General features: G+C 72.9%; 53 protein-coding genes and 1 tRNA gene. 36 read left to right on the forward strand and 18 right to left on the reverse strand.

Features of this window, described 5'->3' with window-relative positions; translation table 11 throughout:
• Positions 1-77 precede the first annotated feature (77 nt).
• The 4 genes from AB0I60_RS25705 (at position 78) to AB0I60_RS25720 (ending at position 6,005) form a co-directional block, all read left to right on the forward strand.
• The gene (locus tag AB0I60_RS25705) at positions 78-332 is read left to right on the forward strand and encodes a DUF2283 domain-containing protein (protein ID WP_360733644.1); all 255 of its coding nucleotides are present in this window, start codon (positions 78-80) and stop codon (positions 330-332) included.
• Between the two features lie 204 nt (positions 333-536).
• Positions 537-4,100 carry a transcription-repair coupling factor gene (mfd, locus tag AB0I60_RS25710; protein WP_360733646.1) on the forward strand — a complete coding sequence of 1,188 codons (3,564 nt, stop codon included), beginning with the start codon at positions 537-539 and terminating at the stop codon, positions 4,098-4,100.
• A gap of 13 nt (positions 4,101-4,113) precedes the next feature.
• Positions 4,114-5,049: a SurA N-terminal domain-containing protein gene (locus AB0I60_RS25715; protein ID WP_360733648.1), complete on the forward strand. Its 936-nt coding sequence runs from the start codon at positions 4,114-4,116 to the stop codon at positions 5,047-5,049.
• Positions 5,046-6,005 (forward strand): MazG family protein, encoded by a 960-nt coding sequence (locus tag AB0I60_RS25720; protein ID WP_360733649.1) that lies wholly within the window; start codon positions 5,046-5,048, stop codon positions 6,003-6,005. Before AB0I60_RS25715 ends, AB0I60_RS25720 begins: the two co-directional genes overlap by 4 nt.
• On the opposite strand, the gene AB0I60_RS25725 is transcribed toward AB0I60_RS25720, so the two are convergent.
• Complete coding sequence (locus AB0I60_RS25725) at positions 5,990-6,199, reverse strand: hypothetical protein (protein WP_360733651.1); 210 nt, start codon at positions 6,197-6,199, stop codon at positions 5,990-5,992. The genes AB0I60_RS25720 and AB0I60_RS25725 overlap by 16 nt on opposite strands.
• Before the next feature lie 91 nt (positions 6,200-6,290).
• Here AB0I60_RS25725 and AB0I60_RS25730 point away from each other — a divergent pair, with 91 nt between their 5' ends.
• From AB0I60_RS25730 to AB0I60_RS25745, 4 genes are all read left to right on the forward strand, one after another.
• On the forward strand, positions 6,291-7,133 hold the full coding sequence (locus AB0I60_RS25730) for a helix-turn-helix transcriptional regulator (protein WP_360733653.1): 843 nt from the start codon (positions 6,291-6,293) through the stop codon (positions 7,131-7,133).
• Entirely contained in the window at positions 7,130-7,300 is a 171-nt protein-coding gene (locus tag AB0I60_RS25735) for a DUF397 domain-containing protein (RefSeq protein ID WP_360733655.1), read from the forward strand. The genes AB0I60_RS25730 and AB0I60_RS25735 overlap by 4 nt, the downstream gene beginning before the upstream one ends.
• A 36-nt stretch (positions 7,301-7,336) precedes the next feature.
• Positions 7,337-10,504 (forward strand): PDZ domain-containing protein, encoded by a 3,168-nt coding sequence (locus AB0I60_RS25740; protein WP_360733656.1) that lies wholly within the window; start codon positions 7,337-7,339, stop codon positions 10,502-10,504.
• 219 nt (positions 10,505-10,723) lie between these two features.
• On the forward strand, positions 10,724-11,302 hold the full coding sequence (locus tag AB0I60_RS25745) for a hypothetical protein (RefSeq protein ID WP_360733657.1): 579 nt from the start codon (positions 10,724-10,726) through the stop codon (positions 11,300-11,302).
• Here the strand turns inward: AB0I60_RS25745 and AB0I60_RS25750 are convergent.
• On the reverse strand, positions 11,295-12,146 hold the full coding sequence (locus AB0I60_RS25750) for a Dyp-type peroxidase domain-containing protein (RefSeq protein ID WP_360733659.1): 852 nt from the start codon (positions 12,144-12,146) through the stop codon (positions 11,295-11,297). The genes AB0I60_RS25745 and AB0I60_RS25750 overlap by 8 nt on opposite strands.
• Before the next feature lie 182 nt (positions 12,147-12,328).
• Between AB0I60_RS25750 and AB0I60_RS25755 the strand changes: the two genes are divergently transcribed.
• Entirely contained in the window at positions 12,329-13,162 is an 834-nt protein-coding gene (locus AB0I60_RS25755; RefSeq protein ID WP_360733661.1) for a lytic murein transglycosylase, read from the forward strand.
• Positions 13,163-13,266: 104 nt separating this feature from the next.
• On the opposite strand, the gene AB0I60_RS25760 is transcribed toward AB0I60_RS25755, so the two are convergent.
• Positions 13,267-13,647, reverse strand: a complete 381-nt coding sequence (locus AB0I60_RS25760) for a tetratricopeptide repeat protein (protein WP_360733663.1) — start codon at positions 13,645-13,647, stop codon at positions 13,267-13,269.
• A gap of 67 nt (positions 13,648-13,714) precedes the next feature.
• Entirely contained in the window at positions 13,715-14,419 is a 705-nt protein-coding gene (locus AB0I60_RS25765) for an alpha/beta fold hydrolase (protein ID WP_360733665.1), read from the reverse strand.
• Between the two features lie 14 nt (positions 14,420-14,433).
• Here AB0I60_RS25765 and AB0I60_RS25770 point away from each other — a divergent pair, with 14 nt between their 5' ends.
• From AB0I60_RS25770 to AB0I60_RS25825, 12 genes are all read left to right on the forward strand, one after another.
• A complete protein-coding gene (locus tag AB0I60_RS25770) occupies positions 14,434-15,705 on the forward strand; it encodes a cytochrome P450 (RefSeq protein ID WP_360733667.1) in 1,272 nt (423 codons plus the stop codon).
• Positions 15,706-15,791: 86 nt separating this feature from the next.
• Positions 15,792-17,078, forward strand: a complete 1,287-nt coding sequence (gene eno, locus AB0I60_RS25775; RefSeq protein WP_360733669.1) for a phosphopyruvate hydratase — start codon at positions 15,792-15,794, stop codon at positions 17,076-17,078.
• Complete coding sequence (locus tag AB0I60_RS25780) at positions 17,078-17,761, forward strand: septum formation initiator family protein (protein ID WP_360733671.1); 684 nt, start codon at positions 17,078-17,080, stop codon at positions 17,759-17,761. The genes eno and AB0I60_RS25780 overlap by 1 nt, the downstream gene beginning before the upstream one ends.
• Positions 17,758-18,249, forward strand: a complete 492-nt coding sequence (locus AB0I60_RS25785) for a DUF501 domain-containing protein (protein ID WP_360733673.1) — start codon at positions 17,758-17,760, stop codon at positions 18,247-18,249. Before AB0I60_RS25780 ends, AB0I60_RS25785 begins: the two co-directional genes overlap by 4 nt.
• A 117-nt stretch (positions 18,250-18,366) precedes the next feature.
• Complete coding sequence (locus tag AB0I60_RS25790; protein ID WP_360733675.1) at positions 18,367-19,716, forward strand: lytic transglycosylase domain-containing protein; 1,350 nt, start codon at positions 18,367-18,369, stop codon at positions 19,714-19,716.
• A gap of 180 nt (positions 19,717-19,896) precedes the next feature.
• Positions 19,897-20,847 carry a Ppx/GppA phosphatase family protein gene (locus AB0I60_RS25795; RefSeq protein WP_360733676.1) on the forward strand — a complete coding sequence of 317 codons (951 nt, stop codon included), beginning with the start codon at positions 19,897-19,899 and terminating at the stop codon, positions 20,845-20,847.
• Between the two features lie 191 nt (positions 20,848-21,038).
• Positions 21,039-22,643: an ABC transporter substrate-binding protein gene (locus AB0I60_RS25800; protein WP_360733678.1), complete on the forward strand. Its 1,605-nt coding sequence runs from the start codon at positions 21,039-21,041 to the stop codon at positions 22,641-22,643.
• A 66-nt stretch (positions 22,644-22,709) separates the two neighbouring features.
• Positions 22,710-23,633 carry an ABC transporter permease gene (locus AB0I60_RS25805; protein ID WP_360733680.1) on the forward strand — a complete coding sequence of 308 codons (924 nt, stop codon included), beginning with the start codon at positions 22,710-22,712 and terminating at the stop codon, positions 23,631-23,633.
• On the forward strand, positions 23,626-24,525 hold the full coding sequence (locus AB0I60_RS25810; protein ID WP_360733682.1) for an ABC transporter permease: 900 nt from the start codon (positions 23,626-23,628) through the stop codon (positions 24,523-24,525). The genes AB0I60_RS25805 and AB0I60_RS25810 overlap by 8 nt, the downstream gene beginning before the upstream one ends.
• Before the next feature lie 10 nt (positions 24,526-24,535).
• Positions 24,536-25,516 carry an ABC transporter ATP-binding protein gene (locus AB0I60_RS25815; RefSeq protein ID WP_360733683.1) on the forward strand — a complete coding sequence of 327 codons (981 nt, stop codon included), beginning with the start codon at positions 24,536-24,538 and terminating at the stop codon, positions 25,514-25,516.
• Complete coding sequence (locus AB0I60_RS25820) at positions 25,509-26,561, forward strand: dipeptide ABC transporter ATP-binding protein (protein ID WP_360733685.1); 1,053 nt, start codon at positions 25,509-25,511, stop codon at positions 26,559-26,561. Before AB0I60_RS25815 ends, AB0I60_RS25820 begins: the two co-directional genes overlap by 8 nt.
• Positions 26,562-26,590: 29 nt before the next feature.
• On the forward strand, positions 26,591-26,998 hold the full coding sequence (locus AB0I60_RS25825) for a hypothetical protein (protein WP_360733687.1): 408 nt from the start codon (positions 26,591-26,593) through the stop codon (positions 26,996-26,998).
• An 87-nt stretch (positions 26,999-27,085) separates the two neighbouring features.
• On the opposite strand, the gene AB0I60_RS25830 is transcribed toward AB0I60_RS25825, so the two are convergent.
• Complete coding sequence (locus AB0I60_RS25830; RefSeq protein WP_360733689.1) at positions 27,086-28,573, reverse strand: peptidase S10; 1,488 nt, start codon at positions 28,571-28,573, stop codon at positions 27,086-27,088.
• A 30-nt stretch (positions 28,574-28,603) separates the two neighbouring features.
• Here AB0I60_RS25830 and AB0I60_RS25835 point away from each other — a divergent pair, with 30 nt between their 5' ends.
• The 11 genes from AB0I60_RS25835 (at position 28,604) to AB0I60_RS25885 (ending at position 37,738) form a co-directional block, all read left to right on the forward strand.
• Positions 28,604-29,302 carry a uracil-DNA glycosylase gene (locus AB0I60_RS25835; protein ID WP_360733690.1) on the forward strand — a complete coding sequence of 233 codons (699 nt, stop codon included), beginning with the start codon at positions 28,604-28,606 and terminating at the stop codon, positions 29,300-29,302.
• Between the two features lie 144 nt (positions 29,303-29,446).
• Positions 29,447-30,106, forward strand: a complete 660-nt coding sequence (locus AB0I60_RS25840) for a DUF4129 domain-containing protein (protein ID WP_360733692.1) — start codon at positions 29,447-29,449, stop codon at positions 30,104-30,106.
• Positions 30,103-30,588: a hypothetical protein gene (locus AB0I60_RS25845; RefSeq protein ID WP_360733693.1), complete on the forward strand. Its 486-nt coding sequence runs from the start codon at positions 30,103-30,105 to the stop codon at positions 30,586-30,588. Before AB0I60_RS25840 ends, AB0I60_RS25845 begins: the two co-directional genes overlap by 4 nt.
• Positions 30,585-31,544 carry a MoxR family ATPase gene (locus tag AB0I60_RS25850; RefSeq protein WP_360733694.1) on the forward strand — a complete coding sequence of 320 codons (960 nt, stop codon included), beginning with the start codon at positions 30,585-30,587 and terminating at the stop codon, positions 31,542-31,544. The genes AB0I60_RS25845 and AB0I60_RS25850 overlap by 4 nt, the downstream gene beginning before the upstream one ends.
• The gene (locus tag AB0I60_RS25855; protein WP_360733696.1) at positions 31,541-32,863 is read left to right on the forward strand and encodes a DUF58 domain-containing protein; all 1,323 of its coding nucleotides are present in this window, start codon (positions 31,541-31,543) and stop codon (positions 32,861-32,863) included. The genes AB0I60_RS25850 and AB0I60_RS25855 overlap by 4 nt, the downstream gene beginning before the upstream one ends.
• Positions 32,860-33,408 carry a hypothetical protein gene (locus AB0I60_RS25860; RefSeq protein WP_360733697.1) on the forward strand — a complete coding sequence of 183 codons (549 nt, stop codon included), beginning with the start codon at positions 32,860-32,862 and terminating at the stop codon, positions 33,406-33,408. The genes AB0I60_RS25855 and AB0I60_RS25860 overlap by 4 nt, the downstream gene beginning before the upstream one ends.
• 182 nt (positions 33,409-33,590) lie before the next feature.
• Positions 33,591-34,916, forward strand: a complete 1,326-nt coding sequence (locus AB0I60_RS25865) for an NAD(P)/FAD-dependent oxidoreductase (protein WP_360733699.1) — start codon at positions 33,591-33,593, stop codon at positions 34,914-34,916.
• 366 nt (positions 34,917-35,282) lie between these two features.
• Positions 35,283-35,405: a hypothetical protein gene (locus AB0I60_RS25870; protein ID WP_360733700.1), complete on the forward strand. Its 123-nt coding sequence runs from the start codon at positions 35,283-35,285 to the stop codon at positions 35,403-35,405.
• 2 nt (positions 35,406-35,407) lie between these two features.
• Positions 35,408-36,526, forward strand: a complete 1,119-nt coding sequence (locus AB0I60_RS25875; RefSeq protein WP_360733701.1) for a hypothetical protein — start codon at positions 35,408-35,410, stop codon at positions 36,524-36,526.
• Complete coding sequence (locus AB0I60_RS25880) at positions 36,507-37,577, forward strand: SagB family peptide dehydrogenase (protein ID WP_360733702.1); 1,071 nt, start codon at positions 36,507-36,509, stop codon at positions 37,575-37,577. Before AB0I60_RS25875 ends, AB0I60_RS25880 begins: the two co-directional genes overlap by 20 nt.
• An 87-nt stretch (positions 37,578-37,664) precedes the next feature.
• Positions 37,665-37,738, forward strand: a tRNA-Leu gene (locus AB0I60_RS25885).
• Positions 37,739-37,901: 163 nt separating this feature from the next.
• Here the strand turns inward: AB0I60_RS25885 and AB0I60_RS25890 are convergent.
• From AB0I60_RS25890 to pqqA, 8 genes are all read right to left on the reverse strand, one after another.
• Positions 37,902-39,533, reverse strand: coding sequence for a DUF885 domain-containing protein (locus AB0I60_RS25890; protein ID WP_360733704.1), 1,632 nt, complete (start codon positions 39,531-39,533; stop codon positions 37,902-37,904).
• Between the two features lie 58 nt (positions 39,534-39,591).
• Positions 39,592-40,239 carry a response regulator transcription factor gene (locus AB0I60_RS25895; RefSeq protein WP_360733706.1) on the reverse strand — a complete coding sequence of 216 codons (648 nt, stop codon included), beginning with the start codon at positions 40,237-40,239 and terminating at the stop codon, positions 39,592-39,594.
• Positions 40,191-41,471 carry a sensor histidine kinase gene (locus AB0I60_RS25900; RefSeq protein ID WP_360733708.1) on the reverse strand — a complete coding sequence of 427 codons (1,281 nt, stop codon included), beginning with the start codon at positions 41,469-41,471 and terminating at the stop codon, positions 40,191-40,193. The genes AB0I60_RS25895 and AB0I60_RS25900 overlap by 49 nt, the downstream gene beginning before the upstream one ends.
• 63 nt (positions 41,472-41,534) lie before the next feature.
• Entirely contained in the window at positions 41,535-42,410 is an 876-nt protein-coding gene (gene pqqB / locus AB0I60_RS25905) for a pyrroloquinoline quinone biosynthesis protein PqqB (protein ID WP_360733709.1), read from the reverse strand.
• Positions 42,407-43,477 (reverse strand): pyrroloquinoline quinone biosynthesis protein PqqE, encoded by a 1,071-nt coding sequence (gene pqqE / locus AB0I60_RS25910; protein ID WP_360733711.1) that lies wholly within the window; start codon positions 43,475-43,477, stop codon positions 42,407-42,409. The genes pqqB and pqqE overlap by 4 nt, the downstream gene beginning before the upstream one ends.
• Positions 43,470-43,739 (reverse strand): pyrroloquinoline quinone biosynthesis peptide chaperone PqqD, encoded by a 270-nt coding sequence (gene pqqD / locus AB0I60_RS25915; protein ID WP_360733712.1) that lies wholly within the window; start codon positions 43,737-43,739, stop codon positions 43,470-43,472. The genes pqqE and pqqD overlap by 8 nt, the downstream gene beginning before the upstream one ends.
• Positions 43,736-44,452: a pyrroloquinoline-quinone synthase PqqC gene (gene pqqC, locus AB0I60_RS25920; protein WP_360733714.1), complete on the reverse strand. Its 717-nt coding sequence runs from the start codon at positions 44,450-44,452 to the stop codon at positions 43,736-43,738. Before pqqC ends, pqqD begins: the two co-directional genes overlap by 4 nt.
• Before the next feature lie 259 nt (positions 44,453-44,711).
• Positions 44,712-44,816, reverse strand: coding sequence for a pyrroloquinoline quinone precursor peptide PqqA (gene pqqA / locus AB0I60_RS25925; RefSeq protein WP_360733716.1), 105 nt, complete (start codon positions 44,814-44,816; stop codon positions 44,712-44,714).
• A gap of 216 nt (positions 44,817-45,032) precedes the next feature.
• Between pqqA and AB0I60_RS25930 the strand changes: the two genes are divergently transcribed.
• On the forward strand, positions 45,033-46,055 hold the full coding sequence (locus AB0I60_RS25930) for a PQQ-dependent sugar dehydrogenase (RefSeq protein ID WP_360733717.1): 1,023 nt from the start codon (positions 45,033-45,035) through the stop codon (positions 46,053-46,055).
• 149 nt (positions 46,056-46,204) lie between these two features.
• Here AB0I60_RS25930 and AB0I60_RS25935 read toward each other — a convergent pair whose 3' ends face one another.
• The 3 genes from AB0I60_RS25935 to AB0I60_RS25945 form a co-directional block, all read right to left on the reverse strand.
• Complete coding sequence (locus AB0I60_RS25935; protein ID WP_360733869.1) at positions 46,205-47,359, reverse strand: polysaccharide deacetylase; 1,155 nt, start codon at positions 47,357-47,359, stop codon at positions 46,205-46,207.
• Between the two features lie 37 nt (positions 47,360-47,396).
• Positions 47,397-48,146 (reverse strand): class F sortase, encoded by a 750-nt coding sequence (locus AB0I60_RS25940; RefSeq protein ID WP_360733719.1) that lies wholly within the window; start codon positions 48,144-48,146, stop codon positions 47,397-47,399.
• A gap of 73 nt (positions 48,147-48,219) precedes the next feature.
• Positions 48,220-49,626 (reverse strand): hypothetical protein, encoded by a 1,407-nt coding sequence (locus AB0I60_RS25945; RefSeq protein ID WP_360733721.1) that lies wholly within the window; start codon positions 49,624-49,626, stop codon positions 48,220-48,222.
• Between the two features lie 305 nt (positions 49,627-49,931).
• On the opposite strand from AB0I60_RS25945, the gene AB0I60_RS25950 reads away from it, so the two are divergent.
• Positions 49,932-50,732 carry a Bax inhibitor-1/YccA family protein gene (locus tag AB0I60_RS25950; RefSeq protein WP_360733722.1) on the forward strand — a complete coding sequence of 267 codons (801 nt, stop codon included), beginning with the start codon at positions 49,932-49,934 and terminating at the stop codon, positions 50,730-50,732.
• Positions 50,733-51,400: 668 nt separating this feature from the next.
• Here the strand turns inward: AB0I60_RS25950 and AB0I60_RS25955 are convergent.
• Positions 51,401-52,621 (reverse strand): acetyl-CoA C-acetyltransferase, encoded by a 1,221-nt coding sequence (locus tag AB0I60_RS25955; protein WP_360733724.1) that lies wholly within the window; start codon positions 52,619-52,621, stop codon positions 51,401-51,403.
• A 62-nt stretch (positions 52,622-52,683) separates the two neighbouring features.
• A complete protein-coding gene (locus AB0I60_RS25960; protein ID WP_360733725.1) occupies positions 52,684-53,481 on the reverse strand; it encodes an SGNH/GDSL hydrolase family protein in 798 nt (265 codons plus the stop codon).
• A 132-nt stretch (positions 53,482-53,613) separates the two neighbouring features.
• On the opposite strand from AB0I60_RS25960, the gene AB0I60_RS25965 reads away from it, so the two are divergent.
• The gene (locus AB0I60_RS25965; protein ID WP_360733727.1) at positions 53,614-54,984 is read left to right on the forward strand and encodes a cystathionine beta-synthase; all 1,371 of its coding nucleotides are present in this window, start codon (positions 53,614-53,616) and stop codon (positions 54,982-54,984) included.
• A 105-nt stretch (positions 54,985-55,089) separates the two neighbouring features.
• Positions 55,090-56,217: an RDD family protein gene (locus AB0I60_RS25970; RefSeq protein ID WP_360733729.1), complete on the forward strand. Its 1,128-nt coding sequence runs from the start codon at positions 55,090-55,092 to the stop codon at positions 56,215-56,217.
• Positions 56,218-56,335 lie beyond the last annotated feature (118 nt).

Genomic DNA, 56,335 nt, shown 5'->3' on the forward strand with positions numbered 1-56,335 from the left:
CGACCGGTCAACCGGAATGTCGTGGCGCGGTCCGCGCCACCGGTGGGCCGAAGTCGACTCGCAGAGAGGGGCCGACCGTGACAGAGCTGAGGGTCACCTACGACCGCGAGGCGGACGCCGCCTACGTCCACTTCACCGATCCGCTCACGCGGCCGAGGTCGGCGCGCACATACGCCTGCGACCCGGTCGCAGTCGACGGGATGGTCAACATCGACTTCGACGCGGACGGCCGCATCGTCGGCGTGGAGGTGCTCGGTGCCCGCGCCAAGCTCGCCCCGTACCTGCTCGACGCGGCAGATCAGCTCGGCCGCGCGCCCGAAGCGGAGTCGTGAACGCACGTGCTCGCGAACGCCACCACCGCCCGGTCGCCGTCACGCGCTGTGGTGGCACTCCGGCAGGTGGGACCGGGGTGGGGGACGGGCCGGTAATCGGCGAGCGGTGCGGCGGGGTGGGGACGTAGGGTGGGAGGCGAGCACCCCTCCGGTGGGCACAAGGTCCCGGGCAGGGGTCTGTCCTCGTTTCTTGGGAGCCACGCAATGCCCCAGCCCGGCCCGCTGTCCGGCCTGCTGACCGCCGTCCTGTCCGACAAGGCCCTCGGTGCCCTGCTCGACTCCGTCGGGTCGCCCTCGCTGGAGTTGGAGGGCCCGCCCGCCGCCCGGCCGCTGGTCGCGGCGGCGCTCGCGCGGCGGGCACCGGTGCTGGCCGTCACCGCCACCGGGCGCGAGGCCGACGACCTCACGAACGTGCTGCGGGACCTGCTCGGACCCGACGCGGTGGCCATCTTCCCCAGCTGGGAGACGCTGCCGCACGAGCGGCTCTCGCCCCGCGCCGACACGGTCGGGGCCCGGTTGCAGGTGCTGCGGCGGCTGCGGCACCCGGACGGGAACCCGCTGCGGGTCGTCGTCGCCACCATCCGCAGCGTCATCCAGCCGATGGCGCCGGGGCTGGGCGACCTCAAGCCCGTCGACCTCGCGGTCGGCGTCGAGCACGACTTCGACGAACTGCTCCACGACCTGGCCGAACTCGCCTACACGCGGGTCGACATGGTCGAGAAGCGCGGCGAGTTCGCGGTCCGGGGCGGCATCCTCGACGTGTTCCCGCCCACCGCCGAGCACCCGCTGCGGGTCGAGTTCTGGGGTGACGAGGTCTCCGAGATCCGCCCCTTCTCCGTCGCCGACCAGCGGTCGCTGCCCCAGGTGGTCGAGGGGTTCACCGCCCCGCCCTGCCGGGAGTTGCTGCTCACCGAGCAGGTCCGGGACCGGGCCGCCGCGCTGGCCGCCGAGCACCAGAACGACGCCCAGCTGGTCGAGATGCTCGACAAGCTCGCCGCCGGCATCCCCTCGGAGGGCATGGAGGCGCTGATCCCGGCGCTGTGCGAGGGGCAGTTGCACCTGCTCACCGACGTGGTGCCGGACGGCACGCACGTCGTGCTCAACGACCCGGAGAAGATCCGGGCCCGCGCCCACGACCTGGTGCGCACCGGCCAGGAGTTCCTGGAAGCCTCCTGGATGGCCGCCGCCGGCGGCGGCAAGGCCCCGATCGACCTCGGCGCCTCCGCCTACCGGAGCCTCGCCGAGGTGGCCGACTCCGCCAAGGCCGCCGGCCGGCCGTGGTGGACCTTCAGCCGGCTCACCACCGAGAACGCCGACGTGGTGCGCCTGGAGTTCAAGCACGTCGAGGCGTACCAGGGCGACATCGACCGGGCGTTCGCCGACCTGCGCGCGCACACCGCGTCGGGCGGGACGGCGGTGCTGGTCGTCCCCGGCGCGGGCACGGCGCACCGGGCGACCGAGCAGCTCAAGGACGCCGAGGTGCCCGCCGTGTGCGTGGAGGCGCTGGGCGAGCCGCCGGCGGTCGGCACCGTCACGGTGGTGCGCGGCGCGCTGGAGGACGGCTTCGCGCTGCCCGACCTCGCGCTGGTCGTGCTCACCGAGACCGACCTGACCGGCGGTCGCCACGGGACGTCCACCAAGGACATGCGGCGGATGCCGTCGAAGCGGCGCAACGCCGTCGACCCGCTGGCGCTCAAGGCCGGCGACTTCGTGGTGCACGAACAGCACGGCATCGGCAAGTACGTGGAGATGGTGCAGCGCACGGTCGCCGGGGCGACCCGGGAGTACCTGGTGCTGGAGTACGCGTCCTCCAAGCGCGGGCAGCCCGGCGACCGGCTGTTCGTGCCCACCGACCAGCTCGACGAGGTCTCCCGGTACGTGGGCGGCGAGCTGCCCACGCTGAACCGGCTGGGCGGCAGCGACTGGAAGAACACCAAGGCCAAGGCGCGCAAGGCGGTCAAGCAGATCGCGGCCGAGCTGGTCCAGCTCTACGCGGCGCGGCAGGCCGCGCCCGGGCACTCGTTCGCCGCCGACACGCCGTGGCAGCGGGAGCTGGAGGACGCCTTCCCGTTCACCGAGACCGTCGACCAGATGGCGGCCATCGACGAGGTCAAGGCCGACATGGAGCGCACGGTCCCGATGGACCGGGTCATCTGCGGCGACGTCGGTTACGGCAAGACCGAGATCGCGGTGCGGGCGGCGTTCAAGGCGGTGCAGGACGGCAAGCAGGTCGTGGTGCTGGTGCCCACGACGTTGTTGGCGCAGCAGCACCTCAACACGTTCACCGAGCGGATGCGCGCGTTCCCGGTCGTCATCAAGGGGCTGTCGCGGTTCACCGACGCGCAGGAGGCGGAGCAGACGGTCGCGGGCCTGGCCGACGGCGAGGTCGACATCGTCATCGGCACGCACCGGCTGCTGCAGAAGGGCCTGCGGTACAAGGACCTCGGCCTGGTGATCGTGGACGAGGAGCAGCGGTTCGGCGTCGAGCACAAGGAGCACATCAAGGCGCTGCGCACGCACGTCGACGTGCTCACGATGTCCGCGACCCCCATCCCGCGCACGCTGGAGATGTCGCTCGCGGGCATCCGCGAGATGTCGACCATCCTCACCCCGCCCGAGGAGCGCCACCCGATCCTGACCTACGTCGGCGGCTACGACGACAAGCAGGTCGGCGCGGCCATCCGCCGCGAGCTGCTGCGCGACGGCCAGGTGTTCTACGTGCACAACCGGGTGTCCTCGATCGAGAAGGCCGCGCGCCGGATCAGGGACCTGGTGCCCGAGGCGCGGGTGGTGACCGCGCACGGCCAGATGAACGAGGACAAGCTGGAGAAGATCATCCAGGGCTTCTGGGAGAACGAGTACGACGTCCTGGTCTGCACGACCATCGTGGAGACCGGCCTGGACATCTCCAACGCCAACACGCTCATCGTGGAGCGCGGCGACATGCTCGGCCTGTCCCAGCTCCACCAGTTGCGCGGGCGCGTCGGTCGCGGCCGGGAACGCGGCTACGCGTACTTCCTCTACCCGCCGGAGTCGCCGCTCACCGAGACCGCGCACGACCGGCTCGCCACGATCGCGCAGAACACCGAGCTGGGCGCGGGCATGGCGGTGGCCATGAAGGACCTGGAGATCCGGGGCGCGGGCAACATCCTCGGCGCGGAGCAGTCCGGGCACATCGCGGGCGTCGGGTTCGACCTGTACGTCCGGCTGGTCGGCGAGGCCGTGGAGGCGTTCCGGCGGCACGCGGGCGCGGAGGCCGAGGGCGACGAGGACCTGGCCGAGGTGCGGGTCGACCTCCCCGTCGACGCGCACATCCCGCACGACTACGTGCCCGGCGAGCGGCTGCGCCTGGAGGCGTACCGCAAGATCGCGGCGGCCGGCGACGAGGCGGCGCTCCAGGCCGTGTGGGACGAGCTCAAGGACCGCTACGGCACCCCGCCGCTGCCGGTGGAGCGGCTGCTCGCGGTCGCCCGGTTCCGCCAGACGTGCCGGGCGCACGGCGTCACCGAGGTGATCGTGCAGGGCCAGACCATCCGGTTCGCGCCGCTGGAGCTGCGGGACTCGCAACTGGTCCGGCTGCGCAGGCTGCACCCGAAGGCGGTCTACAAGCAGACCGCGAACACGGTCAGCGTGCCTAGGCCGACCGAGGGAGCCGCCGGCGGCCGGATGGGCGCACCCCAGCTTCGGGACGGCGAACTGCTCGACTGGTGCGCGGCGTTCCTCGGATCTTTGGCGGGTACTCCCGTGAGCGGCGTCACGGCGACGTGAGAAAGTAGCTCCCGTGAGGACTGTGCAGAGGCGCTTCACCCTGGTCGGCGCGGCCGTCGCACTGCTGGTGGCGGGCTGCGGGAGCGGCCCCGGCCAAGTGGGCTCGGCCGCCATCATCGGCGACACCGTGATCCCGCTTGAGCAGGTCCAGCAGCGCTTGGACACCGTGCTCAAGAAGGAGCCCGAGGCCCAGAAGCTGCACGAGCAGCGCAAGCTCGACCAGGTGTCGCGCCAGCTCGTGACCCTGGGCGTGCAGCACGAGCTGATCGAGCGGGCCGCGCAGCGCGAGGGCGTGACGGTGTCCGAGGAGGCCGTGACCGAGTCCGTGGAGAACGCTGGCGGCGCGGAAGCCGCCTCGCAGAACACGGTCTACGACGCAGCCACGTTCCGCGAGCGGGCCAAGGACCAGCTGCTGCTGGTCGAGCTGGCGCGCAAGTACGTGGGCCGGATGGAAGTCACCTTCGACTACTTCTTCGCCAAGGACGGCAAGGAAGCCGTCGAGAAGGCCAAGCAGGTCGCCGCCGACCCCGGGCTGATGGCCGGCTTCGTCCGGTCCGGCCCGAAGGGCGCGGAGGGCCAGCAGCTCGCCAAGGAGGGCCAGAAGGTCAAGTCGGCCGAGTCGCCCCAGGCCGCGGGCTCGCCGCTGTTCGGCGTCCAGCCGGGCACCGTGGTGGCGTTCGCGCCGGACCCCGGCAGCGCCCAGTGGCTGGTCGCGTACGTGACCGACCGCGACGACGACGCCCGGGGCAGCGGCGACTCGTCCACCGAGCAGCTCACGCCGCAGCTGCTGGAGCAGATCGGGCTCCGGCTCGTGCAGCGGCTCGCCGGCGAACCGGAGATCAAGGTGAACCCGCGCTACGGCGTGTGGGACACGACGGCGATCTCGCTGGCCCCGCGCACCGAGGAGCTGACCGGCTTCCAGGCGACCGCGCGGCAGCCCAAGCCGTGAGTGCCGGGGAGAGCGGCCCGACCGGCACCGTCGTGCTGCTCGGGCCGACCACCTCGGTGCTGCCCGCCGCCGCGCTGCCCGCCCTGCGGGGCGCGGCAGCGGTCTTCGTCTCGGCGGAGCTGGACGCGGCGCACTGGGGCGAGCTGGGCGCGGCCCCCGTCGGGGACGTGCCGGTGGGCGCGGTCGACGGGACCGTCGTCTACCTGACCCCCGGGATGGACGCCTACGCCACCGAGCTGGTCGAGGCGGGTGCGGGCGTGGTGCGCAACCCGGACGGCGTGGCGCTGGTCGACGCGGTCGCCGTGATGGACCGGCTGCGCTCGCCGGGTGGGTGCCCGTGGGACGCCGAGCAGGACCACAAGTCGCTGCGCCAGTACCTCGTGGAGGAGACCTACGAGCTGCTGGAGGCGATCGAGGACGGCGACCGGGGCGCGTTGCGCGAGGAACTCGGCGACGTGCTGCTCCAGGTGCTGTTCCACGCCCGGATCGCGGCCGAGGACGTCGAGCCGTTCGGCGTGGACGAGGTGGCCGCCGACCTGGTGCGCAAGCTGGTCGGCCGGCACCCGCACGTGTTCGAGGGCAACGACCCGGCGGTCCGCGACGCGGCCTCCCAGGAGCACCGGTGGGAGGAGCTGAAGCAGGTCGAGAAGCAGCGCGAGTCCAGCGTGGACGGCGTCGCCGGCGGGCAGCCCGCCGTGGCGCTGGCCGGCAAGCTCGCCCAGCGCGCGGTCCGCGCCGGCCTGCCGGTGGACCTGCTGCCGGACGGCGACGGCGCGGGCGTCACGCTGTTCGCGGTGGCGGCGCTGGCGAAGCTCGCGGGCGACGACCCGGAGACCGCGCTGCGCGAGGTGGCGCGCGCGTTCGAGCGCCGGGTTCGGGAAGCCGAACGCTCCGCCCGCGCGGCCGGCGTCGAGAAGCCGGGCCCGGAGGACTGGCGCGCTCACTGGCCGGTGTGAGCGGCCCCCGACCTGTCCAGGGCGGCGGTCCCGAGGTCGAGCAACCGGCGCAGGGCGGCGGGCGTGGCGACGATCTCGAACTCGGGCAGGTTGCCGATCGCGATCAGCACCTCGGCCGGGTCGGCCCGGTACTCGATCTTGGTGTCCTCCTCGATGCGCACCCAGGACTGCATCTCCGCGCGGGGTCGGGGCATGTCTCCTCCTCGTTGAATTCCTGAGAAGAGTCTGACAAGGACTGAGAATTCTCGACAGTGCACGTTTGGGTGAACCCCTAGGCTGGGGCGCATGGAGAGCAACGCACGTGCGCGGGTCCTGGGCGCGGAGCTGCGCGACCTGCGCAAGGCCAAGCGCGTGCGGATCGTCCAGCTCGAAGAGCAGGTCGGCCTCAGCAAGAGCATGATCAGCCGCATCGAGCGCGGCGAGCGCCTGGCCGACGAGACCGAGGTGGCCGCCGTGCTCGGCGCACTGGGCGTGGTCGGTGCCAAGCGGCGGGAGTTGCTCGCCCTCGCCCGCGAGGCCGCGAAGGGCAACTGGCTCGCCACCGGTTCCGGTCTGCCGCAGCAGCTCAAGGGGCTGATCGAGTACGAGCAGGCCGCCACCTCCATCACCGACGTGACGTCGCTGCTGGTGCCGGGCCTGGTGCAGACGCCCGACTACGCCCGGACGATCATGGTCGAGGGCGGGCTGTCGAACGCCGACGTCGAGGAGCGGGTGCGGCGCCGGCTCGAACGGCAGTCGGTGCTCACCCGCGACAACCCGGTGCCGTACCTGGCGGTCATCGACGAGTTCGTGCTGCGCCGGCCGGTCGGCGGGCGCGGGGTGATGGTCGACCAGTTGCACCACCTGCACGACATGGCCCGGCGGCCGAACGTGACCATCCGGGTGGTGCCTAAGGAGCGCGGCTACCACTTCGGGCTGTACGGGTCGTTCGTCGTGCTGGAAGCCGCGCGGACGAGCCCGGTGGTGCACCTGGAGAACTTGAAGACCTACCTCTTCCTCGACAAGCGCGAAGAGGTGCAGGCTTACATCGACCTGAAGCCCAGCCTGTTGGCCGCCGCTGCCGGTGTCGAGGACTCGATGGACCTGATCATGCGGTGTGCCGAAGACCTGAAGGGGTGTCCGAGGTGACGGAGTGGCGGAAGTCCAGCCGGAGCAACACCGAGTCGAACTGCGTCGAGTTGGCGTTCCGGCCGGGTGTGATCGCGGTGCGGGATTCGAAGAACCCGGATGGGCCGGTGCTTCGGTTCCCGATGGTTTCCGGTGGTACTTTCCTCAACCGGCTCAAGCAAGCTTAGGGCCGGCTGTCGGGGTGGCGCGCTAACGTCGATCACGTGACCGACGCCTACCTCCGCTACCCCCACCTGCACGGCGACCTGGTGACCTTCGTGGCCGAGGACGACGTGTGGCTGGCCCCGCTCGCCGGTGGCCGGGCCTGGCGGGTGACCGCCGACCACGTGCCGGTGGCCTCGCCCCGCTTCGACCCGTCCGGCGAGCTGCTGGCCTGGACCAGCCGCCGCGACGGTGCGCCCGAGGTGCACCTCGCGCCCGTCGCCGGCGGGGAGGCCACGCGGCTCTCCTACTGGGGCAACGGGTTCACCGCTGTCCGGGACTGGACGGCGGCGGGCGAGGTGGTCGCCGCGACCGCCGCCGGCGAGGCGACCCGGGCCCGCCGCTGGGCCTACGCCCTGCCGGTGGACGGCGGCCCGCCGCGCCGGCTGCCCTACGGCTGGGTCGGCGACGTCGCGCACGGGCCCGGCGACCGGGTCGCGGTGACCTCCAACTACGGCAAGGACCCCGCCTACTGGAAGCGCTACCGGGGCGGCACGGCCGGCCGGCTGTGGGTCGACGTCACCGGCGACCACGAGTTCACCCGCGTCCTGCCCGAGCTGACCTCGTCGCTGCACTCGCCGATGTGGGTGGACGGGCGGCTCGCGTTCCTGTCCGACCACGACGGGGTGGCCAGCGTCTACTCCTGCCTCCCGGACGGCTCGGACCTGCGCCGGCACACCGAGCAGGAGTTCTACGCGCGCGCCGCGACCACCGACGGCTCCCGGGTCGTCTACCAGCACGCCGGCGACCTGTGGCTGCTCGACTCGCTGGAGGCCGCCCCGCGCCGGCTCGACATCGCGCTGGGCGGCCCGCGCTCCGCGACCAGGCCCCGCCCGGTCCGCTCCCGCCCGGACGACTTCCACCCGGACAAGACCGGACGGGCCAGTGCGGTCGAGGTGCGCGGCACCGTGCACTGGGTGACCCACCGCGACGGGCCGGTCCGCGCCCTGGCCGAGACGCCCGGCGTGCGGGCCCGGCTGCCGCGCGTGGTCGGCGACGGCGTCGTGTGGGTGACCGACGCGGAGGGCGAGGAGGGGCTGGAGTTCGCGCCCGCCGGCGGCGTCGAGCCGGGCAACGCGCCGCGCCGGGTCGCGGTCGGCGAGCTGGGCCGGGTGCTGGAGCTGGCCGGCTCCCCGGACGGCCGCCGGCTCGCCGTGGCCACCCACGACGGCCGCCTCCTGCTGGTCGAGGTGGAGTCCGGCGAGCTGCGCGAGGTGCTGCGGGACGCCAACCCGCACGTGTCGGACCTGGCGTTCTCGCCCGACTCGAACTGGCTCGCGTGGTCGCACCCCGGGCCGGGTCCGCTGCGGCACATCAAGATGACCAACACGACCGACCTCTCGGTGGTCGACGTGACGCCGCTGCGCTTCACCGACTACTCGCCGACCTTCAGCGAGGACGGCCGCTACCTGGCGTTCCTGTCCTACCGCACGTTCGACCCGGTGTACGACGCGCACGTGTTCGACCTGTCCTTCCCGACCGCGTGCCGGCCGTTCCTGCTGCCGCTCGCGGCGACCACGCCGTCGCCGTTCGACCCGCTGCGGCTCGGCCGCCCGGTGGGCGACGACGACAAGGACAAGGACAAGAAGGACGACGAGAACCCGATCACCGTCGTCGACCTCGACGGCCTGGCCGACCGGGTGGTGCCGGTGCCGGTCGCGGCGGCGGGCTACTCGGGGCTGGTCGCGGCGAAGGGCGGGCTGCTGTGGCTGCGCAGCCCGCTGCGCGGCGTGCTGGGCGACAACCTGGCGACCCCGTCCTCCCGCCACCCGCGTGCCGTCCTCGAACGCTTCGACCTGGTCAAGACCCGGACGGACGTGCTGGTGGACGGCGTGGACGCGTACGCGGTGACCGGTGACGGCCAGCGGATCGTGCTGCAGGACGGTGGGAACCTGCGGGTCGTGCCGGCGGAGCGGAAGGTCGACTCCGAGGACGCCGACTCGGTCGACGTGGACCTGGCGCGCATCCGCGTGGTGGTGGACCGGGCCGCCGAGTGGCGGCAGGCGTACGCCGAGGCGGGCCGGCTGATGCGGGACCTGTTCTGGCGCGAGGACATGGGCGGCGTCGACTGGGCGGGCGTGCTGGCGCGCTACCGGCCGCTGGCCGACCGGTTGGGCGCGTACTCGGACCTGGTCGACCTGCTGTGGGAGGTGCAGGGCGAGCTGGGCACGTCACACGCCTACGTCGTGCCGCCCGGCGGCTCGTCGGGCCGGCCGGTGGGGCTGCTCGGCGCGGACCTGGAGCGCGACGCGGGTGGCGCGTGGCGGGTGGCGCGGGTGATCCCCGGCGAGACGTCCGACCCGGACGCGCGGTCGCCGCTGGCGGCACCCGGCGTGGCGGTGCGCGCGGGCGACGCGATCGTGGCCGTGGACGGCCGGCGGGTCGACCCGCTGACCGGGCCCGCGCCGCTGCTGGTCGGCACGGCGGGCAAGCCGGTGGAGCTGACCGTGCGCCCCGGTGGCGGCGGCGAACCGCGCAGGGTCGTGGTGGTGCCGCTGGAGGACGACGTGCCGCTGCGCTACCACGCGTGGGTGGCCGACCGGCGGGCGCGCACGCACGAGCTGTCCGACGGGCGGGTCGGCTACCTGCACGTGCCGGACATGATGGGCCGGGGCTGGGCGCAGCTGCACCGCGACCTGCGGGTGGAGCTGGTCCGCGACGCCGTGGTGCTGGACGTCCGGGAGAACGGCGGCGGGCACACCTCGCAGCTCGTGGTGGAGAAGCTGGCGCGCAAGATCATCGGCTGGCAGCGGGGGCGCGGGTTCTCCACCGCCGACAGCTACCCGCAGGACGCGCCGCGCGGGCCCGTGGTGGCGGTCGCCGACGAGTTCGCCGGGTCGGACGGCGACATCGTGAACGTGGCGATCAAGGAGCTGGGCATCGGACCGGTGGTCGGCGTCCGCACGTGGGGCGGGGTCATCGGCATCGACTTCGAGTTCGACCTGGTGGACGGGACCGTGGTGACGCAGCCCCGGTACGCGTCGTGGTTCGCGCAGCACGGCTGGGGCGTGGAGAACTACGGCGTCGACCCGGACGTGGAGGTGGTGATGACGCCGCAGGACCGGGTGGCGGGCCGCGACCCGCAGCTGGAGGCGGCGGTGCGGATCGCGCTGGAGTCGTTGGCGGAGCGCCCGGCGCTCACCCCGCCACCGCTCCCGCCGCTCGACTGATCGGGTGGGCCGGGGTGCCCGCCCCGCCGAGTCCGCGCTCGGTCGGGCGGGCACCCCCGCGCCACCCGCGTGTCCCGGTGTGAGCAGCCCTTGCGCCATCCCGGTGCCCGGCGTGAGCGGGTGCCGTTGCCCGATGTCACCTGACCGTGTGGTGCGGCGGTGGTTGCGGTCGGGAACCCCGGACCGGTCAATGGGTGGCGGTCGGGATCGGGGGTTTCGGTGGGTCTGCGCGAGCTGCCACGCGGTGGTCCGGGGTGCTTCGCGGCGGGGCTCGTGCCCCTCGTGGCGCTGGGCGGCGCGCTGGCCCTGGTGCTCACGGTCGGCCGGCCGCCGGATGGTGCCGCGCCCGACCGGCAGGAGCAGGTGGAGGTGACCGCGCGGCCGACCCTGGTGAGCGTCCGGCCCGGCCCGACCACCCCGGTGCCGCACGCGGTGCTGCCGACCCCGGGCCGCGAGGTCCGCAAGGGGCAGCCGGTGGTGGCGGGGCGGGAGCACCCGCAGCCGGACGAGGTGCCGCCCGCGCCGGTCCCGACGTCCGGCCGGCCCGCCCCGAGCGGACCGGCGACACCCACGGCGACACAGCCGTCGGTGACGCCGTCGTCGGTGCCGTCGTCGGTGTCGAGCGCCCGACCGACCACCAGCACGACCAGCACCACCACCACGGCACCGCCGGTGACCACGGAGCCCCCTCGACCGTCGACGCCCACGACGACCGACACCACCCCGCCGCCCGCGACCGACTCCGCCCCGCCGCCCGCGACCGGCACGGCACCGGGGTCCGCGCCGCACCTCAGGTGAGCGAGGTGTCGCGCCAGAACCCGGTGAAGTTGTAGCCCCGGCGCAGGACGCGGGCACCGCCCAGCGCCTCCGCCGACGCCAGCCGGACGTGCCCGACCTCGCCGATCGCGGGCGGGCCGCCCTTGCCCTCCACGTGCAGGTCCACCGGGTCGAACTCGGCGAGCCGGCCCAGCGGGGCGCCCTCGCCCCTGGTCCGGCCGACGACGGCCTCCTGCTCGGCCGGCGACGTGCGGTCCCGGATCGCGACGTGCATCCGGATCCGGCGGGCCACCAGGAACGTGCCGCAGACCAGCCAGTCCGGGCCCTCATCCGGCCCCACCCACACGTGCTCGCGCAGCGCGTCGCCATCCTCGGCCCGAGCTGCGATGAGCGCACGGCCACCCCGGCCGAAGCCGATCCGGACCAGGTTGCGGCTGGCGCGCACGGCGACCTGCGGGTCGTTCGCGCACGCTTGCACGCACAGGGCGCCGCCGCTGCGCCTCGGATCGAGGTCGTCGCCGGGGAACCGGGGCAGGTCGACCGGCTCCGCCGGCTTCCGGTCGGCCAGGCCGAACCGGTCGAACAGCGACGGGCCGAAGCCGGTGGTCAGGGTCGGCGCGGACGCCGGCAGGCCCAGCGCCTCGCCGCCGAACGCCTCCTGCTGCTCGAAGGTCAGGGCCGCCGCGGTGAACGTGACGACCGCGCCGACCACCACCGACAGCGCGACGGCGACGCCGACCCCGAGCCACGCGAACGGCAGCGTCGAGCGGCGGTCGGTCTTGACCAGGAAGACCACCAGGATGCTCACGACAAGGGCCGATTCCAACCCCTCGCGCAACCCGATGAGCCCGTTGCCCACCCGCACGACTTGCTCACCAGCACGGCGGATTCCTCACGCGGAGTTGACTCAGGCTCATCGAACTCAGGCAAGCCCGGGCACGCTGTCCAGACCCGGACACGCCACCTGACCTGCGGATTCGGTCAATTCGGTCGTTGCGGTCGGATTGTTCCGGCCGGGAACGCGCGGTGAGCACGTAGCCTGGGTCCGTGGTCGTCCCGCCGCCAGAGAAAACGACACCGCCACCGCGCGGGCGCATCGGCAACCTCGTCGGTCGCCTCGCCCTGGTGGCGCTGCTGCTCGCCGTGGTGGCCGGCGGCGCGTGGGCGCTGAGCGTGCTCAACCGCCGCGAGGTGCAGGCCACCGACCCGCCCTTCCCCGTGCCGTTCCAGGAGGTCGAACCCGGCTCCGCCGCGCCGGACCCGTCGGCCGGCGTGCCGCCGCAGGCGTCGGAGGCGGGGCAGACCGGATCCGCCGAACCGCTCACCGCGTGGTCGGTGGCGCTGTCCGCCAAGATCGACGTGCCGGCGCGGGCGCTGCGCGCGTACGCCACCGCCGACCTGGTCATGCGGTCCGACCAGCCCGCGTGCCGCATCTCGTGGGCCACGCTGGCGGGCATCGGGCGCATCGAGTCGCACCACGGCACCATCGGCGGCCTGCGGCTGGGCGAGGACGGGCGGCCGTCCAAGCCGATCATCGGCATCCCGCTGGACGGCAGCCCGGGGGTGAAGGCGATCCCGGACAGCGACGGCGGCGCACTGGACAAGGACACCACCTGGGACCGCGCGGTCGGCCCGATGCAGTTCATCCCCACCACGTGGGCCCGCTACGCGGTCCGCGCGAACGGCGACGGCACCCCGCCGGACCCGCAGAACATCGACGACGCCGCCCTGGCCGCCGCCCGCTACCTGTGCTCGGGCGGCCGTGACCTGGCCACCGGCGAGGGCTGGTGGGCGGCGGTCATGGCGTACAACAACTCGGTGGAGTACGGCCAGAACGTCTTCAGCGGCGCCGACGCCTACGCCCGCGCCGGGCAGGGCTGACCGACCGACCCGCGCGGAGTCGGCACCGGAGGCCCGATCACGCTGCGGTCGGCCGTGGCGCGGGGTTCGCTGAGCGGTGAACCGACCTGTCCCGCGAGTCCGCGCTACGGCCGGTCGCGTTCCACGGCCAGGCGGGCGCTCACCTCGCCCAGCGCCTCCTGGTACTCCGGCGTCGGGTTCATCGCCGCCGCCATCCTGAGCTGGGCCAGCGCTTCGGGCAGCCGGCTCTGGCGTTGCAGCGTGCGGCCCAGGGCGAAGCGGGCGTAGTAGTCGCTGGGGTCGAGCTCCAGGACTTTGCGGAACGCCTCCTCGGCGCGTTTGAGCTGCGCCGATCCCAGGTAGGCGCGGCCCGCCAGCAGTTGGACGTTCGGCTGGTCCGGCGCGGCTTCGAGCACGACTCGGAGCTCGCGCAGCGCCTCCAGCGGACGGCGCTCCGCGAGCAGCGCCTCGGCCCGGCGGAACGCCTCGAAGGTGCTGTCGGTCATGGTCCGATCAACGCTACCTCCGCAACCGGCCGTTCATCAGCAGCCGACCGGATGACGGGACGTGCCCTCACCCAGGCAGCAGCCGCTCCAGCACGGGCCTGATCGACTCGGGTTGCTCCACGTGGGCGTTGTGACCGACCCCGGCCAGCACCATTCCACCCGGCTGCGCGTCGAGCAGGTCCGCCGGCGGGCACAGCGGGTCGTGCTCGCCCGTGGCCAGCAGCGCGGGGGCCTTGGCCGCCGCGAGCAGCCCCGAGACGTCCGGTGCGCCCACCCCGAACGCGGCGGGGTCGAGCGCCGCGCGCCAGCCCGCCTGGGTCTGCACCACGCCGTGCGCCAGCGGCACGCCCGCCAGCTTCGCCGCCCACGCCGACGCGTCCTCGCAGGTCGGGTACAGCCGGGCGGGCTTCGCGGCCAGCGCGGACGCCCGCGCCAGGTCGTCGGCCGACCAGCGCACCTTCACGCCCACGCCCGCCACCGCCCGCACGTCCACCCCGAACCAGCCGCTGGCCAGCGTCAGCGCCACCACGCCGCCCAGCGAGTGGCCGAGCACCGCGACCGGGCCGGGCGGCACGACGGTGGCCACGGCCGCCGCGAACGACCCGAACGAGTACCGGTCGAGCGCGGCCGACCGCCCGTGGCCGGGCAGGTCCACCGCCAGCCACGACCCCGGCCACAGCCCGGTCACGCCGCGCCACACCTCGCCGGTCGCGCCCAGGCCGTGCAGCAGGACCAGCAGCGGCCCGTCGCCGCCGCGTTCCACGTGAACCACGCCAGAATCCTCCCATGCCCAGTGACGTCGAGGTCGTCGTCGACCCGGACACCTACACCACCGGGGTGCCGCACCGCGCGCTCACCCGGTTGCGGGAGGAGGGCGTGGTGCGGGCGGGCGGCGCGGTATCGGTCTTCCGGCACGCCGACGTGCGGACCGTGCTGCGCACGCCGGAGGTGTTCTCGTCGTGGCTCGGCGGCACCCAGCTGCGCGACCCGGCCACGCCGCAGGACCTCGACTACGTGCGCCGGATGATGCTGAACACCGACCCGCCCGACCACACCCGGCTGCGCGGCCTGCTCACCAAGGCGTTCACCCCGCGCGCGGTGGCCGCGCTGGAGGCGCGGATCGCCCGGTGGGCGCGGGACCTGGTGGCCCCGCTCGCGGACGGGGAGCCGGTCGACTTCGCGCACGTCGTGGCGGACCTGCCGCTGCTCACCCTGGCCGAGGTGTTCGGGGTGCCGCACCGCGACCGGGCGCTGATGTTCGACTGGAGCAACCGGGTCATCGGCTACCAGGACGAGGAGCTCGCCAACAGCGCAGGCGACACCACCGGGATGAGCGACATGGCGCTGCGGGCGCTGGAGCTGCGCCCGGATCCCCAGCCCGACCCGCGTGCCCGGGGCGGGATGCCCGACCTGTACGCCTACGCGCACGCCCTCGGCGAGCTGAAGCGCCGTGAGCCGGGCGACGACGTGATGAGCAACCTCATGCGCCACGACGTGGCCGTGGAGGAGTTCGAAACGCTGTTCTGGCTGTTCTCGGTGGCCGGGAACGAGACGCTGCGCAACGGCATCCCGGGCGGCCTGGTCGCGCTGATGGACCACCCCGACCAGTACGAGCACCTCAAGCGGGACCGCGCAGCCCTGCCCCGCGCCGTCGAGGAGATGCTGCGCTGGTGGACGCCGGTCATGCACTTCCGGCGCACCGCCACCACCGCCACCCGGCTCGGTGGCGTCCCGGTCGCCCAAGGCGACAAGGTCGTCGTCTGGTTCACCTCGGCCAACCGCGACGAGCGCGTCTTCGCCGACCCGGACCGCTTCGACGTCACCCGCGACCGGGTCGAGCACCTGTCGTTCGGCCACGGCCCGCACTTCTGCCTGGGCGCGCACCTGGCCCGCGTCCAGCTGCGCGCCCTGTTCTCCTCGGTGCTCGACCTGCCCGGCTTCCTGGTTCCCGCCGGCCCAGCGGACCGGCTGCGCTCGAACTTCCAGAACGGCGTGAAGCGGCTCCCGGTCCGGCTCGTCGCGGCGGGCCCGCGCGGCGCGGCGCCGGGGCGCGGGTGAGTTCGGCAACGGGGCCGGGGGTCCGGGGACCCGGCACCAACTAGGCTCGTCACCGATACAGAGATGGTCTGACTAGGGAGCGTCACGTGGCGGTCATCGAGCAGGTCGGCGCCCGCGAGATCCTGGACTCGCGAGGCAACCCCACCGTCGAGGTGGAGGTGGCGTTGGACGACGGCACGCTGGAGCGCGCCGCAGTGCCGTCGGGCGCGTCGACGGGTGAGCACGAGGCGGTCGAGCTCCGCGACGGAGACACCAAGCGCTACCTGGGCAAGGGTGTCGAGCGGGCGGTCACCGCCGTGCTCGACGAGATCGGCCCCGAGCTGGTCGGCATCGAGGCCGTCGAGCAGCGGGTGGTGGACCAGAAGCTGGTCGACCTGGACGGCACGCCGGACAAGTCCCGCCTCGGCGCGAACGCCATCCTCGGCGTGTCGCTGGCCGTTGCGAAGGCGGCGGCGGCGTCCTCCGGCCTGGAGCTGTTCCGGTACGTCGGCGGCCCGAACGCGCACGTGCTGCCGGTGCCGATGCTGAACATCCTCAACGGCGGCGCGCACGCCGACACCGAGGTGGACATCCAGGAGTTCATGATCGCGCCGATCGGCGCGGAGTCCTTCCGCGAGGCGCTGCGCTGGGGCGCGGAGGTCTACCACTCGCTCAAGTCCGTGCTGAAGTCCAAGGGGCTGAGCACCGGGCTGGGCGACGAGGGCGGCTTCGCGCCCGCGCTGTCGAGCAACCGCGACGCGCTGGACCTGATCCTGGAGGCGATCGAGAAGGCCGGCTACCAGCCGGGCCGGCAGGTCGCGCTGGCGCTGGACGTGGCCGCCACCGAGTTCCACGCCGACGGCGCGTACACGTTCGAGAAGCAGAAGCGCAGCGCCGAGCAGATGACCGGCTACTACTCCGAGCTGGTCCGGGACTACCCGCTGGTGTCCATCGAGGACCCGCTGTCCGAGGACGACTGGGACGGCTGGGTGCAGCTGACCTCCGAGCTGGGCGAGAAGGTGCAGATCGTCGGCGACGACCTCTTCGTGACCAACCCGGAGCGGCTGGAGGAGGGCATCTCCCGCCGGGCGGCGAACGCGCTGCTGGTGAAGGTCAACCAGATCGGCACGCTGTCCGAGACGCTGGACGCGGTCGCGCTGGCCACCTCGTACGGCTACAAGTCGATGATGTCGCACCGGTCCGGCGAGACCGAGGACACCACCATCGCCGACCTGGCGGTGGCGACCGGCGCGGGCCAGATCAAGACCGGCGCCCCGGCGCGCGGCGAGCGCACCGCGAAGTACAACCAGCTCCTGCGGATCGAGGAGGCCCTGGGCGACGCCGCGCGCTACGCCGGTGACCTGGCCTTTCCTCGGTACACGCCGGAAAGCTGATGGCGGATCGGGAACGGGGCTCCCGGCGCGGCGGCAAGGCCGCGTCGGGGTCCCGCCCTGACCGCTCCCGGGCGGCCCGCTCCGGTCGCGCGGCCGGCGCGGGCGCGTCGGGCGCGGCCGGCTCCGGCGCGCGGGCGGCGGGCACGGGCGGCGGCAAGGTCCGCTTCGGGCTGGGCGAGGCGCGGCGCGGGGCGCGGTCGGCCCGGTCGGCGCGGCTGGCGGAGCAGGCGAGGGCCACCCAGGCGGCACGGGCGGCGCGGGCCGCCCGACCCCAGTCGCGGGCGCGGACCCGCGAGGGCACCGGCGGCGCGTTCGGCATGACCGGCACCCGGCGGGCCGCCCTGCTGGCGATGGTGGTGTGCGCGCTGGCGCTGAGCATCGCCGTCCCGCTGCGGACCTACCTGGCCCAGCGCGAGGAGCTGCGCGGGGTCAGCGCCTCGCAGGAGACGCTGCGCGCCGAGGTCGGGCAGCTCGAGCGGCGCAAGAAGGAACTCGCGGACCCCGGGCACCTGGAGGCGGAGGCCCGCCGGCGGCTGCACTACGTGCGGCCCGGCGAGACGCCCTACGTCGTCCAGCTCCCCGGCGACGCGCAGCGCAAACCCGAAGACGAGCGCCCGGCCACCGCGCCGGCCGCGGACAGGGCCTGGTACGAGCAGTTGTGGGATTCGGTGGCGGCGCGATGACGGTCAGCGACGAGGACCTGGCGGTCGTCGCCGAGCAGCTCGGCCGCGCCCCGCGCGGCGTGCGGGCGGTGGCGGCGCGCTGCCCGAGCGGGCACCCGGCGGTCGTGCGGACCAGCCCGAGGCTGGAGGACGGCACGCCGTTCCCGACGCTGTACTACCTGACCTGCTCGCGGCTCAACTCCTACGTCAGCCGGCTGGAAGGTGCCGGCCTGATGAAGGAGATGACCGACCGGCTGGCGACGGATGAACTCTTGGCGCAGCGCTACCGCGCGGCCCACGAGTCGTACTTGGCTGAGCGGGACGCGATCGAACCGCTGGGCACGGAGGTCACCGCGGGCGGGATGCCGGACCGGGTGAAGTGCCTGCACGTCCACGTGGCGCACGCGCTGGCCGCCGGGCCGGGGGTCAACCCGTTCGGGGACGAGGCCCTGGAGCAGCTCGCGCAGTGGTGGCCCAGCGGTGACTGCGCGTCAAAGGTGAAAAACTGACCGTACGGGCAGTTCTGTGGACAGAGATACCGCGCACCACCGTGACACGGCTGTTCGGATCAGGCAGGCTGGGTCCGGAGCCTGAGCGGTATTCGCCGAGGAGTGAGGTTCGGGGCTGTGCCGAAGCGACGGGGACGCAAGCGGAAGGCGACACGGCGGCCGACGCTGACGCCGCGCCAGTGGGGCCTGGCGGCCACGGCCACCTGCGCGATGCTCGCGCCCACGCTGCTGCACTCGGCGGCCGGCCTCGACTGGGTGAACGTCTCCGGGCACTCCGGCATCGAGGCGATGCCGCCCGGCGCGGGTGACGTCCTCGGCACCATGCGGTTGCAGGACTCCGGCGCGCTGGGCGTCAACGGCAAGCTGCCCGAGGCGGACGAGCTGAGCGCCGCGCTGCTCGCCGACGCCGACGACCCGTCCTCCTTCGGCGACGACCTGCCGTTCGACGGCACGGACCCGGAGCTGGTCGCGGGGCAGCTCGGCATCCCCGGCGTGATGCTGGACGCCTACCTGAAGGCCGCCGACCGGCTGGCCACCACCAAGCCGGGCTGCAACCTGCACTGGTCGCTGCTGGCGGGCATCGGGCGGATCGAGTCCGGGCACGCGCGCGGCGGCCGGGTGGACGGCCGGGGCAACACGGTCAACCCGATCCTCGGCCCGGTGCTGAACGGCGGTCCGGGCATGGCCGCGATCCGCGACACCGACGGCGGCAGGTTCGACTCGGACAGGACGTGGGACCGCGCGGTCGGCCCGATGCAGTTCATCCCCTCCACGTGGGCGTCCTTCTCCGCCGACGGCAACGGCGACGGCGAGGCGAACCCGAACAACGTCTACGACGCGACCGTGGGCGCGGGCAACTACCTGTGCTCGGACGGCGGCGACCTGGGCACGCCGGAGGGCCGGGCCAAGGCGGTGTTCCGCTACAACCACTCCGAGGAGTACGTGCGCACGGTGCTGTTCTGGGCCGACGCGTACGCGGACGGCGTGAGCCCGCTGCCCAGCCTGCCCGGCTCGGACGACGACTTCCTGCCCCCGGAGGAGGACGAGCCGACCGGTGGCACGCCGCCGCCGGACAACGGCACGGGCCCCACGCCGCCGGCCTCGTCCTCGACCAACCCGACGACGACCACGACCACGACGGTGTCCCAGACGACGGTCTCGGTGCCGCTGACCCCGTCGTCGTCCAGCACGTCGCCGACGACGACCACCACGACGACCACCACGGCCAGCACCACGACGACGACCACGACGACGACCACGACGACGTGCCCGACGCCGACGACGACCACGTCGACCACGGCGCCGACGACCTCGTCGGCCCCGTCGACGTGCACGACGACCACGACCACCACGTCGGTGGCCGCCCCGCCGCAGACCGGCGGTGGCACCTCGGACCCGACCGGCGGCGCATCGGGCTCGTCGGCCGGCAGCGTGCCGCACCCGACGTCGTCCATGAAGCCCGCGTAGGTCCCGGTCTCCCGACGGCCCCGCCACCACACCCGGTGGCGGGGCCGTCGTCCGTCCGGCGTTGTCCGGCATCGGGTGACCCGGCCGGACATCGGCGGCGGACCTTCGGGCGCGGGTGCGGGGCCGCTCGCGTACCTTCTCCTCGCGGCGGCGCCGGGCCGTCGGCGAACGGAGGGCGACATGGGCCGCGTGGCCGCTATCGACTGCGGGACGAACTCGATCCGCCTGCTGGTGGCCGACGTGACGGTGTCCGACGACGGGTCCCGGTGGCTGCGCGACGTGCACCGGGAGATGCGGGTCGTCCGGCTGGGCGAGGGCGTCGACGCGACCGGCGTGCTGGCGCCCGGGGCGCTGGAGCGGACCCGGGCGGCGCTCGCCGACTACACGGCGGTCCTGCGCCGCAAGGGTGCCGAGCGGGTCCGGATGGTGGCGACCTCGGCCACCCGCGACGCCCGGAACCGGGACGAGTTCTTCGACCTGACCCGCGCCGTGCTGGGCGTCGAGGCCGAGGTGATCTCCGGCGACGAGGAGGCCCGGCTGTCGTTCACCGGGGCTGTCGCCGACCTGGACGCCCCGGAGGGCCCCTTCCTGGTGTCCGACGTGGGCGGCGGGTCCACGGAGCTCGTGCTGGGCTCCTGGGACGGCGTGCGGGCCGACGTGACGGCCGCGCGGTCGGTCGACATCGGCTGCGTGCGGCTGACCGAGCGGTGCCTGCGCGACGACCCGCCGACCGCCGCCCAGGTGGAGGAGGCCGTCGCGGTCGCCACCGAGGTGCTGGGCGAGGCGTTCGCCGCCGTGCCCACGGACCGGGCGAAGACGTGGATCGGGGTGGCCGGCACGGTCACCACGCTGGTCGCGCTGGCCAAGGGGCTGCCCGCCTACGACTCGGACGAGATCCACCTCTCGCGGCTGTCGCTGGACCAGGTCCGGGAGGTCACCGACCGGCTGCTGGCCCTGGACCACGACGGGCGGGCCGCGCTCGGGCCGATGCACCCCGGCCGGGTCGACGTGATCACCGGCGGGGCGCTGGTCGTGCGGACGCTGGCGGAGCACCTGGCCGCCCAGGGCGTGCGCGAGCTGGTGGCCGGCGAGCACGACATCCTCGACGGCATCGCGTTCTCGCTGGTCTGATTGCCAGTCGATCTTCATACCGCCGCCGAATGTCAACTGGCATCGTTCGTGACTCGGTTGTAACCGCGTCACCCATGTGGCGTGCGGCACTGTCCGATTAGCGTCCTCCCACACGCTGCGAGAGCGGTCAACTCTGCTCGGTTACCCCCGAACAGGTGGGAGGACGCATGTCACGTGCACGAATAGTTCCGGTGGCTGTCGCGGTGGCCCTGATCGCAACCGGCTGCGGAACCCCGGAGACGCCCGCCGGCGGCGGGTCGGACACCGATGCCGGGATCAGCATCTTCAACACCGAGCCCGAGAACCCGCTGGTGCCCGGCAACACCACCGAGGTCGGCGGCAGCCGCGTGCTCGACGCGCTGTTCACCGGCCTGGTGGAGTACCGCAACGAGGACGCCCAGCCGGTGAACGCCATGGCCGAGTCCATCAAGACCGAGGACTCGAAGCTGTTCACCGTGAAGATCAAGCAGGGGTGGAAGTTCCACGACGGCACCACGGTGACCGCGAAGAGCTTCGTCGACTCGTGGAACTGGACCGCCTACGGCCCGAACGCCACGCAGGGCGCGAGCTTCTTCTCCCAGATCGAGGGCTACGCGGACGTCAACCCGAAGGACCCGGACGGCCCGGACGGCCCCGAGAAGGCCCCCGCGCCCAAGGCCGAGAAGCTCTCCGGCCTGAAGGTCGTGGACGAGACCACGTTCACCATCACGCTGTCCGAGCCGTTCGCGGTGTTCCCGGTGACCATCGGCTACGAGGTGTTCGCCCCGCTGCCCGAGGCGTTCTTCAAGGACCAGAAGGCGTTCGAGGCCAACCCGATCGGCAACGGCCCGTTCAAGTACGTCTCGCGCACGGTCGGCACCGAGATCAAGCTGACCCGCAACGACGACTACACCGGTGACGACAAGCCGAAGTTCAAGGACCTCACGCTGAAGGTCTACCAGAGCCGCGAGTCGGCCTACGCCGACCTGGTGGCGAACAACCTCGACTTCATGGAGGAGCTGCCGCCCAACGCGCTGGCCGGCCAGAAGTACGAGACGGACCTCGGCGACCGGGTCGTCACGCGCGAGACGCTGAACAACCAGACTATCGCCTTCCCGTTCTACACCAAGCCCTACGACAACGCGGCGCTGCGGCGCGCGATCTCGATGTCGATCAACCGCGACGAGATCACCCAGCGGATCTTCGAGGGCACGCGCAAGCCCGCCGACGGCTGGGTGCACCCGTTGATGAAGGGCTACAAGCCCGACCAGTGCGGCGAGTACTGCAAGTTCAACCCGCAGAAGGCCAAGGAGGAGTTCGCCAAGTCCGGCTACACCGGGGAGATCGTCCTGCTGTCCAACACCGACGGCGGGCACCAGGAGTGGGCCGAGGCGGTGGCGAACAGCATCAAGAGCACGCTGGGCGTGGAGGCGCGGTTCGCGCCGACGACCAGCTTCGGCGAGTTCCGCCAGAAGGTGAACGCCCACGAGATGACCGGCATGTACCGGTCGGGCTGGATCGCGGACTACCCGTCGATCGAGAACTGGCTGACGCCGCTGTTCCGCACCGGCGCCTCGTCCAACGACGGGCTCTACTCGAACCCGAAGTTCGACGCGAAGCTCGCCGAGGCGGACAAGGCGCCCAACGAGCAGGACGCCATCCGGCTCTACCTGGAGGCGGAGAAGATGCTCGCGGAGGACATGCCGTCGATCCCGCTGTGGACGCAGAAGACCATCGCCGGCAAGTCGAACCGGCTCAAGGTGGCCAACCTGCACCCGTTCCGCAAGCTCGACCTCGACTCGGTGGAAGTGGCTTAGCACCGTGGTTCCCGAGGCCGGCCCGCGACACCGCGGGCCGGCTTTCCGCCGCTGGGAGAGCGTGTCATGGGTTTCTACGTACTGCGCAGGCTGTTGCAGATGGTCCCGGTCTTCCTCGGGACGACGTTCCTGATCTACGCGTTGGTGTGGGCGGTGCCCGGCGACCCGTTCGAGGGCAAGTGCGGCGAGCGGGACTGCCCCGCCGCCTACGTCGCGTCGATGCGCGAGAAGTTCAACCTCGACGACCCGCTGTGGCTCCAGTACGTGAAGTACCTGGGCAACCTGGTGCAGGGCGACTTCGGCCAGACCTCGGCGGGCCTGGAGGTGGGCGCGCGGATCGCCGCCACCTTCCCGGTCACGCTGCGGCTGGCCCTGGTGGCGCTGCTGATCGAGGCCGTCATCGGCATCACCGCCGGTGTGGTCAGCGGGCTGCGCAACCGGGGTTTCCTGGACAGCCTGGTGCTGGTGTCCACGCTGTTCCTGATCTCCATCCCGGTGTTCGTCACCGGGTACGTGGTGCAGCTCGTGTTCGGGCTCCAGCTCGGCCTGATCTCGCCGACCGTCACGTCGCCGACGTGGGGCAACCTGATCGTGCCCGGCTTCGTGCTCGCGTCGCTGTCGATGGCCTACGTGGCCAGGCTGTCCCGGGCCAGCATCGCGGAGAACCGGCGCGCGGACTACGTGCGCACCGCGCTGGCCAAGGGGCTGCCGCAGAAGCGGGTGGTGGGGGTGCACATGCTGCGCAACTCCCTGATCCCGGTGATCACCTTCCTGGGCACGGACCTCGGTGCGTTCCTGGGCGGCGCGATCGTGACCGAGGGCATCTTCAACGTGCCCGGTGTGGGCGGGCTGGTGTTCCGCTCGATCCTGACCAAGGACGGCGCGATGGTGACCGGCGTGGTCACCGTCCTGGTGCTGGTCTACCTGCTGATGACGCTGCTGGTGGACCTGCTCTACGCCGTGCTCGACCCGAGGATCCGCTATGACTGAGCAAATCACCGTCCTGGCGATGGACAAGCCGCGCGGGCTGTTCGGCGACGCGTGGCACGCGCTGCGCACCCGCCCGGTGTTCTGGGTGTCGGTGTCGATCATCCTGCTGGTGGTGCTGATGGCGGCGTTCCCGACGCTGTTCACCTCCGGCGACCCGTCGGCCGCGCAGCTCTCGCGCAGCCGCGAGGCACCGTCCTCCAGCGCGTGGTTCGGCATCGACAACCAGGGCTACGACATCTACACGCGGGTGATCCACGGCGCGCGGGCGTCCATCGTGGTCGGCCTGCTGGCCACCGTCGGCGTGGTGCTGGTGGGGTCCACCGTCGGCATCCTGGCCGGGTTCTACGGCCGCTGGCTGGACGCGGTCGTGTCGCGGATCGCGGACGTCTTCGTCGGCGTCCCGTTCGTGCTCGGCGCGATCGTGATCCTGACGACGTTGAACGCGGGCGGGGACGCCGGGCCGACCCGGATCGTGGCGCAGGTGGTGCTGTCGATCGCCGTGCTGTCGTGGCCGGTGTCGATGCGGATCATGCGCTCCACGGCGATCGCGGCCAAGCAGCAGGACTACGTGAAGGCCGCGCGGGCGCTGGGCGCGTCGCCGCGCCGGATCATCACCAAGCACATGCTGCCCAACTGCGTCGCGCCCGTGCTGGTGTACTCGACGATCGCGCTCGGCGCGTTCATCGGTGCCGAGGCGACCCTGTCCTATTTGGGCATCGGGTTGCGGCAGCCCGTGGTGTCCTGGGGTGTGATGATCAACAGCGCCAAGGACTACCTGCGGGTCGCGCCGCACGCCCTGCTGTTCCCGGCGGGCTTCCTGACCGCGACCGTGCTCGCGTTCGTCATGCTGGGCGACGCGGTGCGCGAGGCCCTCGATCCCAAACTGCGGTAGGAGGACTTTGGTGACGGCCCTGTTGGAGGTCGAGGACCTGCACGTCGAGTTCCGCACGCGGGACGGGGTGGCGCGGGTCCTCAACGGCGTGAGCTACCACGTGGACGCGGGGGAGACCCTCGCCGTGCTGGGGGAGTCCGGGTCCGGCAAGAGCGTGACCGCGCAGGCGGTAATGGGCATCCTGGACACGCCGCCCGCGTTCGTCACGCGCGGCTCGGTGCGGTTCCACGGCGAGGAGCTGCTGACCGCGAGCGGCGAGCGGCGGCGGCAGGTGCGCGGCGAGGGCGTCGCGATGATCTTCCAGGACGCGCTGTCCGCGCTGAACCCGGTGTTCACCGTGGGCTTCCAGATCGAGGAGCAGCTCCGGCTGCGCCGGGGCATGAGCCGCTCCGAGGCGCGGGCGCGGGCGGTCGAGCTGCTCGACCTGGTGCGCATCCCGCACGCGCGGCAGCGGGTCCGGGAGTACCCGCACCAGTTCTCCGGCGGGATGCGGCAGCGCGCGATGATCGCCATGTCGCTGGCCCTGGACCCCGAGGTGCTGATCGCGGACGAGCCGACCACCGCGCTCGACGTCACGGTGCAGGCCCAGATCATGGACCTGCTCGCGGAGATCCAGCGCGAGCGGCACATGGGCCTGGTGCTGATCACGCACGACCTGGGCGTGGTCGCGGAGGTGGCGGACCGGATCGTGGTGATGTACGCGGGCCGGATCGTGGAGCAGGCCGACGCCCTGTCGCTGTTCCGCGCGCCGGGCCACCCGTACACGGAGGCGTTGATGAAGTCGTTGCCGCGCCTGGACTCCAAGGGCACGGTGCTGGACACCATCAAGGGCCTGCCGCCCAGCCTGCTGCGGATCCCGCCGGGCTGCCCGTTCCACCCGCGCTGCCCGCGCGCGCAGGACGTGTGCGTGGTGGACGTCCCGGCGCAGCAGCGGTTGGGCCTCGGCCGGACCAGCGCGTGCCACTTCGCGGCGGAGGTGCTCAATGGCTGAGAAGGGTCACGGCTTCGGCGCTGCGGGCGGGAACGGCCACGTGGCACCCGACCCGTCGGCGCTGCTGGAGGTCCGCAACCTGGTCAAGCACTTCCCGGTCACCCGGGGCGTGCTGCTGAAGAAGACCATCGGCCAGGTCCGGGCGGTGGACGGGGTGTCGTTCACCCTCGCGCCGGGCGAGACGCTCGGGGTGGTCGGCGAGTCCGGCTGCGGCAAGTCGACGCTCGCCCAGGTGCTGATGCTGCTCGAACCGCCGACGTCGGGCGAGGCGTACTTCGAGGGCCGGCCGATGTTCTCCCTGCGCGGCAACGCCCTGCGCGCCCTGCGGCGCGACATGCAGATCGTGCTGCAGGACCCGTACACGTCGCTCAACCCGCGCATGACGGTCGGCGACATCGTCGGCGAGCCGTTCGAGATCCACCCCGAGGTCGCGCCCCGGGGGTCGCGGGCGGCGAAGGTCCGCGAGCTGCTCGACCTCGTCGGCCTGAACCCGGAGCACATCAACCGCTACCCGCACCAGTTCTCCGGCGGGCAGCGGCAGCGGGTCGGGATCGCGCGGGCGCTGGCGCTGCGGCCCAAGGTGATCGTGTGCGACGAGCCGGTGTCCGCGCTGGACGTGTCGATCCAGGCGCAGGTGATGAACCTGCTGCGGGAGTTGCAGACCGACCTCGGGCTGGCGTACGTGTTCATCGCGCACGACCTGTCGGTGGTGCGGCACCTGTCCGACCGGGTGGCGGTGATGTACCTCGGCAAGATCGTCGAGATCGGCACCGAGGACGAGATCTACCAGCACCCCACCCACCCCTACACGCAGGCGCTGCTGTCCGCCGTGCCGGTCGCCGACCCGGCGCTGCGCGGGCAGCGGGACGTGATCCGGCTGACCGGGGACGTGCCGTCGCCGATCGACCCGCCGTCGGGCTGCCGGTTCCGCACCCGGTGCTGGAAGGCGCAGGACCTGTGCGCCGAGCAGGAGCCGGAGCTGGTCGACCGGGGTGGCCACCCGAGCGCCTGCCACTTCGCCGAGCAACGATCCGTCGTGCCCTGACCCCCGGCGGACCGACGAGAGGACACCCGATGACCGACCCCACCGCGCTCCGCGCCGCCGCCGAGGGCGGGGACGTCGACGCGATGGTCGCGTTGGCCCTGCTGCTGGAGGAGGACCTGACCGGCGAGGACGACGAGGAGGGGCTCCAGGACGAGGTGGGCGGCTGGCTGCGCCGCGCGGCGGCGGCCGGCCACGTGCGCGGCGTGGCCGAGTTCGGCTCGTTCCTGTGGCACGTGTGGAAGGACGAGGACGCGGCCCTGCCGTGGCTGCAACGGGCCGCCGACGCGGGCCAGGCGGACGCCATGGCGGTGCTGGGCGACGTCTACGACTTCCTCGGCGACATCGCCCTGGCCAAGCGCTGGTACCAGGCGGCGGCCGACCTCGGCGACCCGCACGCGCGGGACAACCTGGCCGCGCTGGACCGCTTGACCGGCTGAGCGGAACGTCCTCGACGGACGGACGGCGGCCCCCTGCGCGGTAGTCGCGCCGGGGGCCGCCGCACGTGCTCCTGCGGGCGCCCTGCTTCAGCGATTCGAAGCGGACTGCACGAACGCCGCGAGGTCCTTCGACTGCTGCACGCGGCTCGGCTCGTGTACGTACATCATGTGTCCCGCCGGGTAGTACGCCGACTCGATGTTGTCGTGCAGCTCGGCCGGGATGTTCAGATGCGCCAACACGTGCTCGGCCGCGTAGTACGGCGTCGCGCCGTCGTAGTGGCCGTACGCCACGTGCACCTTCAGGTCCGGGTTGGACCGCATCGCCGCCGCCAGCTTGTTCGCCACCGTCACGTGCGCGCCCTCGAACTCCTTGTACGACCAGGGGTGCACGGACCGCGACAGGATCTCGTACGGCAGGTCGTTCTCGTACTCCAGGTCCGTGCGCAGGTAGTGGTTCAGGGCCGCCGTGTACGGGCCCATGATCGCCGAGTACGACGGGTCCTCGCTGAACAGCTCGCGCCCGTAGTCGACGTCCGCCCCGGTGAACCGGGAGTCCAGGCGGCCCACCACCTTGCGCCGGGAGCGCAGCAGTTCGGTGAAGAACCGCACGTGCTCCACCCGCAGGTTCACCCGGTCCACGTAGTCCTCGGACAGGCCGGTCAGCTCCGCGCACCGGGCCACCGCCGACGCACGCTCCTCCTCGGACAGCCGGTGGCCGCGCGCCAGCGCCCACGGGTAGTCCCGGGACGCGAAGTCCTCGGCCTCGGCCAGCACGTCCTCCAGCGGGCGGTCGCCGTGCAGGCCGTGGTAGTGCGCGATGGCCGCGTAGGTCGGCAGGAACAGCGAGTACGGCAGGTCGTTGCCCTCGTTGAAGTCCAGGGTGGCGAAGTCCAGCACCGACGAGATCAGCATCAGCCCGTTGAGGTACATGCCGTAGCGCACCTGGAGGTGCTCGGCCAGCGCCGCCGCGCGGGTGGTGCCGTACGACTCGCCGGCCAGGAACTTCGGCGACATCCAGCGGCCGTTGCGCGAGGTCCACAGCCGGATGACCTCGCCGACCGACTCGACGTCGCCCTGGAAGCCGTGGAACTCGCCGGGCTTGCCGCCCTTCACGGCCCGGGAGAAGCCGGTCGACACCGGGTCGATGAACACCAGGTCGCTGTGCGCGAGCAGGGTCTCCGGGTTGTCCACCAGGTCGTAGGGCGGCGGCACCAGCTCGCCGACGTCGCCGGACACCACCCGGCGCGGCCCGAGCAGGCCCAGGTGCAGCCACACGCTCGACGAGCCGGGCCCGCCGTTGAACGCGAAGGTCACCGGGCGCTTGCCCGGCTCCGCGCCGTCCAGGGTGTACGAGGTGAGGAACACCTCGGCCTGGGCCAGGTGCCCGTCGAACTTCCCGTCGGTCAGCACCTCCTTGCGCAGCACCACCCGACCGGTGGTCGCGGTGTAGTTGAGCTTGCGCCGCTTGACGGTGATGCTGTGCTGGGTGGTGACCAGGTCGTCGGCAGGGGTGTCCTTGCCGTCGGCGACCTGGTCCGCGGGGGTCTGCTCGGCCCCGGTGTCCTTGTCGGTCATGGTCGAACTCTACGTTCGGGGCGGAGGTCCGTGCGTTCCCTTCCCGAGCTGGACCGCGATGTCACCACGTGCCGGGCGTGCCCGAGGCTGGTCGCCTGGCGGGAGGAGGCGGCCCGGGTCAAGCGCGCCGCCTACGCCGACCAGGAGTACTGGGCCCGCCCGGTGCCCGGGTTCGGCCCGGCGGACGCCCGGCTCGCGCTGGTCGGCCTGGCCCCGGCCGCGCACGGCGGCAACCGCACCGGCCGGATGTTCACCGGCGACCCGTCCGGCGACTTCCTCTACGCCGCCCTGCACGCGGTGGGGCTGGCGTCCCAGCCCACGTCGGTGCGCGCGGGCGACGGGCTGGAGCTGCTCGGCACCCGGATCACGGCCCCGGTGAAGTGCGCTCCGCCCGCGAACAAGCCGACCGCCGAGGAGCGCGACACGTGCCGGCCGTGGCTGGTGGAGGAGCTGGCGCTGCTGCGGCCCACGCTGCGCGCGGTGGTCGTGCTGGGCGGGTTCGGCTGGCAGGCGCTGTGGCCGGTGCTGGCGGCCGGCTGGCAGGTGCCCGGGACGAGGCCGAAGTTCGGCCACGGCACGTCGGTCGCGCTGGCGGCGCGCGACGACGGCCCGCCGCTGGAGGTGTTCGGCAGCTACCACGTGTCGCCGCACAACACCTACACCCGCCGGCTGACCGCCGACATGCTCCAGGACGTGCTGAGCCGGGCCGCGCGGGCCGCCGGCCTCTGAGCCGGGCCGCTGCGGCGGAAGGTCGTCGGCACGCGCCCGAACGGCGGGCTTGCGGGACCGGCGCGTTCCGCCCGGTCGGGTCCGAACCTCAACCCTTGGTCAAATAGGCGGGATTTCACCGGGTGTGGCGTGCATCATGCCGTCATGAAACCCCGGCTCGCGGTCGCGCTCCTCGTCGGAGCCGCGCTCGTCGTGGTCGCGATCGCGGCCAGCGGGACCTCCCCGGTGCCCTACGCCGACACCGGCCCGCGCGGCGAGGTCGCACCCACCCTCGTCCCGTCCCAGCGCCAGTCCGACCTCAACGACATCGCCCCGTCCGACGCCGGCGGCAGCCTGGTGGCCGTGTTCCTGGTGCTGGTCGTGGCCGCGCTCGTCGTGGTGGTCGGCCTGCTCATCACCGTGCGGCTGCCCCGCCGCCGGCGGCGGGGCGTCGGCCGGGCCGCCGAGGCCGCCGACTCCGGGGCCGAGTCGGCGCCCGACCTGCTGGTGCGCGGCGCGCGCGAGGCGCTGGAGGAGCTGCGCACCCGGACCGGCGGCCCGCCGCGCGACGCGGTGGTGCTGTCCTGGCTGCGCCTGGAGCAGGCCGCCTCGGAGACCGGCGCGGCCCGCCGGCCCGCCGAGACGCCCACGGAGTTCACCGGGGCGCTGCTGGCCCGCCACCGGGTCGACGAGCAGGCCACCGGCGCGCTGCGGGCGGCCTACCAGCGGGCCCGGTTCGGCACCGCCGAGGTCACCGACGCCGACGCCCGCACCGCCGAGGACGCCCTGGAGCGGATCGTGCGCGACCTGGGAGCCACGAGGTGAGCGGGTCGGAGCGGGTGACCACCCCGCTGCTGGGCGCGGGCGGCGCGGTCGCGGCCGGCCTGGTGGTCGGTGGCGGCACGGCGTTCGCCCTCGTCCGGGCGGGCGCACCGCCGCTGTGGGCGGTGGTGGTCGCGCTGCCCGCGCTGGCGCTGGCCGTGCTGGTCGCCCGCCTGCCCCGGGCCACCGACGTGGTGTGGGCGCCGCCGCCCGCGCACTTCTCCACCGCCGGCTCCGTGCAGGCGAGCACCCTGGCGAGCCGGCTCGCGGAGGCGGCGGTCGACCAGGACCGGTTCGCCGTGCGCATCCAGCCCCGGCTGCGCCGGCTCGTCGAGGCGCGGCTGCGCCAGCGGCACGGCGTGCCCGACCTGGCCGACCCCCGGGCCGCCGCCCTGCTCGACCCCGCGCTGCACCGCCTGGTCACCGACCCGGCCGCGACCCTTCCCGACCACCGCACGCTCACCCGGCTGTTGGAGAACCTGTGACGACTGCATCCCACATCGGCACCGAGGGCAAAGCCGTCCTGGACGCGGTCGGGGCCGTCGTCGTCGGCCGGCACCGCTCGGTGCGCCTGGCCCTCGCCGCGGTCCTGGCCGGCGGGCACGTGCTGCTGGAGGACGTGCCCGGCCTGGGCAAGACCCTCATGGCGCGGTCGCTGGCGCAGGCCCTGCGCCTGGACTTCAAGCGGCTCCAGTGCACCCCGGACCTGCTGCCCGCCGACGTGACGGGCTCGTTCATCTACAACCCCGGCGACCGGGACTTCGCCTTCCGCGCCGGCCCGGTGTTCACCGGCCTGCTGCTGGCCGACGAGATCAACCGGACGCCGCCCAAGACCCAGTCCGCGCTGCTGGAGGCCATGCAGGAGCGCCAGGTGACGGTCGAGGGCCGGACGTTCCCGCTGCCCCGGCCGTTCCACGTGCTGGCCACCGCCAACCCGGTCGAGTACGAGGGCACCTACCCGCTGCCCGAAGCCCAGCTCGACCGCTTCCTGCTGCGGCTGGACGTCGGCTACCCGCCCGCCGAGGAGGAGGTCGAGGTGCTGCGCCGGCGGCTGGCCCGCAAGCAGGAGGAGGCGACCGTCGAGCCGGTGCTCGACACCGAGCGGCTGCTCGCCCTCCAGCAGGGCGTGGAGCAGGTCGCGGTGGACGACGACGTGCTGCGCTACTGCGTGGACCTGGCCGCCGCGACCCGGGGCCACCAGGCCGTGGAGGTCGGCGCGTCGCCGCGCGGCGCGCAGGCCCTGGTGCTGGTCGGCCGCGCGCTGGCGGTGCTCGACGGGCGTGACTTCGTGCTGCCCGAGGACGTCAAGGAGTGCGCGGTCCCGGCGCTGGCGCACCGGCTGACGCTGCGCCCGGAGACGTGGACGTCGGGCGTCACCGGGGTGGAGGTCGTCACCGAGCTGCTCGACCGCGTGCCCGGCCCGGCCGCCACCCGGTCATGAACCGGGGGCAGCGCATCAGGGCGGCGCTGACCAGCGGGCGCGGGGCGCACTGGCACCCGACCGACGCCCTGGTGCGCGGTGCCGCGCTCGGGGTCGGCCTGGTCGTGTTCGGCGGCCTGCTGCACCGCGTCGAGCTGGTCCTGTTCGGCGCACCGCTGCTGCTGTCCACGCTGGTCGCGCTGGTCACCCGGGTCGGCGGCCGGCCCGACGTGCGGGTGCGCGGGCTGCCCCGCACCGGCGAGGTCGGCGCGGCGAAGTCCGTGGTGGACGTCGACCCCGGCGCAGGTGCCGAGGTGGTGGCGATCCGGCTGCCCGCCGCCGGCGGCGGGCTGGGGCCGGTGCACCTGCTGCCGGCGGCGGCGACCTCGATCGAGGTCGTGCTGCGCCGCACCGCGTGGGGCGAGGGCGTGGACCTGCGGCCGGACCACCTGGTGGCCGGGCCGGACGGGCTGTTCGCGCACGGACCGGTCACCGCGCCCGAGCGCGGCCGGGTGCTGCTGCCGCCGGTGCACCAGCTCCCGGCGGGCCTGCTGCCCGCGCGGGCCAGGGGCCTGGTCGGCGCGCACCGGGCGTGGCGGCCGGGCGACTCGGTGGAGCTGCGCGACATCCGGGCCTTCCAGCCGGGCGACCGCCTGCGCCGGGTCGACTGGCGGGTGTCGCTGCGGGCGGGCACCCTGCACGTCCGCGAGCACCACGCCGAGGCCGACGCCGACGTGGTGCTGGCGCTGGACACCCGGCTCGACGTGGAGCAGGACGTGGGCCGGTGGTCGGTGGGCGCGAAGGGCGTGACCACGCGCACCGGCGGCAGCCTCGACCTGGCCGTGCGCGCGGCGGCGTCGCTGGCCGCCGGGTACCTGCGGCAGGGCGACCGGGTCGGGCTGGTCGACCTGGGCCGCCCGCAGCTCGGCGTGCGGGCGGGCGCGGGGCGGCGGCAGCTGCTGCGGCTGCGCAACCAGCTCGTGGTGTGCGCGCGGTCGGCGGGGTGGTCGCAGAAGCCGGTGCTGCGGGCCGAGCAGGTGCCGCACGGCGCGCTGGTGGTGGTGCTCTCGCCGTTCCTGGACGCGGAGGTGGTCGAGTTGACGGTGCACGCCGCGCGGCGCGGCAACGTGGTGCTGGCGGTGGACGTGCTGCCGGAGGGGCTGCTGCCCGACCGGGAGACCGAGTGGGGCGCGGCCACGCTGAAGGTCCTGGAGCTGGAGCACGAGGTGCGGCTGGAGGCGATGCGCCGGCACGGCGTGCCGGTGGTGACGTGGGACGCGCGCGCGGCGGCCGTCTCCGGCGCGCTGCGCGGGGCCGCGCGACCGGGGAGGCGTCGATGACCGCGCACCCGCCCGTCGAGCCGGCCGCCCCGGAGCCGGCGGTCGTCACCCTGGACGCCGGGGTGCCCGGGTGGGCGCTGCGGGCCGCCATCGGCGCGGTGGCGGTGGTGGTGGCCATTCTTCTTTACGCCGAAGGGGTGATGATTGCTCCATTGGTGTTGTACGTCGGATTGGCTGCGGTGACCGTCGCAATTCCGGCTTCGGCGGCCGTCGTGCTCCTGGTCGCTTATCCGGCGGTGGCGCTGGTCGTGCTCGGAGGGGCCCCGGTGCGGCCGGTGGTGCTCGTGCTCGTCGCATTGGCGCACCTGTTGCACGTGCTCTGCGGTTACGCGGCGCTCATCCCCGTCCGCTCGCGGATTCACCTGAAGGCGTTGCGCCCGGCGGCGGTCCGATTCGCCTTGGTGCAAGCCGGTGTGCTCCTCCTGGCGGCTCTCGTGGTCGTGCTGCCGGGCGGCCGGACGGACGAGGTGGTGGAGGTGGTCGCCGTCGCGTGCGCCGTCGGGCTGGTGCTCGGGGCGGTCGCGCTGCTGCGCCGGCGGAGCTGAGGAACGGGGGTGGAAAGCTCAGCGAAAGCTGAGCGTCTGGATCGTTCCTCTCAGCGGGTTCACCCACCCAGGGGGTGCTGCCGCTGGTCAGAGCTGTGCGTGTCCCGCATCACCCGGCGACCGTGGTCACAACGGGCCTCGCGGACGCGTCGGAAACGGCCCTGCGGTGCGACCATAGACGTATGGCTGCTGTGAAGTCGCAACCCACACGGATCGTGATTGTCGGCGGTGGGTACGTCGGCATGTACACCGCGCTGGGATTGCAGAAGAAGCTGCGTTCCGGTGAGGCGTCGGTCACGGTCATCGACCCGCAGCCCCACATGACCTACCAGCCGTTCCTCCCCGAGGCGGCGGCCGGGTCGATCGAGCCGCGCCACGTGGTGGTGCCGCTGCGCAAGGTCCTCAAGCGCTGCCACATCGTCACCGGCCGCGCCACGAAGATCGAGCACGCCCGCAAGGCGGTCACCGTCGAGCTGGCGGACGGCCACGTCGAGGAGGTCGAGTACGACGTGCTCGTCTCGGCGCTGGGCGCGATCTCGCGGACCCTGCCGATCCCCGGCCTGCCCGAGGTCGGCATCGGCATGAAGACCATCGGCGAGGCCATCTACCTGCGCAACCACGTGCTGTCGCGGCTCGATCAGGCGGCCAGCACGAACGACCCGGAGACGCGCAAGCGGCTGTTGAGCTTCGTGGTCATCGGCGGCGGCTTCGCGGGCATCGAGACGCTGGCGGAGCTGGAGGACATGGCCCGCTACGCGCTGCGCTACTACGAGGGCCTCAAGCCCGACGACATGCACTGGGTGCTGGTCGAGGCGGCCGGGCGGATCATGCCCGAGGTGAGCGCGAAGCTCGGCGTCTACACCGTCGAGCAGCTGGAGAAGCGCGGCATCACCTGCTACCTGGACACCCGGGTCAAGTCGCTGGAGGGCGGCCACGTCGTCCTCGACGACGGCACCGAGTTCGACTCGGAGACCATCATCTGGACGGCCGGCATGAAGGCCAACCCGGTGCTGCGCAACACCGACCTGCCGCTCGACGAGCGCGGCCGGGTGCGCTGCACCGCCGCGATGCAGGTGCAGGGCCTGCCCGGGGTGTGGGCGGCGGGCGACTGCTCGGCCGTGCCGGACCTCTCGCGCACCGAGGAGGACCCGACGGCGACCTGCGTCCCGAACGCGCAGCACGCCATCCGCCAGTCGAAGCTGCTGGCCAAGAACATCGTGGCCTCGCTGCGCGGCAAGCCGGCCAAGGAGTACTCCCACAAGTACGTCGGCTCGGTCGCGGGCCTGGGCCTGTACAAGGGCGTCGGCGACGTGTTCGGCCTGCGCTTCAAGGGCGTCGTCGCCTGGTTCATGCACCGCAGCTACCACGTGATGTTCATGCCCACGGTGAACCGGAAGTTCCGGGTGTTCGTGGACTGGACGCAGGCCCTGTTCTCGGGCCGCGAGGTGGTCGCGCTCGGTCAGATCCACGACCCGAAGGCGGAGTTCGACCGCGCCACCAAGAGCTGATCCACCGGGGGCTTCCGTTCACGGAAGTCCCCGGGTCGCGGTTCCCGGGGTCGACCGCCGTCGCGGCGTCCGGAACTGCGGCGCGCGTCCCGTTCCCGGTGGTGAAGGACTTTCGGATTCATCCCCTGTCGGGGCCGGTGGAACTCCCGGCGGACGCGGCTCGGGGGTGTGCGGAGCCGACCGGACCTCGCCCGCTGCGCTGTTCGGTCGCAGTGGGCAAGCACCCGTCTGGCTTAGGGCCGTACTTGAGCCCCCAAATAGCGTAATGGGCAGCGCGTCACCTTGACATTGCGTTACGTGAACCTGAGACTACGACTGGTGCGCCACCGAAAGTGTGACGTGCCAGTGGGGAGAGAGGTGACCGCGATGACTCTTGAGGAGCTGGCCGCACAGCTTCGCCGCGGTGAGATCGAGGACCGTGCCCTGTCGGAGTACGCCGCCGAGTACGCCACCGCCGGAAAGATATTTCGCAGCAAGAAGGACGACTGAGCATGACCGCTCCCGGGTGGGGGAGCGAGCCGGTTCCCCCACCCGAGGCCGTCAAGCCCGTCAAACCCACCCCACTGCTGCTGCAAGGTCAGGACTACGTCTTCCGGTCCCCGGCCAAGAACCTGGACTTCCAGGAGCAGGTGCACCGCCTCGGGATGGTCGACGAGGGTGACGGCGGCCCCGTGCCCTGCGTGCTCGTCCTCGCCCGCGCCACCGACATGGAGATGAACGCGCTCTCCATCGCGCTGGCCGAGCGCAACATCCGGATGGCCCGCGTCGACGCCGACCGCTGCGTCGACCTGCCGCTCACCGTCTACACCGACGCGCCCCTGATCGAGCTGGACCGCTGGCTGCTGCGCCCGCTGCTGGTGTGGCGCAGGCACTTCGAGCTGTCCGCCCTCCAGGTCGAGCCCGGCACGCTGGCCGGCGCGTACGCCGTGGACCAGTGGGGCTCGGTGGCGAGCTGGCTGACCACCCGGGGCGACTGGGCGCACGTCAACCCGCCCCGCAGCTCCGCCCACCTCGACCGGCTCACCCAGCTCTCCGACGCCGCCGCGTTCGGCCTGAGGGTCCCGCGCACCACCGTGACCACGCGTCCCGGCCGCACCCGGCCCGGCGGCGCGCGGTGCATCGTCAAGACCACCGGGCGGCACCTGCTGGAGCCGCGCCCCGGTGTGCAGCACGGCCTGTTCCCGCGTCCCCTGGAGACCAGTCGCTACGGCGACGTGCCGGAGTCCGCACCGGTGATCGTCCAGGAGTACGTGCCCGCCGACACCGAGCTCCGGGTGTTCGTCGTGGGGGAGCAGACCCTCTCGTTCCAGGTGGACAAGCTCGACCCGGCGCAGCTCTGGGTGGATCCGGAGGCCGTCCGGGTAACCCCGGTGGAGACGCCGGCGCGGCTGTCCGAGCGCTTGTTGGCCCTGGCCCGGCACTGGCGGTTGCAGGTCGCCGCCTTCGACCTGCTCGTCACGGGCGGTGACCACGTGTTCCTGGAGGTCAACGTCAACTGCGACTGGCGTTGGTTCGAACACCGCGCCGAGGACGAACGGGTGTCCGACGCCGTGCACGAGTGGGTCGCGGCGCGTTTCAAGGAGCTGCTGGGTGCGGGTAAAGGTCGCTGAGCACGCGGCGTTGTTCTACCAGGGCGGCGCCGTGGTGTGGGACGACTACCTGCACCACCGCCAGTTCGCGATAAGCGAGACGGCCGAGCTGCTGTGCCGGAAGTTCACCGAGTTCACCGACGTCGACCTGCTGCTCAAGCCCCTCGGCGAGGCCGACCGGGCGGCGCTGCGCAAGGTGCTCGACGAGCTGGTGGACGCGGGCGTGCTGCTGGTCGAGGGCTCGCCGCAGCACGAGGCCGAGCGGCGGATGCTGGCCGGCTGGGGACCGTGGGGCGCGTCCGCGCGGCACTTCCACTTCGCCAGCCGCACCCTGGCCGACGCGCCCTACCAGGGCTCGGACGAGCACGACGCGATCCTGGACGCGAAGCTGACCCGGGAGCCGCCGCCCGCGCCGTTCCGCACGGTCGGCGGGCCGGCCGTGCCGCTGCCGCCGCTGCCGGACGAGCCGGGGTGGGCGTCCAGCCGCCTGTTGGACGTCCTGTTGTCCCGGCGCACCACGCGGGAGTTCGGCCGCGACCCCGTGGGACTCGGCCAGGTGGGTGAACTCCTCGGCGTGCTGGCCGCGCCGTCGCCCGCGCGGCCCCGGATCGGGCGCACCGGCACGGTGTTCAAGACGAGCCCGTCCGGCGGCGGCCGGCACCCGGTGGAGCTGTACGCGCACGCTCGCGGCATCGAGGGGGCGGCCGACGGCTGGTACCACTACGAGGGGCTCGCGCACGCGCTGGAGCCGCTGGGCGCGGTGTTCTCGCCGACCGCGATGGCGGAGGCGGCGGGTGACCAGGAGTGGGTGGGGCAGGCCCCGTTGGTCCTCGCGTACACGGCGGTGCTCGAACGGACCAGGTGGCGTTACGACACGTCACGGGCTTATCGGGTTGTGCAAATGGATGTGGGTCATCTGTCGCAAACCGCATATCTGGTTGCTACCGCAATGGGTTTTGGTATCGGCTTCACCGCAGCATTGCGGGATGAACTCGTAGAACAGGCACTCGGCTGTGACGCTTATCACGAAGTCGTACTCGGGATGAGCGCTGTAGGTCCATTACCTGAATGAGCGCAATAGCGGATCGCATTGAGCCGTGCGGGGGACTTGTGCCGAACCGGCCCCACGAACGCTCGGTAACGGCTTAGGCTCCTCGCTGCCCCCGTAGCCCAATAGGTAGAGGCAGGCTCCTTAAAAGAGTCACAGTACGGGTTCGAATCCCGTCGGGGGCACGTGCACCGCAACCTTCGTCGTCACTCGACTGCCGAGTGATCACGAACGAGCGGCAAGGCGGTCCGCACCGGCCGGTCCCGTGCCGGTGCGAGAGCCGGGTTCCCGCTCGTCACAGCGCCCCGGGGCACGGCGGCCCGAGGACGCCCCCGGGCCGCCCGCCGGTCAGGACCGGGCCGCCACCCAGTCCCGCACGACCTCGTCGAGCACGGCCAGCGGCAGCGGGCCACCGCCCAGCACCACGTCGTGGAACTCCCGGACGTCGAACCGGTCGCCCAGCGCGCGTTCCGCCTCGGCCCGCGCCCGCTGGATCTCCAGGCGCCCCACCATGTACGCCAGCGCCTGGCCCGGCGCGGCGATGTACCGGTCGACCTCGGACTCGATCTCCACCTGCGCCAGCGGCGTGTTCTCCCGCAGGTACGCCACGGCCCGCTCGCGGCTCCACCCGTGCGCGTGCAGCCCGGTGTCCACCACCAGCCGTCCGGCCCGCATCGAGTCCATGGCCAGCATCCCCAGCCGCGCCACGTCGTCGGAGTACAGGCCCATCTCGTCGGCCAGCCGCTCGCAGTACAAGCCCCAGCCCTCCAGGTAGCCGGTGACCGAGGCGACCCGGCGCAGCAGCGGCAGGTCGGCCAGCTCCTGCGCCAGCACGATCTGGAAGTGGTGCCCCGGCACCGCCTCGTGGAACGCGATCGCCTCGGCCTGGTACCGGAACCGCTCCTCCACGCGGTGCGTGTTGGCGTAGTACGTGCCCGGCCGCGTCCCGTCCATCGACGGCGGCGCGTAGAACGCGGTCGGTGCGCCGGGCGCGTCCACGGCCGGCACCGGCTCCACCTCGCAGCGCTTGTCCGGCACCCGGCCGAACCAGCGCGGCGCGGCCTGCTCGGCCCGGCCGACCGCCTCGCGCGCGGCGGAGATCAGCTCGTCCTCGGACTGCCAGCGCAGCGCCGGGTCGGTGCGCAGGTGCTCGAAGATCGCGGAGGTGTCCCGGGTGCCGAACACCCGCTCGCCGAGGTCGGCGTACTCCCGCGCCAGTTCGGCCATGATGGCGAGGCCGGTCTCGTGCAGCTCCTCGGGAGACCGCGTGGTGGTGGTCTGAACGCGCGCCAGGGCGGCGTAGACGGCGTCCCCGCCCGGCAACCAGCACAGGCCCACCCGGTCCGCAGGACGGCCGCTGAGGCCCGCGACGGTGTCGCGGTAGGCGGCGAACGCCGGCCGCACCTCCTCGGCGATCAGCCGGTCGCGCTCGGCGGTGAACGCCTCGCTGCCGGCCGGCCGGGCGAACGGGTCCTCCTCGGCGGCCAGGTACCGGTCCAGTTGGGCGACGCAGGCGTCCACGAGGTGCTGCACCGGGGTGCGCCCGGCGGCGGACCCGGCGACCTGGCGGTCGGCGACCGCGCGCAGGAAGGCCGGGACCGCCGCGAGCCGCGCCAGGTAGGCCCGCTCCTGCTCCTCGTCCGCCGGCGCGACCATCGGCAGCACGGACAGCAGCTCGCCGGCCGGCGCGAAGAACGAGTCGGTGATCGTGTACTCGACCGCCCGCGCGTCGATCAGGTCGACGGTCGCCTCCGCCTGCTGCACGACCACCGCCCGGGTGACCGGGTCGTCGTCGTCCGGCAGCGCCCGCGCGCGCTGGGCGATCCGCAGGGCGGCGGCCCTGGTGGCCGCCTCGGCCTCCGGCCGGTGGTCGGTGAGCAGGTGGTCGTAACCGGGCAGCCCGTACACCGTCGCGCCCAGCGGCGACAGCCGGGACATCAGGTCGAGCAGTTCTTCGGCGAGCGCGGCCGTCGTGTCCATCGGGCACCCCTGGGCGTTGGCGGGAAAGCGTCGAACGGTACTTAGCCTAAATAACGATTTACAGGCCGTCCAAATAGGCCAGCACCGCGAGCACCCGGCGGTTGTCGTCCTCGGACAGCGGCAGGCCGAGCTTGCCGAAGATGTTGGCGGTGTGTTTGCCGACCGCTTTCTCCGTCACGAACAGCCGCGCCGCGATCGCGCCGTTCGACCGGCCCTCCGCCATCAGCGACAGCACCTCGCGCTCGCGCGGGGTCAGCGTCGCCAGCGGCCGGTCCCGCCCGCTGCGCACCAGCAGTTGCGTGATCACCTCGGGGTCCATCGCGGTGCCGCCCGCCGCCACCCGCCGGATCGCGTCCACGAACTGCGAGACGTCCGACACCCGGTCCTTGAGCAGGTACCCCACGCCGCCGCCCCGGTCGGACAGCAGCTCGCGGGCGTAGAGCTGCTCGACGTACTGCGAGAGCACCAGCACCGGCAGGCCCGGCACCCGCTTGCGCGCCTCGATCGCCGCCCGCAGTCCCTCGTCGGTGAACGTCGGCGGCAGGCGCACGTCGACCACCGCCACGTCCGGGCGGTGGTCGACCAGGGCCCGGAGCAGGGCGGGACCGGAGTCGACCGCCTCCACCACGTCGAAGCCGTGGGCCCCCAACAGCCGGATCAGGCCGTCCCGGAGGAGGACGAGGTCTTCACCGAGGACAACGCGCACGGCAGCTCCATGGTCACGATCGTCGGCCCGCCCACCGGGCTCGCGATCCCGAGCGTGCCATCAAAGGCGGCCAGCCTGCGCTCGATCCCGCGCAACCCCCCGTTCTCCGCCGCCTCGGCGCCACCGCGCCCGTTGTCGCCGATCATCAGCCCGAGCCGGCCGTTCTCGTGCCGCACCCGCACCCACGCGCTCGTCGCGCCGCTGTGCTTGGCCACGTTCGTCAGCGCCTCGGCGACCGCGAAGTACGCCGCCGACTCCACCGGGGCGTCCGGCCGCCCGTCCAGCACCAGGTCGACCTCCACCGGCAGCGGGGTGGTCAGCGCCAGCGCCCGCAGCGCGCCGTCCAGGCCCCGGTCGGCCAGCACCGGCGGGTGGATGCCGCGCACCAGGTCGCGCAGCTCGGACAGCGCCTGCGACGACGAGTGCCGCGCCTCGACGAGCAGGTCCCGGGCCGCCTCCGGGTCCCGGGCCAGCAGCTCCTCCGCCATGCCCAGGCTCATCCCCAGCGCCACCAGCCGGGCCTGTGCGCCGTCGTGCAGGTCGCGCTCGATCCGGCGCAGCTCGGCCGCCTGCGCGTCCACCGTGTCGGCCCGCGAGTCGGCCAGCTCGCGCACCCGGTGGGTGAGCGCCTCGGTCTGGCTCCGGGCGAGGAAGAAGCGCACGAACCGGGCGTGCAGCCGGACCACGCGCGGCGTCGCCCACCACGCCACCGCCAGGTGGAGCAGGCCCACCAGCGGGGCGAGCAGGAAGCTGCCCGGGGTGTTCGTGGTGATCGCGGTGTACGCCACCCGGTCCGCGCCCGCGATCCACAGCAGCGGGGCGGCGAACCCGAACGCGCCCCCGAGCCACAGCGCCGCCGGCAGCACCCCGCAGGCCACCCCGACCACCGCGTTGAGCGGCAGGAACGCCAGCTCCTTCCACGTCTGCGGATCGGTGGCGATCGCCCGGACCCGCGTCATCGGCCCCCGGTTCGCGGGCACCCGGTAGGGCCGGGCGACCTCCTCGCCCAGCACCCCGCCCGCCCACCAGCGGTGCACGTCCAGGTAGCGGCGGGCGAGCGCGGTGAACAGCAGCAGCATCGGCACGCCCACGGTCACCAGGACCAGCGGGTAGGCGTAGAGCTGGAGCGGGACGAGGGGCAGGCCGATCACGCACAGCGGCACCCGGGCGAGCGCCAGCGCGGCGGCCCTCAGCCGGGTCCCCGCGCCGCGCACGAGGTCGTGGTCCGTCATGCGGGTGATTCTTCCGGCCGGCCGGGGGGAAAGCAGTGGGCTCAACCCCCCGATCCGCCGGGCTCAGACCTCCAGCACCGCGCCGTCGGGCAGCACCTCCACCCCGGCCTCGCGCAGCTTGGCGTGCTCGTCGGAGTCCGGGTCCAGCACCGGGTTGGTGTTGTTCAGGTGGGTGTAGATCCGCCGCACCCCGGGGTGGCGGCGCAGCTCGGGCAGCGTGTGCGTGATCGGCAGGTGGCCCATCGCGGACTGCCCGCCGGACCGGCCGGTCGCCGCGCCCATCTCCGAGGGCGCGTAGAACGTGCCGTCCAGCAGCACCGCGTCCGCCTCGGCGACCAGGTCGTCGAAGCCCAGCGGCCACCCGGCCAGGCAGGGCGCGTACAGCACGATCCCGCCCGTCGCCGGGTCGAACACCCGGTAGGCCACCACCCAGTGCCCGGCCACCGGCGACTCGCCCGCGTAGCGCGGGCGCTTGCCGCTCACCGGGAACGCGGTCACCTCCAGCCCGCCCGCCAGCGCGAACGTCTGCTCCGGCTCGACCTGCCGCCACGTCCACTCGGCGTACTTGTCCACCACCGCCCGGGTGGCGTCCAGCGCGTGCAGCACGGTCGCGGGCGCGTGCACCCGCAGCCCGACCGCGCCGCGCAGCGTCAGCAGGCCCAGCGTGTGGTCCACCTCGGCGTCGGTGAACAGCACGCCGCGCACCGGCGTGTCCCTCGGCCCGGGGCCGGGGTCCAGCAGCGGCGTCGCGGTGATCTGGGTCCGGATGTCGGGGGAGGCGTTGAGCAGCCACCAGTCCACGCCGTTCCCGCTGACCGCCAGGCAGTCCTGGGTCCGCGCGGGCAGCGCACCCGCCCGCACCTTCGCGCACGGCCCGCACGCGCAGTTCCACTGCGGCACGCCGCCGCCGGCCGCCGTTCCGAGCAGCACGACCTTCACCGCGCCACCTTCCGCATCGTCAGCGCCGCCGGAGCCGTCGTCTCCTCGGCGAGGATCAGGTCCACCTCGGGGCGCCGGGGGGACAGCGAGCACACCGGGTCGGTGTTCGCGGCGTCGCCGGTGAGCTGGAACGCCTGGCACCGGCACCCGCCGAAGTCGACCTCCTTGCGGGCGCACGACCGGCACGGCTCGCGCATCCAGTCGAACCCCCGGAACGCGTTGAACGACTCCGACCCGTGCCAGATCTCGCCCAGCGGGCGGTCCCGCACGTTCTCCACGCCCAGGCCGTCGATCACGCCCGCCGCCGGGCAGGGCAGCACGTCCCCGTCCGGCGCGACCGTGAGCTGCCGCGCGCCCCACCCGTACATGCACGGCTTGGGGTGCGCCTCGTGGTAGTCCGCGATCACGTAGACGATCTCCATCCGGGACCGCTCGCGCGCCCCGGCCACGATTGCGCCCGCCCGGTCGAGCTGCTCCCGGGTGGGCAGCAGGGCGGCCCGGTTGCGCAGCGCCCAGCCGTAGTACTGGGTGTTGGCCAGCTCCAGCCGGTCCGCGCCCATCCGCTCGGCCAGGTCGATGATCTCGCCGACGTGGTCGAGGTTGCGGCGGTGCAGGACGACGTTGACGGTCAGCGGCAGGCCCGCCTCGACGACCAGCCGCGCGGCGGTCAGCTTGTGGTCGAACGCGCGCACGCCGGCGATCAGGTCGGCGTTGGCGCGGACCGCGTCCTGCACCGAGAGCTGCACGTGGTCGACGCCCCGCCCGCGCAGGTCGGCCAGGCGCGCGGCGGTCAGGCCGAGCCCGCTGGTCACCAGGTTCACGTACCCGCCCAGTCCGCCCGCGTGGGCGACCAGCTCGGGCAGGTCCCTGCGCGCCAGCGGTTCCCCGCCGGAGAGGTGGAACTGGAGCACGCCCAGCGCGCGCGCCTGGTCGAACACCGAGCACCACTCGTCGGTGGACAGCTCGGCGGACCGCTGCACCAGCTCCAGCGGGTTCGAGCAGTACCCGCACTGCAACGGGCAGCGGTGGGTCAGCTCGGCGAGCAGGCCGAACGGGGCGTCAGCCATCGGTCTCCACCACCTTGCGCGCGGTCAGCCGGGCCACCAGCGCGGCGACGTCCTCGGGCCGCACCCCGTCGAAGTCCTCGGCCAGCCTGGCCGCGATGCCGGTGATCGTGGTGCGCCCGTCGCACAGCCCGACCACCGCTGCGGCGGTCTCGTTGAGCACCAGGACACCTTCGGGGAACAGCACGACGTGGCTGTCCCGGGTCTGGTCGTAGGAGGTCTTCACGCCCTTGCCGAGCCGTGGCGTCGCATCGAGTTCGGTCATGATCGTCCTGTTGTCCGGTCGGCCGCGCCGACCGCGTAGTAGTCGACTGCGTCGAGGATCGCCCGCAGCACGTCGCACTTGAACGCCAGCGCGGCCACCGCCGCGTCCTGCTGCTCCCGGGTGGCGCAGTTGCGCACCACCAGGTCCAAAGTGGACTTGCCCTCGCCCTCCACCACCTTCAGGCGCGTGGTGAAATAGGTGAAGCCCTCCTCCGCGATCCAGGGGTACCGCTCGCGCATGTCGGCCAGCCGGCGGGTCATCAGGCCCCGGGAGAACATCTCGGTCAGCCCGGACGCCACCGCCTCCACCCACGGCCGGCGCCGGGCGAAGTTCACGTAGGCGTCGACGGCGAACCTGGTGCCGGGCAGCACGTGCCGCTCGTCGAGCACCTCCTCGCGGGAGAGCCCGAGCGCTTCGGCCATCCGCAACCAGTTCTCCGCCCCGCCCTCGCCCGCGCGCTCGCCGTCGTGCCAGACGATGCGCTCGCGCCACTGCCGGCGGACGTCCGGGTCCGGGCAGTTCGCCAGGATCGCGGCGTCCTTGCGGGGGATGCAGCGCTGGTAGTACCACCGGTTCGCGGCCCACAGCCGGAGCTCGTCCTTGGACAGCTCGCCCGCGTGCAGCCGGAGGTGGAACGGGTGGCCGTCCCAGTAGCGGGACGACAGGGCCCGCAGCCGGGCGGTGAACTCCTCGTCGGTCAACGGCTCGGACATGCGCGCGCCTCCAGGGTCTCCGGTCTGCTTCCGCGTTCCCGAGTGCCGTCCCGACCGGGACGGGGTGCCGCCGCTGCGTCCCCGCTGCCGGGTTCCCGCCGACGCGTCCCCCGCCGTTGCGCTCCCGCCGGCGGGACGTGCCGCGTGGCCGTCCGTCGGCGGTGCCGGTGGTGGGTGGGACGTCGCCTCGCGTCGGTGAGGCGACGCCCCGCGCCACGCCGTGGCCCCGCTGCGGAGCCACGACGTCGGGCGTGCCCGCTCAGCCGCGCGCGGCGTAGGCGGTGACTTCCATCGGGGTGTCGACGTCCCGGAAGTCCGGCGTGACCCAGGTGCGCTTCGGCTCGGTCGTCTTCTCGGCTGGCATTGCGCGACTCCTCGGATCGGGGTGTGTCTCTCCGTGGGTCGGCGGCGGAGTCCCCACGGTAGAGCGTCCGGGGGTGCCGCGCTAGATCGTAAAGGCTGTTGCCTAATTCGGTAGTGGTCTGTACCTCCGATGAATGTTGCCCGATGCGCACGGGCGTGGTTGAGTCGTGATGACCGCCGTTCCGCCGCCGTGACAGTGCGGACATGGAGGCAGCACATGCGTGCTCGTCCAGGCTTGGTCCTGGCCCTGGCGACGCTGGGCGCGATCGCGGTCGCGCCTGCCCAGGCCGGCCCGGCACAACTCGCGGTGCGAACGCTCGCCACCGGTCAGGCAGTCCCGTGGGACATCGGGTACCTGCCCGACGGCAGCGGCATCTACACCGAGCGCGACACCAAGAAGATCAAGAAGATCACCGGAACCACGGTGACCACCCTGCACACCGTGAACGAAGCGGTGCCCGGGGGCGAAGGCGGCCTCCTCGGCATCGCCGTGTCACCGACCTTCACCACCGACAACACCGTCTACATCTACTACACGGCCGCCAGTGACAACCGGGTCTCCCGCCTCAGGATCGGCGGCGGCGGGGCACCGGAGCCGATCGTGACCGGCATCCCGAAGAACCGGTTCCACAACGGCGGCGGCCTGCAGTTCGGCCCGGACGGGTTCCTGTGGGCGACCACGGGCGACGCGGGCAACAGCGCCAACGCGCAGAACACGTCCTCGCTCGCGGGCAAGGTCCTGCGCTTCACCACGACCGGCGCCGCCGCGCCGGGCAACCCGTTCAGCAGCCGGGTGTACTCCTACGGCCACCGCAACCCGCAGGGCATCACGTGGGTCGGCGACCGGGCGTACGCGACGGAGTTCGGCAACAACCGGACCGACGAGCTGAACTGGATCCAGTCCGGCAAGAACTACGGCTGGCCGACGTGCGAGGGGCCGTGCAACGACACCAGGTTCGTGAACCCGGTGAAGTCGTGGCCGACCAGCTCGGCGGGGCCGACCGGCATCGCGTACGCCAAGAACGCGCTCTACGTCGCGTGCGTGACGGGGCGGCGGGTCTGGAAGATCCCGGTGAACGGGACCGAACTGGGCACGCCGGAAGCGGTGTTCACCGGCTACGGCCGGGTCCGGGCCGCCGGAACGGCACCGGACGGGACGCTGTGGCTGGGCACGTCGAACCGGGACGGTCGGGGCAGCCCGGCCACCACTGACGACCGGCTCCTGAGCACGGACGGCTGATCCGGCTGCCGGGTGCCCGCGACGGCTCGGCGTGGCAGCGGTTGCGACGGCTCGCGTGACGACGGTGGCGACGGGCTGTGCAACTGCGGTTGCGGTGGCGGTCGTGGGCACCCGGTTCGTGGTGTTCGGCGTGGGGCGTGGTGTTTTCGTCAGTTGAGTGCCGCCGGCATCCGGCGGAACTGTTCCAGGACAACGGGGTCCTGGAGTTGCATCCACTGGACGACCTCGGTGTAGGTGGCGCAGACGGTCTCCTCGCGCGCGCACACCTCGCCCATGAAGCTCTCCACGGCCTCGCTGAACGCGCCCCCGGCCCACTCGTTGAAGTGGTTGCCCACCACCAGGGGAGCGCGGTTGCCGTTGAAGGTGGCCTGGTACACCGAGCGGTAGGTGTCCAGCACGACCCGGGCGTACTCGCCGGGCGGGCCGGGGTCCTCCTTCGCCCCGTTGAGGGCGAACCAGAGGTTGTAGTCCATCATCACCACCCGCCGGCCCAGCGCGGGCACCCGGACCTCGGGCAGCGGGAACTCCCACATCCCGCCCTGCACGGTGGGCCAGGTGACGCCGAGGCTGACGTGGCTGGTGTCGTAGGCCAGGCCGTGCGCCCGCATGGACGGGAACGCCTGGCCCCAGTCGCCCTCCAGGCACGGCGTCCGCCCGCCGCGCACGGCCGCCGGGTCGAGCGCGAACCCCTGCTGCCGGGCCTTCTCCAGGATCTCGAAGAACTGGTCCAGCTCCCGGTCCCAGTCGGCGGTGCTCCACCGGCCCACGCTCGGTTCGTCGTCCTGGCAGAAGTGGCCGTTGTAGTGGGTGCCGATCTCGTGCCCGGCGGCGAGCGCGGCGTTGAGGTACGCGATCCGGTTGGCCACGTCCTCGCGGGACCCGCCGAACTGGATCGCCGAGTACCCCGCCCGGTGGCCGGGCCCGGCGTAGGACGCCCGGTCCTGGTCGGCGACCAGGTAGACGCCGGAGAGCAGGCCGGTGACGTGCGCGCCGGTGCGCTGCGCGATCGGCATCACCCGGTCCCAGTGCTGTTTGGACGCCGCGCCGTCGAACGAGAACAGGACGAACTGCGGGGGTTTCTCGCCCGGCTGCAACCTCTTCATCCACTTCGGCGCGGCAGCGGGCGGCGGCAGGGTGGGCGTGGGCGCGTTGGCGCTGGACGGGACGCGGGGTGCGATCGGCAGCGGTGCGGCGAGTTCGCCGACGTCCTCGGTGGGCCGCGGCTCCTGCGCGCCCAGCACGGCCAACACCGCCAAGGCGAGCCCTAACGCGACACCGGTGGTGATCAAACGCCTGCGCTTCACAAAGGCCAAGACGACCCAGCGTGTCCGGGGGTTGCCTCTACGCGACGGGCGTGGCCACGACCACCTGGTTCTCCTCGTACCCGGTGTCGCCGCCGACCCAGCGCCCACCGCACGTCACCAGCACCAACCGGTGGTCCCCGCGCGGCCCGAACAGCTCGACGGCGCGCGTGGGCAGCTCGTTCTTCGGGACGGTGATCACCTGGCTCACCCGGAACCGGAAGGTCTTGCCGGCGGTGTCGACCACCGTCACGTCCTGGCCGGCGGCGGAGCGCCACAGCTCGTCGAACGGGCCCGTCATGCCCTTCCAGTTGACGTGGCCGGCGAGCACCGTCGCGCCCTCGGCCGCGCCGAGGTCGACGCCCCACCAGGTGGCCTCGCCGACGCCCTCCGGCACCGGCAGCACGCCGTCGGCGGTGACCTCCTTGCGGACCAGCGTGGCCAGGCCGCCCTGCGGCAGCTTCACCGTGCCGGGTGCCTGCGCGGTGGGCGGCGGCGGTGGTGGCGGCTGGGCGGGCGGGGTGGTCGGGGTGGTCGGGTCCGCCGGCGGGGAGCCGCCGCCGGGCATCCCGGCCAGGTCCGCGCCGCGCCCGGACCTCATGCTGTCGCCGAGCGGGAACGGCACCACGGCGTCACCCGGCCGCGCGGAGCCCCGCACCACCTCGGTGGTGCCGGCGAGCAGGTCGTCGGAGAGCAGGTCGGAGGCGGGTGAGAAGGCCAGCGCGGCGGTGACGAGGAGCCCCGCCACCACCGCGCCGGTCGTGACCGACCTGAGGTCCGCACCGATCACGGACTAGCCGCCTTCCGCGAGCCTTGCACCACGGGTGGGTGAACCGCCCGTGGTGCTGTGAAGAGTGCTGTGGTCACGCGCGGGCGGCGAGCACCCGGCGGCGGACGAAGAAGCCGACGGACGCCGTGGCCAGCAGCACCAGGCCGCCGAACCCGACCAGCGCGCCGGTGTCCGCCTCGGTGGTGAAGGCCGCGGTGGCCACCACCCCCGCGCCGTCCGAGCCGGCCGGGATCGTGATCGGCACGATCGGCTTGTTCGCCTTGTTGGAGATCGCCAGCGCAAGCGTTTGCGCCGGTTCGACCTTCCCGCACGCCTTCGGCGGCGCGTTCGGGTCGAAGTTCTCCTCGTAGCCCTTCGGCGCGGCGACCTCGACGACGCAGATCTCCTGCGGCGTGCGCAGGTCCGGCACGGCGACCGTGCCGTCCTCGGCGGTCTGGAGCACGATCGGCTTGCCGTCCGGGCCGGTCAGCGGGGTGTCGTCCTGCTTGGTCGCGGGCTTGACCCCGTCCGGGCCGGTGACCCGCAGCGCCACGCCGGAGATCGGCTTGCCGGTCTCCGCGTCGGTCTTGCCGACCTTGACCACGCCGGGCTGGGTCCGGGCGGTGCCGGACGCCTCGGCCGCCAGCTTCTTCTCCCCGCCGGTGGTGACGATCCGCTGCATGTCGGCGTTGGCCGGCACGTGCACCACGGGCTTGTCGGCCGGGCTGTCCAGGCGGACCTTGAGCGTGGGCTTGACCCCGGTCGGGATGACCTTGACGGCCAGCGCCCGGCCGTCGGCGGGCGTGCGCAGCTCGATGGTGGTCTTGCCGTCGTCCAGAGTGGCCTGGTCCAGCTCGACGGTCACCGGGACGTCGCCGACGAGTTTTCCGTCACCCTTGGCGATGTCCACCCGCCAGTCGCCCGGCGAGCCGATGAGCTGCTCCTTGTCGGGCGCGGTGACCTTCGCGGTCCACGGGCCCCGGTTCGCCTCGGCGTCCGTGCGCAGCGCGGTGACCGCGTCCTTCGCGGACTGCGGCAGCGCGTCGAAGTGGAACTGCTCGTTGTAGGCGATGTGGCGGAAGTCGTTGGCCGGGTCGAGCGAGATCGAGCCGTGCGGGAACGCCGTCCACGAGTGCAGGAGGTGCGCCAGCGCGGCCGACTGGTCCGCCGACGGGTTGAGGGTGTAGCGGAGCAGCAGGTAGGAGATGTTGGCCGCGACGTCGGGGGCGAGCGCCTCGCCGGCCTTCGTGCGCAACTCGTCGCCCTGCTGGTACTCCTGGGTGGAGTCCGGCGCGAGCAGCGAGTACTCGACGCACCAGACGTGCTTGCCCTGCCAGATGTAGGACCCGAGCCAGTCGGTGGCGCCGGGTTTGCCCCGGTACCCCTGGGCCGGTGTGGTGTAGCCGATGCCCTCCTGGACCTGGGCGTCGGATGTCGCGGGAAGGGCGAGCAAGGCCACACCGGCGGCGAGCACCGCGCCGGCGAGTCGTCTCCAAGCCATGGTGATGAACCTGACCCCTCGGCATGTCCGGAAAGATCCGCTGGAACCGCTTCGGTCGCTGGAACCGCTGGAACCGCGCCAGACGCGTGGGGCGAGTCGGACGGGCTGCCGGGAAGACAGCCTTACGGGTCGGCTCTGCTGCCGACAAGCCACCAGCGGAGTGGGGTTTCCGACTACGCTCCGCAGCGTGGGGTGTGGATTCGAGATCGACACCCCGGGTAAAGTCCGTTTTACCCGACGGGAACCGATCGACTCGTGTGGTCGTTGAACCCCGTGACGGCGTCGAAACGCCACAGGAGGACGAGGTGCGTACCACCAGCAACCCCGCGTTCCGCAACCTGCCGACCAGCGGCGGTTCCGGGAGCTACGCGGGCTTCGGCCAGCCGTACGAGGCACAGCAGTACGGCGGCTACCAGAGCGCGCCGCCGGCCACCGGCGAGCGCCCCATCACCATCGACGACGTGGTCACCAAGACCGCGATCACCCTGGCCACCACGCTGGCCACGGGCTTCATCTCGGCGTGGCTGGTGCTGTCCGGCCAGGCCAAGCCGTTCGCGCTGATGCTGCCCGGCCTGATCGTCGGCCTGGTCGTCTCGCTGATCATCATCTTCAAGCGCACCCCCAGCGCGCCGCTGGTGCTGATCTACGCGGCGGCGGAGGGCGTGTTCCTCGGCGCGATCACCGGCGTGTTCGAGGGCATGTTCAAGGGCATCGCCTGGCAGGCCATCCTCGGCACGTTCGGCGTGTTCATCGCCATGCTGATCGTGTACAAGACGGGTGCGATCCGCGTCACGCCCCGGCTGACCAAGTGGATCATCGGCGCGACCGTCGGTGCCGCCGTGCTGATGCTCGGCAACCTGGTCCTCGGCCTGTTCGGCGTCAACGTCGGCCTGCGCGACGGCGGCACGCTCGCCATCGTGTTCAGCCTCGTGGTGATCGGCATCGCGGCGTTCAACTTCCTGCTCGACTTCGAAGCGGCGAACGAGATGATCCGCTCCGGCGTGCCGGCGAAGTGGGCCTGGTGGGCGGCGTTCGGCCTGATGACCACGCTGGTCTGGCTGTACCTGGAGATCCTGCGCCTGCTGTCGTACCTGCAGCGCGACTGACCTGCTCGACCTGCGGTAGTGAGTGGACCGCAGGTGTGAGCCCGGTAGAACGGGGAGCGTCCGGCCTTGAGCCGGGCGCTCTTTGTTTTGCGCCGGTGAGTTGGCTGGGTTAGCTGGTTACGCAGGGTTATTGCTTGGGTGGGGTTTAGGGAGTCCTCGCCGGACGGGCGAGCCGCCAAGGATGACGGGTGGTGCGACGGGCGTGCGGTGGGTAGTCGTGTCATCCCCGTGTGGCCCGGTCGGGAGACAACCGCGCTTGAGCGGGGTGTGCAAGCGAAGGGCGTGCTTGCACACCCCACTCAAGCGCGGTTCGCCGGCGCGCGGGCCACACGGGGATGACACGACTCGGTGGGTGGAGTGTGCGACAGCGGTCGCACGGTGAGTGGTGTCAGTCGCGCCAAGTGGTTGTGGTGGTGCTGTCCTGTGGCAGGTCCGAACCCACTTTGATCAGGCACGGCACGCACAGGGGGCCGTTCGGTTGGCGTAATAGCTGGTCCGGGGGTACCGAGTGGGTGCACGCGGCCTCGTAGTACGCCTTTGACTGCTGGGTTGCTGGGAACGCGTGGCACAGCGAGTCGTACCCGCTGTGCCACCACACGTACGGCATCTGGTGTCGACCTCCCCGACTCACAGGTAGGGACGTCGTCAACGGCCTGCTGTGACGCGTGTCAGCTCAACCGTTCGATCACCATCGCCATGCCCTGGCCGCCGCCCACGCACATGGTCTCCAGGCCGAACTGCTTGTCGTGGAACTGGAGGGAGTTGATCAGGGTCGTGGTGATCCGTGCACCGGTCATGCCGAACGGGTGGCCCACGGCGATCGCGCCGCCGTTGACGTTCAGCCGGTCCAGGTCGATGCCCAGGTCGCGGTAGGACGGGATGACCTGGGCGGCGAACGCCTCGTTGATCTCGACCAGGTCGATGTCGCCGATGGTCATGCCGGCCAGGGCCAGGGCGCGCTTCGTCGCCTCGACCGGGCCCAGGCCCATGATCTCCGGGGACAGGGCCGAGACGCCCGTGGACACGATCCGCGCCAGCGGGGTGATGCCGAGGTCCCTGGCCTTCGTGTCGCTCATGATCACCAGGGCCGCCGCGCCGTCGTTCAACGGGCAGCAGTTGCCGGCGGTGACGCGGCCGTCGGGGCGGAAGACCGGCTTGAGGCCCGCGACGCCCTCGTAGGTCACGCCGGGGCGGGGGCCGTCGTCGGCGGACACCACGGTGCCGTCCGGGAGGGTCACGGGGGTGATCTCGCGGGCCCAGAAGCCGTTGGCGATGGACTTCTCGGCGAGGTTCTGCGACCGGACGCCGAAGTGGTCCATGTCCTCGCGGGTCACGCCCTTCGCCAGGGCGAGGTTCTCGGCGGTCTGGCCCATGGCGATGTAGACGTCCGGGACGCCGCCGGCGGCGCGGGGGTCGACCCACTCGGACGCGCCCCGCTCGGCGGTTCGGGCGGTGCGGGCGCCGGCTTCGGCGAAGGCCGGGTTGCGGGTGTCGGGCCAGCTGTCGGAGCTGCCGCGCGCGAAGCTCGACACGGTCTCGACGCCGGCGCTGATGAACACGTCGCCCTCGCCCGCCCTGATGGCGTGCAGCGCCATCCGCGTGGTCTGCACGCTGGACGCGCAGTACCTGGTCACGGTGGTGCCGGGCAGGGTGTCGTGGCCGGCCAGCACGGACACCACGCGGCCCATGTTGAAGCCCTGCTCGCCGCCGGGCAGGCCGCAGCCCAGCATCAGGTCGTCGATGTCGGCCGGGTCGAGCTGCGGCACCTTCGCCAGCGCCGCCTTGAGCACCTGCACGGTCAGGTCGTCGGCCCGGACGTCCTTGAGCGAGCCCTTGCCCGCGCGTCCGATCGGCGACCTCGCGGCGGAGACGATGACGGCCTCAGGCATTACGGAACTCCTTTGTTTCACGTAACGGTGGTTCGAGCCTAGTTAACGCCCGTTCAGGCGGGCTACCACTCGTGACGAACGTCGTCGCGCCGCCGGGTGGCCGCCGCGCCGTAGAGCGGTGCGAGCAGGACGGACGCCGTCGCCTCGTAGCCGGCCGCGCTGGGGTGGAACTGGTCGCGGCTGAAGTAGTCGCGGCCCCGGGAGGTGAACTCGGCGCCGAGCAGGTCGCCCAGCGCGACCGGGACGCCGCCCGCCAGGGTGACCGCCTGCCACTGCGCCCTGGCCAGGCGCAGGCTCCACCCGCTCGCCACGGCGCGCAGCGGCTGGGCGATGGGGCGGATGGAGCCGAGGTCGGGGCACGTCCCCACGACCACGTCGACGCCCGCGTCCCGCAGCCTCCGCACCTGCGCGCCCAGCGCCGCAGCCGACCTCGGGATCGACGTGCGGGTGGTCACGTCGTTCGCGCCGACGATCACCAGCACCACGTCCGGGGGGTCGACGAGGGCGCGGTCCACCTGCGGTGCCAGGTCGTGGGTCGTGGCACCGACGACGGCGTGGGTCTCCAGGCGGACCGGCGTGGCCAGCTCCTCCGCCAGGGCCCGGGCGAGCAGGACGCCGGGCAGCTCGGCTGCCGCGTCCACGCCGAGGCCGGCGGCCACGGAGTCGCCCAGCACGGCGAACCTGACCGGCCGGCCGCCCGGGTCGCCGCCGTGGACGCCGTCGGCGCGCAGCGGTGGCGCGTCGGGCCTGCCGATCACCAGCCTGGCCCGCTTGGACTGCGTGCTGAACACGCCGTACGCCAGGCCGATCACCCCGCCCGCGACCAGCCCCGCGGCGGCTGTGCGGTGCCACCACCCCATGTCGACCACCCCCCGTCGTCCCATCCTCCGCCGGAAAGGTGCGGAGCACCCGCCGTCGCGCGGGCCACGGCTGACGCGCACCACAACAAGTACTCTCGTCCCGTCATCTCGCACGGTGGGAAGGGACCTTCGGTGGAGTACGTCGAGAGCGTCGTAGACCTGGTCGGCAACACGCCGCTGGTGAAGCTGAACGCGGTCGCGGAGGGGCTCCGGCCGCTCGTGCTGGCCAAGGTCGAGTACCTCAACCCGGGCGGCAGCGTGAAGGACCGCATCGCGCTGCGCATGGTGGAGGCGGCCGAGCGGTCCGGTGAGCTGAAGCCGGGCGGCACGATCGTGGAGCCCACCTCGGGCAACACGGGCGTCGGCTTGGCGCTGGTGGCCCAGCGCAAGGGCTACAAGTGCGTGTTCGTCTGCCCGGACAAGGTCAGCGTCGACAAGCGCAACGTGCTCAAGGCGTACGGCGCCGAGGTGGTGGTGTGCCCGACGGCGGTCGCGCCCGAGCACCCCGACTCCTACTACAACGTGTCCGACCGGCTGGTCGCCGAGATCCCCGGCGCGTGGAAGCCCAACCAGTACGCCAACCCGGAGAACCCGGCCAGCCACTACCACGGCACGGGCCCGGAGCTGTGGCGGCAGACCGACGGCCGGATCACGCACTTCGTGGCGGGCGTGGGCACCGGCGGCACGATCTCCGGCACCGGGCGCTACCTCAAGGAGGTCTCCGGCGGGAAGGTGCAGGTGGTCGGCGCGGACCCGGAGGGCTCGGTGTACTCCGGCGGGTCCGGGCGGCCCTACCTGGTGGAGGGCGTCGGCGAGGACTTCTGGCCGGAGGCGTACGACCGGACCGTGTGCGACGACATCGTGCCGGTGTCCGACAAGGACTCGTTCGACATCACCCGCCGCCTCGCCCGCGAGGAGGGCCTGCTGGTCGGCGGCTCGTGCGGGATGGCGGTCGCGGCGGCGCTGCGGGTCGCGGAGCGGTGCGGGCCGGACGACGTGGTCGTGGTGCTGCTGCCCGACGGCGGCCGGGGCTACCTGTCGAGCGTGTTCAACGACAAGTGGATGGCCCAGTACGGCTTCCTGTCGCCGGACACCTCCGGCGCGACGGTCGGCGACGTGCTGTGCCGCAAGACCGGCGCGCTGCCCAGCCTGGTGCACGGGCACCCCAACGAGACGGTCGCCGAGGCGGTGGCGATCATGCGCGAGTACGGCGTGTCCCAGATGCCCGTGGTCAACGCCGAGCCGCCGGTGATGGCCGCCGAGGTGGCGGGCGCGGTCAACGAGCGCGACCTGCTCGACGCCCTGTTCACCGGCAAGGCGCAGCTCACCGACCGGCTGGAGGCGCACATGTCGCTCAAGCTGCCGACCATCGGCTCCGGCGAGTCGATCAGCGCCGCCATGCAGGCGCTGTCCTCGGCGGACGGCGCGCTGGTGCTGGACGACGGGAAGCCGGCGGGTGTCGTGACCCGTCAGGACATCCTGGGTTTCCTCGCCGGGCGCTGATCACGGCGCATTGGCCGGTTGCCGGTGGCTCACGTGGTCTTATCCGCTAGCGTTGGCCCCCGACTCATACGCCTACGGCCCACGCCAAGGGGGTTGGAAACTCCGATGAACGCTCCGCAGCCGCCCGAGAACCAGCAGTTCGGCGGCCAATACCAGCAGGAGCAGGGGCAGGGTGCCCAGCCCCCGAACGCCGACGCGACCCAGGTCGTGCCGAGCAGCGGTGCGAGCCCCGCGTTCCCGCCCCCGGAGGCGACCCAGGTGGTGCCCTCCACCGGCCAGCCGCAGCAGGCAGGCAACCCGGACGCGACGCAGGTCGTGGCACCGGGTGCCGGCCAGCAGCCGTACGGCCAGCAGCCGCCGTCCGCGTCGGGCGGGTTCCCGGCGCAGCCGCCGGCCTCCGGCGGGTTCCCGGCCCAGCAGCCGCCCGCCTACGGGCAGCCGCAGCAGGCCAACCCGTACGGCCAGCCGGCCCAGTACGGCCAGCCCCAGCAGCCGCCGGCCTACGGCGCACCGCAGGCGAACCCGTACGCCCAGCAGCAGGCCAACCCGTACGGCCAGCAGGCGAACCCCTACGGGCAGCAGGTGAACCCGTACGGGCAGCCGCAGCAGCAGGCGTGGGGCGCGCAGCCCGGCTACGGCCGGCCCGCGTTCCCGCCGCCGCCCGGCGGGTACGCCGAGTGGGGTTCGCGCGCGGTGGGCGCGCTGATCGACTACCTCGCGCCCGGCGTCGTGGTCGGCGCCTTGGTGGGCATCGGCACCGCCACCGGCGACCCGACGCTGATGCTGCTGCTCAGCGGGGTCGGCTACCTCGCGCTGCTCGGCTGGCTGATCTACAACTCGTGGTACCTGGCCGGCACGACGGGCCAGTCGTACGGCAAGAAGATCGCCAAGATCAGGCTGATCAAGGAGGACACCGGGCAGCCGATCGGCTTCGGCAACGCCTTCGTCCGCTACCTGTGCCACATCGTGGACGCGCTGCCCTGCTACGCGGGCTTCTTCGCGCCGCTGTGGGAGGTCAAGAAGCAGACCTGGGCGGACAAGATCCTCGGCACGGTCGTGGTCAACGCGCCGGAGACCGGGATGCCCGGCGGCGGGGCGCCCGGCGGCTACCCGGGCCAGCAGGCGAACCCGTACGGCCAGCCCCAGCAGAGCTACGGCGCACCGCAGTCCTCCCCGTACGGCCAGCCCCAGCAGCAGAACCCGTACGGCCAGCAGCCGCCCCAGCAGTGGTGACGGCTCGCTGACCCGCTCCGGCACCCGGCCGGCCGCGACCCCCGTGGGGTCCGGCCGGCCGAGTCGTTCCGCACCTGGCCGACTCCACGCGTCGGGCCCGCTGCTCCTTTAGGCTGAG

Origin of the sequence: Actinosynnema sp. NPDC050436 (genome assembly GCF_040655415.1) — a bacterium.
Lineage (GTDB): Bacteria > Actinomycetota > Actinomycetes > Mycobacteriales > Pseudonocardiaceae > Actinosynnema.

Bases quoted from the DNA above. Each gene is read 5' to 3' on its own strand.
- mfd (WP_360733646.1), top strand. From the start codon at position 537: ATGCCCCAGCCCGGCCCGCTGTCCGGCCTGCTGACCGCCGTCCTGTCC.
- AB0I60_RS25725 (WP_360733651.1), bottom strand. From the start codon at position 6,199: ATGCCCCGACCCCGCGCGGAGATGCAGTCCTGGGTGCGCATCGAGGAG.
- AB0I60_RS25730 (WP_360733653.1), top strand. From the start codon at position 6,291: ATGGAGAGCAACGCACGTGCGCGGGTCCTGGGCGCGGAGCTGCGCGAC.
- AB0I60_RS25760 (WP_360733663.1), bottom strand. From the start codon at position 13,647: ATGACCGACAGCACCTTCGAGGCGTTCCGCCGGGCCGAGGCGCTGCTC.
- AB0I60_RS25770 (WP_360733667.1), top strand. From the start codon at position 14,434: ATGCCCAGTGACGTCGAGGTCGTCGTCGACCCGGACACCTACACCACC.
- AB0I60_RS25780 (WP_360733671.1), top strand. From the start codon at position 17,078: ATGGCGGATCGGGAACGGGGCTCCCGGCGCGGCGGCAAGGCCGCGTCG.
- AB0I60_RS25785 (WP_360733673.1), top strand. From the start codon at position 17,758: ATGACGGTCAGCGACGAGGACCTGGCGGTCGTCGCCGAGCAGCTCGGC.
- AB0I60_RS25795 (WP_360733676.1), top strand. From the start codon at position 19,897: ATGGGCCGCGTGGCCGCTATCGACTGCGGGACGAACTCGATCCGCCTG.
- AB0I60_RS25805 (WP_360733680.1), top strand. From the start codon at position 22,710: ATGGGTTTCTACGTACTGCGCAGGCTGTTGCAGATGGTCCCGGTCTTC.
- AB0I60_RS25810 (WP_360733682.1), top strand. From the start codon at position 23,626: ATGACTGAGCAAATCACCGTCCTGGCGATGGACAAGCCGCGCGGGCTG.
- AB0I60_RS25820 (WP_360733685.1), top strand. From the start codon at position 25,509: ATGGCTGAGAAGGGTCACGGCTTCGGCGCTGCGGGCGGGAACGGCCAC.
- AB0I60_RS25825 (WP_360733687.1), top strand. From the start codon at position 26,591: ATGACCGACCCCACCGCGCTCCGCGCCGCCGCCGAGGGCGGGGACGTC.
- AB0I60_RS25830 (WP_360733689.1), bottom strand. From the start codon at position 28,573: ATGACCGACAAGGACACCGGGGCCGAGCAGACCCCCGCGGACCAGGTC.
- AB0I60_RS25840 (WP_360733692.1), top strand. From the start codon at position 29,447: ATGAAACCCCGGCTCGCGGTCGCGCTCCTCGTCGGAGCCGCGCTCGTC.
- AB0I60_RS25855 (WP_360733696.1), top strand. From the start codon at position 31,541: ATGAACCGGGGGCAGCGCATCAGGGCGGCGCTGACCAGCGGGCGCGGG.
- AB0I60_RS25860 (WP_360733697.1), top strand. From the start codon at position 32,860: ATGACCGCGCACCCGCCCGTCGAGCCGGCCGCCCCGGAGCCGGCGGTC.
- AB0I60_RS25865 (WP_360733699.1), top strand. From the start codon at position 33,591: ATGGCTGCTGTGAAGTCGCAACCCACACGGATCGTGATTGTCGGCGGT.
- AB0I60_RS25870 (WP_360733700.1), top strand. From the start codon at position 35,283: ATGACTCTTGAGGAGCTGGCCGCACAGCTTCGCCGCGGTGAGATCGAG.
- AB0I60_RS25875 (WP_360733701.1), top strand. From the start codon at position 35,408: ATGACCGCTCCCGGGTGGGGGAGCGAGCCGGTTCCCCCACCCGAGGCC.
- AB0I60_RS25890 (WP_360733704.1), bottom strand. From the start codon at position 39,533: ATGGACACGACGGCCGCGCTCGCCGAAGAACTGCTCGACCTGATGTCC.
- AB0I60_RS25900 (WP_360733708.1), bottom strand. From the start codon at position 41,471: ATGACGGACCACGACCTCGTGCGCGGCGCGGGGACCCGGCTGAGGGCC.
- pqqE (WP_360733711.1), bottom strand. From the start codon at position 43,477: ATGGCTGACGCCCCGTTCGGCCTGCTCGCCGAGCTGACCCACCGCTGC.
- pqqD (WP_360733712.1), bottom strand. From the start codon at position 43,739: ATGACCGAACTCGATGCGACGCCACGGCTCGGCAAGGGCGTGAAGACC.
- pqqC (WP_360733714.1), bottom strand. From the start codon at position 44,452: ATGTCCGAGCCGTTGACCGACGAGGAGTTCACCGCCCGGCTGCGGGCC.
- pqqA (WP_360733716.1), bottom strand. From the start codon at position 44,816: ATGCCAGCCGAGAAGACGACCGAGCCGAAGCGCACCTGGGTCACGCCG.
- AB0I60_RS25930 (WP_360733717.1), top strand. From the start codon at position 45,033: ATGCGTGCTCGTCCAGGCTTGGTCCTGGCCCTGGCGACGCTGGGCGCG.
- AB0I60_RS25945 (WP_360733721.1), bottom strand. From the start codon at position 49,626: ATGGCTTGGAGACGACTCGCCGGCGCGGTGCTCGCCGCCGGTGTGGCC.
- AB0I60_RS25955 (WP_360733724.1), bottom strand. From the start codon at position 52,621: ATGCCTGAGGCCGTCATCGTCTCCGCCGCGAGGTCGCCGATCGGACGC.
- AB0I60_RS25960 (WP_360733725.1), bottom strand. From the start codon at position 53,481: ATGGGGTGGTGGCACCGCACAGCCGCCGCGGGGCTGGTCGCGGGCGGG.
- AB0I60_RS25970 (WP_360733729.1), top strand. From the start codon at position 55,090: ATGAACGCTCCGCAGCCGCCCGAGAACCAGCAGTTCGGCGGCCAATAC.